Source organism: Amycolatopsis sp. NBC_01307 (genome assembly GCF_035975215.1).
In the GTDB taxonomy this organism is placed as follows: Bacteria; Actinomycetota; Actinomycetes; order Mycobacteriales; family Pseudonocardiaceae; genus Amycolatopsis.
This window is the reverse complement of the sequence record NZ_CP108403.1, coordinates 5,933,168-5,990,271: the sequence shown is the minus strand read 5'-3', so window position 1 is coordinate 5,990,271 and position 57,104 is coordinate 5,933,168. Positions and strand designations below refer to the sequence as shown.

Sequence of the window (57,104 nt, the reverse complement as noted above, 5' to 3'; positions counted from 1 at the left end):
GTAGCGCGTCCGGTCCAGGTAAGCGGTTTCCGACGCCGCTCCCGACGTCCCGTAAGCGCCCGCGAACGTCTCGTACGCCGACGACGGCGGCGAGGACCGCGCCGGTTCGATGATCGAGCCCTCGTGCCATTCGTTGAACGACGTCACCGACACCCAGTCCGGATTCCCGCCCACCGCCGGGGAAAGCGCGTTCTGCCACTCGCGGTCGTACGTGGCGCCGTTGTCCCGCGCCAGCGTCGGGGTCGTGTTGCCCGGCACCGCGCGGTCGTCGTTGTACCCCGGCCCCACCGACGGCGCCCAGACCAGGCCGTTCGCCGCGCAGAACGCGCCGGCGTCGCGCCAGCCCGGCGCGGTCGCGCCGGCGATGGCGTCGTAGGTGTACATCCCGCCGAAGTGCGCGACCTTGCTCGTGTCCGTCGTCTGCGCCAGCACGATCGCCGACGAGCGCACCTGGTCCAGCGCCGTCCAGTCGGTGATCCGCAGGCTCTCGAAGACGTAGAACGCCGGCCGGTTGCCGTGCTCGGCGTCGCGGTAGAACGCCGGGCTCGAGCCGTAGCGGCTGGTCAGGTACCCGATGTCGGCGACAGTCGACGAAGCCGTCCGCCCGCTGTAGGGCTCGAGGTGCCAGGCGACCTTGATCCCGTGCCGTGCCGCGGCGGCCAGCACGCCGGCGGCCAGACCGTCCTCATAGGACCCTTGGCCCCACCAGCTGTAGACGATCACCCCGGCGCCGGACTGCTCGATCCACCGCATGTGCTGCTCGACCGCGCCGGTGAAGTCACCGGAGTCGTACGGGCCGAGCGACGGGTAGAAGTTCGCGCCGATGTCGGCCGGCGGTGTGTGCCCGCCCTGGTCCCAGTGGCGGTAGGCGCCGCCGCTGTTGCCGTACCAGGGGTAGTAGAACAAGTGGGTCCGGGTGGAGAGCGCCGCGGCGTGCGCGGCTCCCGGCAAAGTGGCCGCCAGCAGGAGAAGTGCGGCGAACAGCGTCGAAATCCGTCGCATGGGGACCCTCTCGGGGGATTCGGGGTGTTCCAGACCATACGGACGCCACGCGAAATCCCGCAACACTTCCACCGACATACGCAAACTTGCGTCGGAAACCCACCCGGAACCACCCGGAACGCTGCTCGGAAAGCGAAAACCGCCCCGGGCGAACCCGGGGCGGTTTCCGTTCAGCGGGACGGAACTAGCTCACGGCGTTGATCTGCACCAGCGAGCTGCCGACCGTGACACCGGTGTCGGTCTGCACGGTCAGCTGACCGCGCAGGACGCGCCCGGGCGCCGGGGCGGCGGTGGCGGTGACCGTCGCCGGCACCGTCCACGTGCTGCCCGAGGCGTGCGCCGCGACCGGGTCGGTCAGGGCGACCGAACCGAACGCCGGGTTGGTGAACACGTCGACGTAGTCGTACTCGGTGGTGCCGGCCGGCACCGCGTAACCGTCGACCAGCGCGACCCAGGTGCCCGCCGCCGGGTTGGCGATGGTCACCGACTCCTCGGAGTCACCGTCGGCGCTCTGGCCCGCCACCACGCAGGTGCCGGTGGTGCAGTTGTACAGCACCAGATCCAGGTCGGCGCCCACGTCGGACGTCTTCCCGATCGTGGCCGTCAGCGACGTCGAGCCCGGCGTCACCGCGATCTGGTACTGCGCCTGCGCGCCTTCGGCGATCGTCGGCCGCGCCACCTTCGCGCTGCCCAGCGTGGCGCCGAGCAGGTGCCCGGTGAACGCGCCGAGGGTGTTCGTCACGGTGTAGGACCGCGCGATCGGCGTGTTCAGCGTGGCGGCCGCGATCGTGTCCGGGTTCGGCGTGATCGTCGTGCCGAGCACCGACGCGCTCAGCTTGAACGCCGCGTTGTCCACATCGGACGTCCGGCGCGCCTCGACGACGATCTCCCAGACCCCCGGCTGCGGGTTGGCGAACGTCCGGCTGGTCGGCGTGCCGCCGGGGCAGCCCGCACCCGCGTCGGGCAGGTAGCAGTACGTCGTGGACGTGCTCGCCTCGGCCGGCACGCCGGTCGGGTCGTAGCGCAGGAACCGCACCTGGCCCTTGCCCGGGGCGCCGGCACCGGCGTCCAGGTCCACCTTCAGCGCGCTGGCGCCCTGGGGCACCTTCACGAAGTAGCTGGTCGCCTGGTTGCGGGCGATCTTGCCGGCGACGTCGACCTGGTAACCCTTGGCGGCGGTGAACTCCTGCGGCGCGAAGACCGTGTTGAGGGTCTGCACGTCGACGCCGATGGTCAGCGGGTTGTCCAGGTAGAGCAGCGCCGAGTGCGCCCCGGCGTTCTTCGGGTTCACCTTGACCTGGAAGGTCACCGGCTTGTTCAGCGGCACCGCGACGGTGCCCGCCGAGGAGAACGTGCCGTCGTTGCCGACCCACCGCGCGAAGTAGAGCGCCGGGTTGGCCGAGCCAGACGTCCGCGTGAGCGTGTACGTGCGGGTGTAGGCCTTGCCGGTGGTCACGCCCTCGCGGTCGTGGATGCCGACGCCGGTGTTCGGCGTCGCCAGCAGGTTCGACTGCACCGTGTGGACCTCGACCGACGTCGCGACGGCGTCCGGCTTCGGGTTCAGCGACAGCGCGACGAACGCGGCCGGGACGTTGAACAGGCCCGCGCCCTGGGCGTAGGCGTCGATGCCCGGCACGAACCGGGCGGTCGACTTGATCGCCGAGCGCAGCTGCGCGACCGGCGGCCGCTGGCCGTTGTGCGTGGCCTTGTACGCGCTCACCAGCAGTGCGGCCGCGCCGGTCGCCTGCGGCGACGCCATCGACGTGCCCTGCAGCATCGCGTAACCGGCGGGCAGGCTGTAGGTGCCGGCCACCGGGCCTGGCGCCTCCCAGCGCGGGGTGGTCGAGATCGCCGCGCCGGGCGCGACGATGTCCGGCTTGAAGCCGCCGTCTTCACGCGGGCCGCGCGAGGAGAACGGGTGCATCGACTCGGGCGCCTGGGTCTTCGAGCCGTAGTCCGCGAGCCAGGTCTCCTTGGTGATGTACGAGCCGACCGAGATCGCGTCCGTGGCCACCGACGGGTCGCCGACGGTGTTCGCCCCGGCGCCGCTGTTGCCGGCCGAAATGAAGATCTGGACGTTGTACTCGGCGATGGTGCGGTTGTAGAGCTCCGCGCGGGCGTTGTTGCCGTCGTTGAGCGAGGGCAGGCCGCCGATCGAGATGTTGATGACGTCCGCGCCGTGGCTGGCCGCGTAGACGACGCCGTCGATCAGGCCGCTCGAGGTGCAGGCCGCGCCGGTGAGGCAGACCTTGACGGCCAGGACCTTCGCGCCCGGGGCCGCGCCGTCCATCTTGCCGCCGAACAGGTCGTTGCCGGTGGCGATGCCCGCGACGTGCGAGCCGTGCTCGGCGCCGGCGATGCCGATGCCGACGAAGCCCGGCTTGTCGGTCTGGACGACGAAGGCCATCCGCTCGGCGATGTCGGTCGCCGGGTTGTCGGTGCCGAAGAAGCCGACGTCGTAGTTGGTCTTGTAGTCGGTCATCGGCTTCTCGTCGGTGAAGTCACCGTTGCCGTTGAGGTCGACGCGGACCTGCTTGGTCGCCGGGTCGAGCAGCACGCCCCAGGAGTCGGCGCGGTCGCCGTCGCGGTTGATGTCACCGCCGGTCTCGCTGTCGGCGGCACCGAGGTCGCCCGCGGTCTCGCTGAACGAGCCGAACGTGTACGGGCCGCCGGTGGCCGGGGCCGTCCAGGTCTTGCCGTTCGCGGTGAACGTGCCGGTGTAGGTCTGGGTCGACTGCGCGACCCAGGTGCCGTCACCGGAGTTGGTGGCGTTGGCGTTGTACCAGTCGACGATCTTGCGCTCGCCGTGGCTGGTCTTCGCCAGCGCGGGGGTGTCGAGGTCGACGCCGGAGTCCAGCACCGCGACCGTGGTGTCCTTGCCGTCCCAGTTGGGCAGGACCTGGCCGAACTGCGCGGCGTAGGTGTCACCGGTCGGGAGGTAGGGGTTCACGCGCGGCGTGTTCTTCCCCGGCGCCGGCTGCGGCAGCGGGTTCACGGTGCCGTCGGGCTTCGGGTCGTCGCGCACGATGAGCCCGTCGACGTCGACGGCGCTGACCGACTTCAGCTTCGCGGCCTTGCCGGCGTTGCCGGTCGGGATGCTCACCTTGACGTAGTCGAGCTTGCTGTCGGTGGACTGGACGACCCCGCCGAGGGCCTTGAGCTCGTTGACGGCGGCGCCGGTCTGGCCCTTCTCGGCCGCGACCAGCAGGGTCACGTCGGGCTTGCCGGCCTTCTCGGCTTCGGCGACGAGCGTGCGGTCGTGCTCGTCGAGGGCCTTGCTGCCGTCGGCGGCCCCGGCGGTGAGCGGGGCCTGCTGGGCGGACGCCACCGGGACGGCGATGCCGAGGACGGAGGCGCCGAGAGCGGTGGCGAGGACGGTGATCCCGGCCCGCCGTCTCCAGCTGGATCTGAGCTGTGTCACTGCGTGAGCCCTTCGTGAAGAGATGCTTGCGAGCAGTACACATCGCGGGATGATCCGCAGCAATAAGACACTTAGCCCATTACCCGCAATTGGTTGCGGGCCGAATGGCCTAACGGGATCACCGGTTAGGAGGCAACCGGATGCGACGTCGCGGCGTGATGTGCCCACCTTGCTATATGTACGTATAGGGGGCTACATTCACGTGTAGCAAGCTGCGTCGAGAGATAGGCCGTTCCATGACCGAGAGTGGTCCCGCCTTCGAGGACCTCACCGCGCGCGCCCGCATCCGCGACGCCGCCATCAGGCTGTTCACCGAGCAAGGCGCCGAGAAGACGTCGATCCTCGACATCGCCCAGGCCGCGGGCGTTTCCGGCGGGCTGATCAGGCACCACTTCGGCTCGAAGGACGGGCTGCGCAAGGCGTGTGACACCCACGTCTTCGCCGAGCTGATGCGGTTCAAGGAGGAGGCGCTGAAGAAGGGGCACGCGAACCCGGGGTTCCTCCCGACGTTCGACGCCCGTCAGCTGCTCTACCGCCGTTATGTGGGCCGCGGCATGATCGACGGCTCCGACGCCGCCGCCGAGCAGTTCCGCGAGATCGTCGACGGGACCGAGCAGTACTTCGTCGACTCCGGGCTCGACGTGCCCGACCCGCGGGCGGCCGCGGCCGCGCTCACCGCCATGACCGGCGGGCTGATGATCCTGCAGGACCACATCGCGCGGGCGCTCGGCGAGGAGCCCGGCACCCCCGAGGCGATGCTCCGCATGATGGCCGCCGCCGGGCACATCTTCACCCATCCGCTTGCCACCCCCGAACTGCTCGAGAAGGCCCGCGAAGCGCTGGCCAAGAACTCCGGCGAACAACCACGGAAGGAATGACCATGGCCGAAGCGATCACCGCCGCCGGCCTCACCAAGGCGTTCGGCGCGGCGAAGGCCCTCGACGGGCTCGACCTGACCGTCCACACCGGCGAGGTGCACGGGTTCCTCGGACCCAACGGCGCCGGCAAGACCACCACGATCCGCGTGCTGCTGGGGCTGATGCGGGCCGACGGCGGCCGGGCCACCCTGCTCGGCGGCGACCCCTGGCGCGACGCCACCGAGCTGCACCGGCGCCTCGCGTACGTGCCGGGCGACGTCACGCTCTGGCCCAACCTCACCGGCGGCGAGGTCATCGACCTGCTGGGCCGGCTGCGCGGCGGGCTCGACGCCGGGCGCCGGGACGCGCTCGTCGAGCGCTTCGACCTCGACCCGCGCAAGAAGGGCCGGACGTACTCCAAGGGCAACCGGCAGAAGGTCGCGCTGGTCGCCGCGCTGGCGTCCGACGTCGAGCTGCTGGTGCTCGACGAGCCGACGTCCGGGCTCGACCCGCTCATGGAAGAGGTCTTCCGCCAAGTGATCGGGGAAGAGCGCGACCGCGGCGACCGGACCGTGCTGCTGTCCTCGCACATCCTCTCGGAGGTCGAGGCGCTGTGCGACCGCGTCACGATCATCCGGGCCGGCCGGACCGTCGAGTCCGGCACGCTCGACGAGCTGCGGCACCTGGGGCGGATCACCATCGACGCCTCGCTCGTGCGCGTCCCGGCGGATCTGGCGTCGTTGCCCGGGATCCACGACCTGAGCACCTACGGCTCGCACGTCCACCTGTCGGTCGACCAGTCCGCTTTGGACGGTGTGATGCGGCACCTGGCCGACGCCGGGCTGCGCAACCTGGTGAGCCGGCCGCCGACGCTCGAGGAGCTGTTCCTGCGCCACTACCAGCACGACGAGCCGGTCGGAGCGGCGCGATGACCGGCACCTGGTCGCTGCTGCGGCTGGTGCTGCGCCGCGACCGGTTCCTGATGCCGCTGTGGATCGTCGTGCTGACGGTCGCGCCGCTGGGCTACCTGTCGTCGATCGAGGCCGCGTACCCGGACGCCGCGGCGCGGCAGCACTTCTACGACCTGAACGTCGGCAGCGCGACGTTCGCCGTCCGCAACGGCCCGTTGTACGGCCCTTCCGCCGGGGAGTTGCTGGCCTGGCAGTGCGGGTTCATCCCGGTCGTCGTCGGGCTGATCGCGCTGCTCACCGTCGTCCGGCACACCCGGACCGAGGAGGAAGCGGGACGCCGGGAGCTGACCGGCGCGACCGTCGTCGGCCGGCACGCGGGGCTCGTCGCCGCCGTGCTCGCCGCCTGCGGCGCGTGCCTGGTCTACGGCCTGCTGGTCGCGCTCGGCGTGTCCGCGCAAGGTGTCCCGGTGGCCGGAGCATTGGCGCTGGGGCTCGGCTTCACCATGACGGGCTGGGTGTTCGCCGCCGTCGGCGCGGTCGCCGCGCAGCTCACCTGGGGCGCGAGCGGCGCCCGGGGCATCGGGATCGGCCTGCTGGTGCTGGCGTTCCTGCTGCGTGCCGCCGGGGACAGCAGCGAGACGACCGGCGGGTCGGCGGGCTGGCTCGCTTGGCTGTCGCCGATCGGCTGGGCGCACCGGCTGCGCCCGTTCGCGGGGGAGCGGTGGTGGGTGCTGCTGCTGGGCGTGGTGTCCACGGGCCTGCTGGTGGTCGCCGCGGCCGCGCTGTCGGCCCGGCGGGACCTCGGCGCGGCGCTGCTGCCCGCGCGGCTCGGGCGTCCCGCGGCGAAGGCGTCGCTGCGCTCGCCGCTGGCACTGGCCTGGCGGCTGCAACGCGGGACGCTGCTGGTCTGGACGGTGTGCCTCGCGCTGGTCGGGCTGCTGATGGGCGGGGTCGCGCAGAACGTCTCGGACATGGTGCGGGACAACAAAGCCGTCGCCGACGTCTTCGCGCGGCTCGGCGGCGGGGGCGCGGTGATGGACGCCTACCTGGCCGGGACGATGACGTTGTTCGGCCTCGCGGCGGCGGGCTACGCGGTGCAGGCGACGCTGAAGCTGCGCGCCGAGGAGGCGGCCGGCCGGGCGGAACCGGTGCTGGCCACGGCCGTCGGCCGGCTCGGCTGGGCGGCGGCGCACCTGGTGTTCGCGCTGCTGGGGCCGGCGTTCGTGCTGGCGGTGACGGGGCTGGCGACCGGGCTGGCCTCCGGCGACGGCGCGCGGCTGATCCCCGCGGCCCTGGCGCAGCTGCCCGCGGTGTGGGTCCTGGCCGGGCTCGCGGCGGCGTTGACCGGCTTCCTGCCGCGCTTCGCGGCGGCGGCGTGGGGCCTGCTGGGCGCGTTCCTGCTGCTGTCGCTGGTCGGCTCGGCGTTGCGGTGGAACGACGTCGTGCTCGGCATCTCACCGTTCCAGCACCTGCCACGGCTGCCCGGCGGCACCTTCTCGGTGACCCCGCTGCTCTGGCTGGTGCTGATCGCCGCCGCGGCGGGCACCGCCGGCCTGGCCGCACTGCGCCGCCGCGACATGCCGGTGGGCTGAACGCCGTGAATGCCACATCGAGGGACCTAGCGTCCCTCGATGTGGCATTCACGGACTTCGGCGGCAACCGAGGGAGTCGAACCCTGCGCGGCTTGTGAAGGCGGCGCCCATGGACCGGCCCTGACCCTTCGGCGGGCGACGGCTGCCATCTCTTTCAACGGTAGCTAATACCCAGAAATTTCCCATCTCACGCTGTGCTTCACCCGGACGTGACCCGCCTGGCAAGGTAGGGCCATGGACGATCTTCTGCTGCGCCGCGTGCGCCCGGGACTCGGCGGCGAGCTCGCGGACGTGCGCGTGACCGACGGCCGCGTCGCCTCGATCACCGAGCCCGGGTCGGCCGGTTTCGCGGCCCGGATCGTCGACGGCCACGGCGGCACGCTGCTGCCGGGACTGGTCGACGCGCACGTCCACGTCGTGCAGTGGGCCACGTCCCGCCGCCGCATCCCGCTGGAAGCCGCGCGGTCGGCGGGGGAGACGGTCGAGCTGCTGCTGGCGCACCTGCTGGCGACGCCGTCGCAGCCGGCGGAACTGGTCGTGGGCGCGGGCTTCCGCGACGCGCTCTGGCCGGACAAGCCGCACAAGGAGCTGCTGCAGCGCGCGCTGCCCGGGCGCGCGGTGGCGTTGTTCAGCGCGGACCTGCACACGCTGTGGCTGAGCCCGGCGGCGCTGAAGCTGATCGGGCGCGAGCACCCGACGGGCGTGCTGCTGGAGAACGACTGCATGAGCGCGACGGCCGAGCTGCCCACGGCCGCCGTCGACGTCCAGGACCAGTGGGTGGCCGAAGCCGTGCGCGCGGCGGCCGCGCGCGGGGTGACGCAGATCGTCGACTACGAGTACGCCGACACCGTCACGGACTGGCTGCGCCGGCTGGAACGCGGCACCCCGGCGGCGCGGGTCTCCTGCGTCATCGCCCGGTACCTGCTGGACCAGGCCATCGAGCGCGGCCACCGCACGGACGACGTCCTCCCGGACTCCGGCGGGCTCCTCACGGTCGGCCCGTTCAAGCTCTTCGTCGACGGCTCGCTCAACACCCGCACGGCGTACTGCCACGACCCGTACCCGGGCGGGGATTCGCTGGGGCTGCTGGAACTCCCGCCGGCCGAGCTGGTGCCGCTGATGCGCCGCGCGTCCGATCACGGCTTGCTCCCGGCGGTCCACGCGATCGGCGACCAGGCCAACACGATCGCCCTGGACGCGTTCGAGGAGGTCGGCTGCCCGGGCCGGATCGAGCACGCCCAGCTGCTCTCGCCCGCGGACGTCCCGCGGTTCGCGGCCCTCGGCGTCGTCGCGGCGGTCCAGCCGGCCCACCAGCCGGACGACCGCGACGTCGCGGACCGCCACTGGACCGGCCGGACGGCGCGCGCGTTCCCGTACCGCTCCCTGCTGGAAACGGGCGCCCGCCTGGAACTGGGCTCCGACGCCCCGGTCGCGCCGCTGGACCCGTGGGACGGCATCGCGTCGGCGATCTCCCGCACGGACGACGACCGCCCGCCGTGGCACCCGGAGCAGTCGATCCCGTTCGCCGACGCCTTGGCGGCGGCCTCGGGGGGCCGTCGCGGCGTCGCGGTGGGCGACGTCGCGGACCTGATGGTGACGGCGGCGGACCCGGCTTCCCTGTCACCGCAGGACCTTCGCCGCCTTCCGGTGACGGCGACGATCCTGGGCGGGCACGTCACGCACCAGTCCTGACGCGCGATGTGCAACCTATGGGTTGCGTAGCGAGTGGCTGTTGTGCAACTATTGAGTTGCACATCAACCGCTTCGAAAGGTGCCCGGCCATGGACACGACCGCGCTGCGCAGTGCTTACGAGAAGTTGTTCGAAGCGGCGGCGACGCCGGGCCTCGGGGCCGCCGCCGACGGCGGCTGGGACGCCGACCAGGTCCTCGCCCACGTCCTCAGCGTCGACGCCGCCGTCGCCGCGGTCGCGCTGGGCGTGGTCGCGGGCTCGCGGCCCACGTTCGACAACCGGGTCGCCCTCGACCCCGCGCACCTAGGCCGGATCATCGCCGGGCACGCCGGCCGGGCCGAACTCACCCACCGCGTCCGCAGCCAGGCCGCCATCCTCTGCGACATCGCCGATTCCCTCGACGAGCAGGCGGCTTCGGTGCAGGTGCCGGCGTTCCTCGTGTCCGGCGACAAGCTCGTGCTGGACCAGCCGATCCCGCTGGCGGCGCTCATCGACGGTCTCGCCGAGGACCACGTCCCGGTCCACACCCGGCAGATCCTCGCGCTGCGGTCGTAGTCCCTTGTGGACGGTCGCTCAGCCTGCGGCGAGGACGGCCTTGGCGATCTCGCCGGGGTGGATGCCGGGCACGGCGACCGGCGGCACGCCGAGGCGTCCGGCGAACGTTGCGCCGGGGTGCGGCAGCGCCGCGTAGCAGACGATCCCGGCGAGCCGGCCGGTCAGCCGCCCGGCCGCGCCGGTGATCGGGTAGCCGGCCCAGCTGCGCCCGACCAGTACCACGTCGGTCAGGTCGCGGGACTCGGCCAGTCGCACGAGGTGGCCGGCGGCGTCGGCCAGGCTGGTGGCCGCGGGGGTCGTCACCGTCGCCGCCGCCACCGCCGGCCAGGTCATCGTGCACGGCGGCGTCCGGGTGATCACCCAGCAGGCGCTGTCCGGCCCGCCCGAGCGGGACGCGAACTGGCCGCCAACCAGTGGTTCGGGGCGTTCCGCCGCCGCGGGTGAGCCTTCGCATATCCGGCAAAACCTCGCTCGTGGGTCTTGACCTGTCCGGTGGACAACGTCAAGGATTCACCCACAGTCTGACAACGTTGTCACAGGAGGAACCGGATGAGAGCGCGCAAGCGCGTCCTGGCCGTCACGCTCGCCGGCGTGACCGCCGTCGCCCTCGCGACCCCCGCGCAGGCGGCACCACACGGGCCGAAGTTCGCCGACGACCCGACCACCCTCGTCGACACCTCGATCGGCAACAACGGTGACGGCACCACCTTCCCGGGCGCGACGACGCCGTTCGGCATGGTCCAGCTCAGCCCGGACACCCAGCTCAAGAAGTACGCGTCCTACGACTACGCGCAGGACACCACCCTCGGCTTCAGCCACACCCACCTCTCGGGCGTCGGCTGCCAGACCATGGGCAACTTCCGCTTCATGCCGACCACCGGCGCCGTCACCAGCAGCGACCCCGCGCAGTACGGCGCGAAGTTCAGCCACGCCAACGAAACCCGGCAGCCGGGCTACTACGGCGTCAAGCTCGACAATGGCATCGACGCCGAGCTGTCCGCGACCCAGCGCACCGGCCAGCACCGCTACACCTACCCGGCCGGGGCCACCAGCGAGAACGTCCTCATCGAGGTCGGCGAGAGCAACGGCTACACCTACGCCGGTGACGTCCACGTCGTCGGCGACGACACCGTCGAAGGCTGGCTGCAGGGCGGCAACTTCTGCTGGGAGACGCAGAAAGAGCGCTACAAGGTCTTCTTCAGCGCCAAGTTCGACCGCAAGTTCACCGGTTTCGGGACCTGGACCGACAACAAGCTCACGCCGAACCAGCGCGACGCGAGCCTCGGCAGCCAGCGCGCCGGTGCGTGGCTGAGCTTCGGCGCGGACAAGAACCAGGTCGGCGCGTCCGTCGGCGTCTCCTACACCTCGGTCGACGGCGCCCGGCTGAACCGGAAGACCGAGCAGCCCAAGTCGTTCGACAAGGCGCGCAAGACCGCGCACGACACCTGGGCGGACGAGCTGAACCGGATGCGCGTCGCCGGCGGGATCCTCGCCGACCAGCGCACCTACTACAGTGCGCTCTACCGCTCGCTGCTGCACCCGTCCGTCGGGTCCGATGTGGACGGTTCCTACCGCGGCTTCGACGACGCCGTGCACCGCGGCCGGGACACCTACTACCAGATGTTCTCGCTGTGGGACACCTACCGCTCGCAGAACCAGCTCGTCGCGCTGCTGCACCCGGACAAGGCCGCGGACATGACCAAGTCCGTCCTCAAGATCTACCAGGACGGCGGCTGGGTGCCGCGCTGGGCGCTGGCCGGCGGCGAGACGAACGTGATGAGCGGCGATCCGGTGACGCCGTGGGTGGTCGACAACTACCGCCGCGGCCTCCTCGACGACCGCACCGCGCGGCAACTGTTCGACGCGTTGTGGCGCAACGCCACCGAAGTCCCGGCGGACCAGTCGATCTTCCGCGGCCGCGACGGCAACCCGAACTACGTCAAGAACGGCTGGATCGGCTACCAGGACGTCCCCGGGTACACCTTCGGCGACACCCGCCAGGCCGGCTCCGCGACGCTCGAGTACGCCCTCGCCGACTGCGCACTGTCCACAATGGCGTCCGGGCTGGGCTACCGCGACAAGGCCAAGACGCTGTCCGCGCGCTGCGGCAACTTCTCGAAACTGTGGGACACCAGCGTCGAGTCCCACGGCTTCACCGGCTTCCCGCGCACCCGCGCGGCGGACGGCACCGGCGTCGGCGACCCCGACCCGGCCCAGTCGACCGGTTTCCACGAGGGCACGCCGTGGCAGTACCAGTGGCTCGCCCAGCAGGACACCGCGAAGCTGTTCGGCCTGATGGGCGGCGCGGGGCAGGCCGAGAAGCGGCTCGACACGTTCTTCGACACGCCGCTGCTGCTCACCGACCCGGCGAAGGCCGCCAAGGACTCCTGGGTCCACGGCGCGTACGACTACCACAACAACTTCGCCTTCAACCCCAACAACGAACCCGACCTGCACGCGCCCTGGATGTACAGCTGGACGGGCGCGCCGTGGAAGACGTCGGCCGTCCTGCGCGCGGCGCGGACGCTCTTCACCGACACGCCGTACGGCATGCCGGGCAACGACGACCTCGGCACCATCTCGTCGTGGCTGGTCTTCGGCATGACGGGCGTCTTCGAGGCCCAGCCCGGTTCCGGGACGTACCTGCTCAGCACGCCGATGTTCGAGAAGGTCGAGATCCACCCGGAACACGGCCGCAAGCTGGAGATCGAGGCGCCCGGCGCGAGCGCGTCGAAACTCCAGTACACATCGGACGTCCACATCGGACACCGCGGCTACGACCGCAGCTGGATCTCGCACGAGGACCTGCTCCGCGCGGGCACGATCCGCTTCACCCTGAGCGACACGCCGACGGCGTGGGGCACGAAGTCCGCCCCGCCCGCGATGTGATCCAAAGCCGTGAAGGCCTCCTTACCGGCCATAAGAGCCGGTAAGGAGGCCTTCACGGCTTTCAGGCGCGGCGCAGGGAGGGGAGCATCGCGGCGACGCCGAGTGCGGCCACGATCAGCGGGACCACCAGGGCGGCCTGCAGGCCGCTCAGGAGGTCGCCGCCGGTGGCGGTCACCGCCGACACCACGCCCAGCGCCACCGCCGGCCCGACCTGGAACGACGTGTTCACCAACCCGCCCGCCAAGCCTTGGTCCGCGGCCGGGACGCTGTCGGCCGCGGCCATCGTCAGCGGGCCGTAGGTGAGCGTGAAGGCCAGCCCGACCAGCAGGAACGCGGGCAGCATCAGCGTCACGTACCCGCTGGTGGCGTCCAGGAACCGCAGGAGCGCGTACGCCGCCACCGACGAGGTGAGCCCGGCCAGCGCGACGCGCCCCGAGCCGAACCGGCCGACCAGCGGCGCGGCGATCCGCGGCGCGAGCAGCGCCACGACCAAGCCGCTCGGCGCCACCGCGAGCCCGGTCTCCAGCGCTGACCAGCCGCGGAAGTCCTGCAGGTAGAGCGTGACGATGAACAGCGCGCTCACCCAGCCGCCCAGCAGCGACAGCGCCCCGACGGCGGCCCGCACCAGCGCGCCCGACCGCAGCACGCCCAGCCGGACCAGCGGCGCCGAGACCCGCCGCTCGATCACGGCGAACGCGGCCAGCAGCACCACGACCGCCACCAGCGAACCGAGCGTGCGCACCGACGCCCAGCCCGCGTTCGGCGCCTCGACCAGCGTGAACACCAGGAGCAGCATGGCCGCCGTGATGGTCGCGGAGCCGGCGACGTCGAAGCCGCCGGTCCGGGCGGGACGCGGTGCGCGCGGCACCACGGCCAGCGCGCCGGCCAGGGTCGCGAGCGCGACGACCACCGGCGCGTGGAACACCCACCGCCAGCTGACCTCGGTGAGCAGCCCGCCCGCGACGAGCCCGAGCGAGAAGCCGGCCGCGCCGGTCGCGCTGTAGATCGAGAGCGCCTTGTTGCGGACCGGGCCCTCGGTGAAGCTCGTCGTGATGATCGAGAAGCCGGCCGGGGCACTGAACGCGGCGCTCACGCCGGTGACGAACCGTGCGGCGATGAGGAGCGGGCCGTCGGTGGCGAAGCCGCCGAGCGCGGTCGCGACGGCGAACACCACCAGCGAGCCGATCAGCATCCGCCGGCGCCCGAGCAGGTCGGCGGCGCGCCCGCCGAGCAGCAGGAAACCGCCGAAGCCGAGGACGTAACCGCTGACCACCCACTGCAGCGAGGCGGTGGTCAAACCGAGCTCGGCGCCGATCGACGGCAGCGCGACGCCTTCATCGAGACGTCGAGCGCGTCGAGGAACATCGCGCCGCAGAGGACGAGGAGCAGGCCGCGGGCGCGGGGCGTCATGCGGTCGTGGGCCGCGGCCGGAGACGTGGAGACGGTCAAGGGAACCCCCAAGTGAGACGGACCGATCGGTCCGGGACCGAACGGTCCGAATCATGACGGCGTCGCGGACACGGTGTCAACCAGGGATTCCACGATGTGGACCATTCGGTCCGGTACGATGGGGCGCATGCCGCGCAAGCCCACGCCGGACGCCCGAGAGCGCATCCTCGAAACCGCCACCCGGCTGTTCAACCAGCAGGGGGTGCACGCGGTCGGGATGCAGCAGATCATCGACGAGTGCAGCTGCGGCAAGAACCTGCTCTACAGCCAGTTCGCGAGCAAGGACGAGCTGGTCGTGGCCTACCTGCGGCGCTGCAGCGGGGACTGGGAGCACATCGTCGCGGACGCGAAAGCGGCCGCCGACGGCCCGGAGGGACAGCTGGTCGAGCTGGTGCGGGAGGTCGGGATCCGCGTCAACGTCCCGGGCACGCGCGGTTGCCCGCTGCGCAACACCTTCGCCGAGTTCCCCGAGCGCGAGCACCCGGCGCACCAGGTGTCGCTGGACCACTTCGTGCGGGTCCGGACGCAGCTGCGGGAGCTGGCCCGCTCGACGCCGGCGGCCGAACCGGACCGCCTCGCCGACCGGGTCATGTTCATCATCGACGGCCTGTACACGAACGGCCCGATCTTCGGCGAAGAGGGGATGAAGACGGCGGTCGCGTTCGCGGAAGACGTGGTGCGCTCGGAAACGGCCGGCTGATCGGGCGACTGATCGAGTGGCACCGGACGGACCGGACCGGCCGGACAGCCCGGCACGAAAGGCGTGAAAACCGCCCCCACGTGCGCGGATCCACCGTTCGTGCTGAGGTGGGGGCATGGCGGAAACCAAGCCGACGGCGACCGAGCGGTTCTTCCGGATCGCGATCGCGATCAAGGGCCTCGACGGCGCCCTGCAGGTCGTCGGGGCGCTGATCCTCGCGTTCATCCCGGCGTCGACCGTCAGCGGGTTCACCCACGCGGTGATCACCCGCGACCTGCTCGGCGACCCGTCGGGCACGCTCGCGCGGCACCTGGAATCGGCGACCGAGAACTTCCTGCACGGCGACACCAAGACGTTCGCCGTCGCCTACCTGCTGGCCCACGGCCTCATCAAGCTCGGCCTGGTCTGGGCGCTGGCGCGCAAGATCGTCCCCGCCTACCCGATCGCCGCGGTGATCCTCGCCGCGTTCGTCGTCTACGAGGTCTGGCGCGCGATCCACACCCACTCGATCGCGCTGCCGTTCTTCGCCGCCCTCGACGTCATCATCATCGTCTTGGTACTACGCGAATACCGGCAGCTGAAACGCGAACGCGCTAACTAGCCTCACGCGGCGACGGGAAATCGCACCGTAATGCTGTCGGCCTCCACTGCTTCGACGTAGAGCGCGGTCGCGTTGTCGGATCCGCCGTGGGCGATCGCGGCCTCGACGAGTTCCGCGGCCCCGTGCGCCGGATCCGCGAGAATGGCGCGGATCGCGCTGCCGGTGAGCGGTTTGTGGACGCCGTCACTGGTCAGCAGCAGCCCGCCGCCGGTGACCTCGGCCGTGCCGATCTCGTGCGGTTTCGTCGTGCGGACGCTGGTGGTGACCACGTGTTCCATCCGCGGCGTCACCGGCTGGCGGCGGGCGCGGAAGTACTCGGCGAGCGTGTGGTCGGTGGTCAGGCGGCGCAGCGCCGTGCCGTCCCAGGCGTACGCGCGGGCGTCGCCGACCCAGGCGATGCGGTAGCCGCCGGCGACCGGCACGGCGACGACGAGCACGGCGTCGCCGTAGCTGCGTTCCCGGACGGCCTGCTGTGCGGCGAGAACGGCCTCGACCGGTCCTTTGTGGACCGGAGTGCGCGCGGCGGCCGCGGCGGCGACGCGTGCGGCCTGGGCGGCGGCCGGGTCGTCCCCGACGCCGTCGGCGAGGGCGAAGACGATGCCGGGCGCGCCGGCCGCGGCGTAGGCGCCGACGGCGTCGGCGTTGTGCGAACGGGGGCCCTGCGCACTCGCGGTGTGCCAGCGCGGGTAGCCCGGACGGGTGGTGATCATCGCGGCCTCCTCATCCCTCATCCCTCATCCTCTGACCTCCATGATCCGCGCCGTTCCTGTGGGCGGTCTGAGACTTTCCTGTGCCCGCGGTGTCAGTCCCGGTACGGTGGGAACGGGGTGGGGGGATGGAGTTCCGGATTCTGGGCCCGCTGGCGGTGTGCCGCGCCGACGGCCGCCCGGCCGTGCTCGGCGGGCGCAAGCCGCGGACGCTGCTGGCGGCGTTGCTGCTGGCCCGCGGCCGGGTGGTGCCCGACGAGCGGCTGATTTCCCTGGTGTGGGACGGCGTCCGGCCCTCGACGGTCGACGCGCAGCTGTGCACGTACGCGTCCCGGTTGCGGCGGGCGTTACCGGCCCGGCTCGTCCGCACGGGTGGCGGTTACCTGCTGGAGCCGAGCGGCACCCTCGACGCGCAGGAGTTCGAACGGCTCGCGGCGGCCGGTGCGGCGGCGTTCCGGGCGGGCTCGGCTTCCCGTGCGGCCGGGTTGTTCCGCGCCGCGCTGGACCTGTGGCGCGGTCCGGTCCTCGCCGACGTCGCCGAACCGCTCCGCGCGGGCTCGGCGGCGCGGTTCGAGGAACTCCGGCTGGCCGCGCTGGAAGGCCGTATCGAAGCCGACATCGCGGTGGGCGACCACCTGCGAGCCGTTCCCGACGCGACGGGACTCGTCCTCGAACACCCGCTGCGCGAGCGCGCGCTCGCGTTGCTGATGGCCGCGCTGTGCGCGAGCGGGCGGTCGGCGGACGCGGTGGAGGTGTACCACCGGGGCCGGCGCGTCCTCGACGAAAGGCTGGGGATCACGCCGGGCCCGGCGTTGCGAGCGGCTTACGAGCGGGTGCTTCAGCCCAGTCCGGAGGGATAGGGCGAGGACTGGAAGTCACGATCGAGCTGCGCGGGCTCCCGCGGCAGCCAGTAGCGGGCGAAGGCGCGGACCTGCCCCGCGGGCAGCCCGGGGTTGACGTGCCGGTGGTCGGGTTTCGCGACGGACTGCAAGGCCCAGGCGAAGCCGAGCACGGGATCGATGCGCGCCCACCGCTGACGGTCGATGCCGAGCAGCATCTGCGCGCGCTGGATCGCGTGCCAGAAGTGGTAGCTGGAGGGCGGATTCCCGTCCATGGTGTGCACCTCGGACTCGACGGGTTCGCGTCGAGGATCGAAGAGAACCCCCTGCCCGAAGTCGGCGAACGCTCTGACGAGGCCCGCTTCGTCCCCGCGGTAGAAGCGGTCGAAGTTCCCGAGCTGAAGCTTCGACAGCGTCCGCAGCGGCGCTTCGACGGGCTTGACGAACTCGAGGTAGTTCCGCGGGTACGTGGGCTCTTTGCTGAAGGCGAGCCACCTGCTGGCGATGCTTTCCTGGCCGAGGTACCCGAACAACGCGGTGTAGGCGGCACTGGTTTCCGGCGACGGGTGGTACAACGCGATTTCGTCGAGCTGGTACCAGACTTCGTTGGCCCGCCGATCACCCAGCATCCCGGGCACGGGCGGCAATACGTTCGTGTCTGCTTCCGCTGTCCCGCTCAGCAGGACGGATCCGGCCGTGGCAACGGCGGCCCCGGCGGTGATTTTGAGCAGGCTCCGGCGATCCATGTCTACCCCCTGTGGGCGACCCCCGCCGCCCTCGCCGCCACCGTACGGAGGGTTTCTATACTTTTTCTGTACGATCATTGCGTGGATGACACCCGGGCGATCGAGAACCTGATCTACCGGTACGCGTCCCTGGTGGACGCGGGCGACTTCGCCGCCGTCGGCGAGCTGTTCGCATCGGGCGCGTTCGCCGGCAGCGGCGGCGTGGCCCGCGGCGCTCCGGAAGTCGCCGGAATGCTGCAGTCGACGGTGATCCGGTACGACGATGGGACGCCGCGCACGAAGCACGTGACAACGAACGTGTCGATCTCGCTCACCGGGGACACGGCTGAGTCGCAGGCGTATTTCACGGTGTTGCAGGCGGTCCCGGGCTTCCCACTGCAAACGATCGCGGCGGGCAGTTACCGGGACACGTTCACCCGCTCCGCGGGCGAGTGGCAGTTCACGGAACGCCGGGCCACGGTCGACCTGGTCGGCGACGTCAGCCACCACCTGCGTACAAAGAGGTCGTGAGTGGTAATGCGGGTTAGAACCCTAATTACCACTCACGACCCCTAGGCCGCGCTCAGCTCTGCAGGTCGTAGACCGTGGAGCCGTCCACTGTCGTGGCTGTGAAGTTCGCCGTCACCCACTCGGTGATCTCGCTCGATCCGCCGCCCGGGCCGCCGCCGCGGCCGCCGTCGATGAAGTACTTCACCTCGCCCGCCGCGACGTATGCCTTGAACTCGGCCAGTGTCGGGGCCGGGTCCGAGCCGCTCCAGCCGCCGATGCCGATGACCGCCTTGCCGCTCGCCAGTTCCAGCGATGCCGCGCTCTGCGAACCCGTCGTCGCCGCCGCCCACTCGGTCGTCGTCGACGCCAGCAGCTTGCCGACCGCGCTGGACGCCGAGTCTTCGCCGCCGCCGAAGCCGCCCATCGCGCTCGACGTCGGGCCGGACGTCGGGATCGATCCGCTGTGGGCCACCGACGCCGTCTCGACGCCGTAGGCGACGGTCGAGACGCCCAGTGAAAGCACCACCGCCGCGGCCACCACCGCCACCACCCGGCGCACCGGCGGCACGCCCATCACCAGCACCGTGGCGGCCAGCACGCCGAGCACCGCGACGATCCAGCGCAGCGCCGGGAACCAGTCCGGCGTGCGGTCCAGCAGGATGAACGACCACACCGCCGTCGCCACGACCATGCCGGCCAGCACCGCCCGCGGTGCCAGGTTCACCCGGCCCTGCCACAGCGCGCGGCCCGAAATCGCGACCATCGCGGCGATCGCCGGCGCCAGCGCGACCGAGTAGTACGGGTGGACGATGCCGCTCATGTAGCTGAACACCAGCGCCGTCACGACCAGCCAGCCGCCCCACAGCACCAGCGCCAGGCGCGTCCGGTCGGTGCGCGGCGCACGCCGGGTGAACCACAGCCCGGCGACCAGGCCGATCAATGCGGCCGGCAGCAGCCACGAGATCTCGACGCCGAAGCTGGCGCCGAACATCCGGAACAGCCCGGACGTCCCGCCGAAGCCGGTGTTGCCGCCCATGCCACCGCCGCCGCCGGGGCCGCCCCCTTCGCCGCCGCCGAAGATGCGGGACAAACCGTTGTAGCCCAAGGCGAGTTCGAGCAGACTGTCCCCTTCGGACCCGCCGATGTAGGGCCGGGACGCCGTCGGCCACAGGTCGACCAGCGCGATGAACCAGCCCGCCGAGACGACCAGCGCCACCACCGCGCCGCCCAGGTGCAGCAAGCGCTTGCCGAGCGACGTCGGCGCCGCGATCAGGTACACCAGGCCGAACGCCGGCAGCACCAGGAACGCCTGCATCATCTTGGTCAGGAAGCCGAACCCGATCGCCGCACCGGCCAGCGCGAGCCAGCCGGGCGACGCCTTTTCCGTGGCGCGCACGACGAAGTAGGCGCCCGCGACCATCAGCAGCACGAGCAGCGCGTCCGGGTTGTTGAACCGGAACATTAGCGCCGCTACCGGCGTCACCGCGAGCAACGCGCCCGCCATCAGCCCGGCGACCGGGCCGGACGTCCGCTTCACCGCCAGGTAGAGGAGGCCGACGGACGCGACGCCCATCAGCGCTTGCGGTGCCAGCACGGTGAAGCTGGAGAAGCCGAAGATCCGCGCGAACGCCGTCCCGACCCACAGTGCGGCCGGCGGCTTGTCGACGGTCAGGACGTTGCCGGAGTCGAGCGAGCCGAACAGCCACGCCTTCCAGCTCTGCGTCCCGGACTGCACGGCGGCGGCGTAGAACGAGTTGCCGAAGCCGGACGCGGTCAGGTTCCAGAAGTAGAGCACCGCGGTCGCGGCCAGCAGCCCGAACACCGACGGGCGGACCCAGCGCGGGGGTGCGGGCGCCGCGGAGTCCTTGCGGTGGCGCGGTTCCTGCGTCACGGGGTCGGACAGGACGGCGGTCATCAGTACTCCTTCTGGGTGGCGCCCTGGCGGCGCGGGTTGAACACCCAGCCGCGCAGGAGCAGGAACCGGAGGACCGTGGCGGCGAGGTTCGCCAGCACGAGCACGGTGATCTCCAGGACCAGGCCGGGGGTGGTGGAGCCGTGGAGCAGGGCGAGCGCGCCGCTGGTCAGCGCCAGGCCGAGGCCGAACACGATCAGCCCTTCGAACTGGTGACGTCCCGCGCCACCGCGGCCCCGGATGCCGAACGTGAGCCGGCGGTTGAGCGCGGTGTTCGCGATCGCCGTCACCAGCAGCGCGGCGAAGTTCGCGGGCTGCGCGCCGACGGCCGTGCGCAGCAGCAGGAACAAGACGAGGTACGCGAGCGTGCTGCTGACGCCGATCGCGGCGAACCGCACGAGCTGCGTCACCAGCCGCGGCGGCACCCCGGGTGCCTCCACCCCGATCGGCTGCCGGCCGAGCTGCTCGCGCAGCCGGCTGATCGGGATCTCGCCGGTGAACGTCGCTTTCGTGACGCGGGCGATGCCCTTGAGGTCCGCGGTGGCCGTCTTGACGATGTTGACCGACGAGTCCGGGTCGTCGACCCAGTCGACGGGCACCTCGTGGATCCGCAGCCCGGCGCGTTGGGCGAGGACGAGCAGTTCGGTGTCGAAGAACCAGCCGGTGTCCTCGACGTGCGGCAGCAGTTCCCGGGCGACGTCGGCGCGGATGGCCTTGAACCCGCACTGCGCGTCGCTGAACTTCGCGGCGAGCGTCGAGCGGAGGATCAGGTTGTAACACCGGGAAATGAACTCGCGCTTCGGTCCCCGCACGACGCGCGCGCCCCGGGCGAGCCTGCTGCCGATGGCGAGATCGGAGTGCCCGGACAGCAGCGGCGCGACGAGCGGCGCCAGCGCGGCCAGGTCAGTCGAGAGATCGACGTCCATGTAGGCGAGGACAGCGGCGTCCGAGGCCCGCCAGACGGCGTTGAGCGCGCGGCCGCGGCCCTTCTCGTCCAGGTGGTGGACCTCGACCTCGGGGAACTCCCGGGCCAGCCGCTCCGCGACCGGCAGCGTCGCATCGGTGCTCGCGTTGTCGGCGACGGTGATCCGGTACGGGTAGGAGACGTGTTCGGCCAGGTGCGCGTGCAGCCGGCGGATGCACGGTTCGAGGTCGGCCTCTTCGTTGTGGACCGGGATGACGACGTCGAGAACCGGCTGCGGGCCGGCCAGGTCGACCGGGACGGTCCCGGGCCGTGAAGCGGAGGCGGTGGCTGTCATGACGACCACAGTCGTGGGTCCCGCTTTGGTGACCGTGTGATCGCCCTGTGCGGTTGCTGTGCGCCGCCCCCGGACGGGTGGACGCCGGGGGCGGCGCGGCTCAGCTGTGCACGCGCAGCGGGACGATCTCCTGCGGGTTGCCGCGTTGCGCGGGCACCCACCGCGGCGGCGCCGTGCAGACGGCCACCGTCACCAGGCTCGCGAACCGCGGATGGCGGTCGACGTAGACCTCCGTCGCGAAGCACGCCGAAGCGATCAGCGCGCGAGCGTCGCGGATCTGCCGGAACTCCAAGCCGGCCGGGCAGAACACGGTGACCAGGATTTCGCCGTCCCGCTCCCGCGTCCACAGGATCGCCGGCCGGCGGCCGTCCAGGGTGCAGACGCGGGCCCTGGCGAACGTCGCCCGGAGGCGGTGCTGCACGACGATCGCGCGCAGCCGGCCGCGCAGGTAGCGGCGGCCGGCGCGCCAGTAGAAGACCCAGTGGAACGCGCCGGCCAGGGCCACCGCGAACCAGAGCGGGCCGAGCCACTGGAAGAGCACCACGAGCGAGCAGGGCAGCAGGGTGACCGCCGCGATCTCGTAGCGCCAGTGGTAGGCCCACAGGAACGGGTTGGGCCGTTTCACCGGGGTGAGCTGCCGGGCCAGCTCGGTGACGTGCTCGGGAGTGTGCTTGCGGGTCATGACCGTGCTCCTCTCCAGCCGTCGGCGACCGGGACCGCGGTCTCGGGTGCCGAGCGAATGACTCCGGTACCGGCGCAGGCCGGGCAGGCGGCGCCGTCGGTGGGGCTGAGCCCGTGGCCGCCGCAGGATCGGCAGGCGCTGACGGTGTCCCAGCGGGGATCGCGGTAGGTGCGGGTCCGGCCGTTCGCGGCGCGGTGCACCTGCCAGCCGCGGGCCTCGGCCCGGGCGTCCTCGTCGGCGGCGAAGAGCCATTCGCCGAGGACAGCGAGTACTCGATCGAACCGGCCACGCCGGCGGGACGTAGGTAGGTTGTGGTCTTCCATCGGGACACCCCCAAACTGCGCGCGAACTTCGGAGGGCAAGCCCGGCCGGCTCGGGGAGGCCGCCGGACACTATCCGCAGTGCCTCAGGTGCGCGGGGTCGCGACCGATCCGTGGCCGGGAGGGCCACGAGCTGCGGATACAACCCGTTCGGGCGAGTCGCTCAGGGTTGGCAACCGCGAGGAGCCGCCGATGGGATAAGGTGCGCTCTGTGTCCACAAATTGTCACCTCCCTACGGTCGCCTACCTATGTAGGTAAGTCCGATGAACTGGACTTACCTACATGATAAGTCGACTGTGGCCCAGCCGATAGGTACTGATGTGGTAACGACGCCTGAACAGGTGGGCGACGAGCTGCGCCGGCTGCGCAAGGCCGCCCACGAAACCCAGGCGGACGTGGCCCGGATCGTCGGGGTGAGCCGGGCCAACCTGACGCAGTGGGAGACCGGGCGCTACCTCCCCTCGACGGACAACGCGCGGCTGCTCGATGATCACTTCCGGGCGGCGAACATGCTGTTCGACCTGGTGGAAGGCGCGAGGTCGCCCGCGTCGGCGGGGTCGGTCGTCACCACGGGCGGCTCGCTGCTCGAAGTCCTCCGGCGGGCGGGGCACAGCCTCGCCGGGCACGTGATCCGCGACGACGACGGCCAGGCGGTCGGCTGGCGGCACAACCTCCAGCAGCAGGGCGAGCAGACCACGCTCGCCACCGCCTACGGGATCTCCGCGATGGTCGTGGTAGGCGAGCCCTACATCGGCCTACACAACGTCGTCGTGGATCTCTACGAGAAGCGGTCCGAATTCGGGTGGCAGGGACGGTCGAGCGGTCGCCGGCCGGAGGTGACCGCCGCGGTGGTGGACGCCCTCTCCCAGGCGAGCACCCTGCTCTCCGCCGACGAAGGTCTGCACTACCTCGAGCGCTCGCTGGACGGCTACAGCCGGACCCGGCCGTTCCTGCTGGCCACGGCGTTGCGTTCGGCGGTCCGGCTCCGGCCGGACGCGCCGTTGACCCGCAAGCTCGCCGACGACCTGCTCGCCACCCGTCTCGACTTCGACGGCCTGCTCCTGTGGGGCGAGAAGAAGGAGCCGCGGCTGGTGGCGCCGGAGCCGTCGGCCGCGCACACCGCGCGGGCGGTCGTGGCTCTTCGCGCTTTGCTGCGCGGCGGCGGCGAACGTTCCGACATCCGTGACGCCGTCGAGACGGCTACGCAGTGGCTCATCGAGCGGGCCCACCCGGACGACGGGGTCTCCGAGGAACTGGCGCTGCCCCAACCCGGCGGCCGCCAGCCGGTCCGGGTGAACATCAAGCACTTCACGGCCGCGTGGGTCCTTCAGGTGCTGGCCGAGGCGCCCCACGTGCCGACGGCCAGGCTGAGCCGCGCGCTCGGCTCCCTCTGGGAACGTCATGAGCCCAGCCTGGGCCTGTGGGCCTGGGGCAGCGGCGATCTGCCGATCTGGATGACGCTCGACGCCGTCACGGCCCTCCGCGCGGCCGCGCTCGCGTTCGCAGTACCTGCCCTTCTCCCCCCGAACGTCCCCCCTGACGTCCCCCCGAACGCCGCAGAATAGAGCGTCGCACGATGAGCACCACGTCACTGACGGCCCTCGACGATCACCGGTTTCCGCGCGGGCTCGCGGAAACCCTGGGTCGCGACGGCGCCGCGTTGTCCAATCTCGAAAAGGCGGCGTGGGAGATCCGCGTCGAGCCGCGGCCGTTCGTCAGCTGGCTGGCCGGGCTCTTGACAGACGACGCGACGGTCGCCGAGATCGCCGGACGCTCGTACTGGCACCCCAACGGTTTCGCGAAGCTGGTCCTCCACACCGCGGCCGAGCCGGAGTTCCGGATCCGGCTGCACGTCTGGCCCGAGTCCGACGTCGTTTCGCCGGGGGAGTCGAACCCGCACAGCCACCGGTGGGAGTTCGCCTCCCACATCCTCGTGGGCACGGGCATGCACATGGTCGAGTTCACGGAGGTCGCCGACGGCGGCAAGCCGTTCCGGCGTTACCGCTACGGCGCCGATCCCGCGCACCCGGCCGCGCTCGTCACCGACGGCGAAGTGCGGCTGAAACGCCAGAGGTCCCCGCACGTCGTGCGCGGCGAGGTGTACTCCTGCGACACGGACGTGGTGCACACGGTGCGCCCGATCGACGCGGGACTGACCGCCACCGTCGTGATCCAGGGACCGCGCCGGACGCCGGCCACGGTGGTCTACTGCGAGCCGGGCGAGAGCGACGACCAGCCGAACGGCGTGCTGTCCGAAGCGGACTTCCGCCGGCTCGTGACGGCCGTACTAGCGGCTTTCGAGCAGGAGGCCACATCATGATGCCGGTGCAGCTGGGATTCCGTGACAGAAAGCGCCGGTTGCCCGTCCGGCGCGCGCGTCGCGGGGTGCTGACCGACAAGGCCATCAAACGCGCCGTCTCGGCCGGGGAACTGACCGTGACGCCGTTCGAGCCGGCGATGCTCCGGCCCGCCGCGCTCAGCCTGCGGCTCGGGTACGAGGCGTTCAGCCTCGCCACGACCGGTCCGGTCGACATCGCCGACCGGTCGACGTACCCGGAGCTGGTCCCCAAGGAGCTCGACGCGCAGGGCCGGCTGGCCGTCGAACCCGGCGAGGTCGTGCTCGCGCCGACGCTGGAGAAGATCGGTCTCTCCGAGAACCTCGTCGGGCTCGTCGACGGCACCAGCGACTACGCGCGGCTCGGCATCGGCGTCGTGCTGTGCGGTCAGGTCAGTCCCGGCTTCGGCCGCGGCAAGCTCGCCGTGATCACGCTGGAGATCGTCAACCACCTGCGTCACCCCGTCCTGTTGTACCCGGAGACCCGGATCTGCAACTTGATGCTGTTCGCCTCGACCGGCAGCGAGCAGCCCTACGACGTCATGCCGCACAACTACTCGAGCGACCACGCCGTCGCCGCGTCCCGATTGGCCGACCATGTCCGACGCAACTGAAGAGTGCCTGGGTGACCTCGGCGAACGGGGGATCCAGGAGCGAGTCCTGCGACCGCGGTACGCCGGCACGGAAGGCTTCGGCGACGACAGCGCCCTGCTCGCCTCGGTGACGACGCCGAGCGAGCTCGTCGCGACCACCGACAGCTGCCCGGCGCCCGTGGTCAACCTCCTCGGCGAGCCCGATCTCTACCACTCGGGCTGGCTGCTGGCCACGATCAACCTGTCGGACCTGGCCGCCGCCGGCGCCGAGCCGCTCGGGCTCGTCGTCAACTACACCCTGCCCAAGGGCACGACGGTGCGGGAGTTCGAGCGCCTGCTCGACGGCGTCGACGACTGCTGCGCCGCCCACGGCACGAAGGTCGCCGGCGGGGACATCCGGGACGGCGAAGTCGTCCAGCTGACGGCGACGGCCATCGGCCGGTGTAACCCGGGCAGCCGGCTGCGACGCTCCGGCGCCCGAGCCGGGGATCGCCTGCTGCTGGTCGGTTCGCCCGGTCACCTGTGGGCCGCGGCCCTGCTGAAGACGGGACAGGCGACGCTCCCGGCGGCCGAGGCCGCCGAGCTCTGGCGACGAGCGTGCGAGCCCATGGCCCAGCTGAAGGCCGGGCAGCTGCTGGCCACGACCGGCTTCGCGCGGGCGGCGATGGACGTCTCCGACGGCCTGTTCGCCACGGTCCGCACGCTCTGCGAGGCGAACGGCGTCGGCGCGGCCGTCAGCGCGGATTTCCGGCTGGACGACCTGGTGGCCGAGGTGGCCGCGCAGGCGAAACTGGACCCCTTCGACCTCGCGCAGACCTGGGGCGACTGGGGACTCGTCGTCGTGGTCCGCGAAGAGGACGCCAGGCTCGTCACGAAGACGCTGCGCGAAGAAGGCATCGCCGCTCAGGAGATCGGAACCCTGACGGCGGACAAGGAGCTGACGCTGGGGCCCGAGACCGCTGCCTGGCGCGGGATCGCGCAGGAGCGGTTCTCGGCCAGCTCGTGGCACGGCGGGGAGCCGGCCACGGTGATCACCGACATGTTCAAGGCACGCTGACCCTCAGCTGTGCGCCCGCAACGGGACCACGTTGCTCGGCAGCACCGCGCGTCCCGGCTCGTGGTGGGCTTCGGTCGGGCTGATCGTCAGCGTCACCAGGCTCGCGAACCGCGGGTGCCGGTCGACGTACACCTCGGGGACGTCGCAGGCCGCCGCGAGGATCCGGTGGTGCCGGTGGAGGTGCTCGAACGCCTCGCGGCCGTAGAGCGAGACCACGATGTCGCCGGCGCGGGGGCGGGTCCACAGGATCGCCGGGCGGTGGCCGCCGGGCAGGCGCAGCGACGGGAACGCCGCGCGCAGCCGGTGCTGCACCACCACCGCGCGGATCCGGGTCCGCACGTGCCGGCGTCGCAGCAGGGCCAGTGCCAGGACGGCCGCCAGCGTCCCCGACGCCCACGCCGGGCCGGCCCAGAGGCCGAACATCGCCAGGCCGTAGGGGAGGAGCGTCACGGCGAGCAGCTCCCACCGCCAGTGGTACACGCGCATCGGGAACGGCGAATGTGCCTGCTGTGTCGTCATTTCCTTGCTCCTTCCGGTCGGTCGGCGACGGAGGAGGCCGCCGAGGTGGCGCACGAGACGTCCGGCGGCGATGACCAGCACGAGTGCCGTGACGATCACCGGCCCGGGGGTCATGTCGGAATCCGCGTCTTCGCGGCGGGCTCGGGCCGCAGGTCGCGGTCGCGGCCGAGCAGCCAGGTCCAGCGCCAGCCCGCCCAGATCGCGGCGACGGAGCCCAGCAGGATCAGCACGAAAGCCTGGCCCACCAGCCCGTCGAGCGGGGCCAGCCGGAGCAGGACGAGCAAGGCCCAGACCTGCGAAGCGGTGAAGGGGATGACGAGCCCGGCGGCGAAGACGCCCCGGCGCCAGCGGCTGCGCGGCGTGGTGGTGGGGTCCATGAAAAGCCCTCCTCTGCGGTGGATCCAGGAAACCTCCGGCTCGTCCCGGCTCGTGTGCCAGCTGACTCACAAGGCGGGATTCGTTCGCGAAACTCGACGTCCGCCCAGGCGGCGGAAGGTGACCGACCGCGCTGGACCAGTTATTCAGTGAAGTTCAGTAAATTCGACTGTAAGGTCTGGATTTGACTGTAGCAACGGAGGAGAATCGGACGTTACCGCTTCGCTGCACAGTAAAGCCCCGGCTGCTCACGCTTCGGTCCCGGCTGCGGCGGGTCGACGGCAGGCGCTGGGCCATTCGTGGGTACAATTGTGCCCCTGCTCACGCCACTGAAATTTACTGAAGGGCGGCGGAGTCGTGTCCCCAGCCGAGTCGCGCCGTCCTGCGCTCGCCCGGCGCCTGCGCGCGCTGCGGGAAGAGCAGTGGCCCGAGCTGGGAATCACTCAGGCGCAGATCGCCCACGCGATCGGTGGGAGCAGGCCGCTCAGCATTTCGCTCATCTCCTCCTGGGAGAACGCCGAAAAGCCCATCGCCCCGCCGGTCCGGCGGCTGGACGCCTACGCCACGCTGTTCGCCACGCCGCGTTCGGTCAACGGCGAAACCGTGCGGGTGCTCCCACTCGACCAGCTGACGGACGAGGAGCGCGACCGGCACGACGAGCTGCTCGGGGAGCTGCTGTCGCTGCGCGACGGGCGTGACCGCGCGGCCGAACCGGTGCCCGACATCTGGAGCTTCCCGGAGAACGAGGACGTCACCATCGTCTGCGCCCAGCTGCCGACGGAGTACCGGCAGCACCTGACCTACGCCGACCCGGACAGCGCGGACTTCGTCTCGCTCTACACCTACGCCGACCCGGACGCCCTGATCGAGCTGTTCGGGCACATCCGGTCGGTCAACCCGCAGCACCAGGTCAGCTTCCACACCACGGCGGAGCTGACCCCCGACGACTACACGACCCACCTGGTCCTGCTCGGTGGCGTCGACTGGAACACCGTGACCCGCGACGTCATCGAACGCGTCGACCTCCCGGTGGAGCAGGTAGTCCGTGCCGACGAGGCACCGACCAGCGAACCTGGCGGCTTCCGAGTGCGACGAGACGGCGGGTCGGAGCTCTTCCCGCCCCAGTTGGACAGCGAAGGTCACCTGTTGCAAGACGTGGCACATTTCTACCGGGGGGTGAGCCCGTTCAACCGAAAGCGCACCGTAACCGTGTGCAACGGTATGTACGGTCGTGGCACCCTCGGCGCGGTTCGCGCCCTCACCGACGTCAAGTTCCGGGACCGGAACAGCGGTTTCGTGCGGGACCGGTTCGGCGGCGCGAAGTCGTTCAGCATCATCAGCCGGGTGCAGGTCGTCGCCGGCAAGGGCCTGACCCCGGACTGGACCGTGGCGGACAACCGGCTGCACGAGTGGCCGGAAGCCGCGTGACCGCGCGGCAACACCAGTCGCACCAAGACCTCCTGGTCCACGTCGATGCCGCGGCCGCGCCCCGGGCGGCGCTGGACGCGGTCATCGTGCCCAACGGCCGGACGGCTCCCTACCTGCGGCAGGCCATCGCGGCGGCCAAGGAGCGCGACGTCCTCCTGCTCGTGCTGAGCAGCATGCGCGGCGATGCTTCCAGCGCGGCTTTGGAGGCGAAACGGGCCGGCGTCCGGGTCGCGGCCATCGACATCGACGACGTGCCCCGCCGGGTCGTGCCCGAGTTCGCCACCGACAAGCTGCTCCGCCTCCACAAGTTCGATCGGCGGGTCGACACCAGCCGCAAGCGGAACCTCGGTCTGCTCATCGCGGTCCTCGCCGGGTGGCAGCGGATCCTCTTCCTCGACGACGACATCGTGCTGCCCGACCCCGCGGACGTCTCCGCGGCGGCCGGGCTGCTCGGCGAGCACGCGGTCGTCGGGCTGGCCAACTCCGGGATGCCGGACAACTCCGTGGTGTGCCACGCGCTTCGCGACATCGGGGCCGCGCAGAAGACGTTCATCGGCGGCGGCGCGCTCGTGGTCGGCGAACGGGCGTTCGGCTCGTTCTTCCCCAACATCTACAACGAGGACTGGTTCTTCCTGCTGGACGGCTTGCGGCTGCGGCCGTCGGCCGTCACCGGAACGGCGATCCAGCACCCCTACGACCCGTACCGGGACGCCCGCCGCGCCCGTGGTGAAGAACTGGGCGACACCCTCGCCGAAGGGGTGTACGGCCTGCTGGACAACGGTCTCGGCCTCGCGGACGCCGACGAGAAGTACTGGCGTGAGTTCCTGCCGGACCGGCGGCGGATCATCAGCACGACCATCGAGCAGGTGCTGGCGTCGGCGATCGAGCCGGCGCAGAAGGCCCGGATGGTCGCCGCGCTGAAGGCCGCGATCGGGCGCAGCCACCTGATCACGCCGGAGCTGTGCGTGGCGTACTTGCGGGCCTGGCAAACGGATTGCGCGCGGTGGCGCAAGCACATCGGCCGGTACCCGCGCGGCATCGGCGTCGACGGCGCGCTCGCCGCCCTGCAGATCGGTCACCTGGTCCAGCCGGGCGTCGACGGGCGGATCAGTGCCGGGGCGAAGCGCCGATCCGCGTCTCCGTTCTTGGCGCGGGCGTGACCGGCACGAGGTCCTTGACCAGCACGCAACAGCGTTCCGGTTCGTGGAGAACACGGCCGTCCGGCTGGGTCGTCCGCGCGTAGCAGACGACCTCGCCGTGGCCCCAATCCTCGTAGCCGAGGCGGCGGTACAAGCGCGCCGCCGCCGGGTTGTCCGTGCGGACCGCCAGGGCCACCCGCTCGTGGCCGTGCTCCCGCAGGTGTCCCTCCACCGCGGCGACCAGCGTCCGGCCCACGCCCCGGTCGCGCAGCTCGTGGTGCACCTGCAGGTGGGTGAGCAGGGCGACGCCCGGCAGGTGACGGCGGATCGGGTACTCCTCGGCCTCCTCCAGCCACAGGTAGACCTCGCCCGCCGGGCGGTAGCGGAGCCAGGCCACGAACAGCATCCCGAGGCCTTTTCGCTGCCGGTCGAAGCGGTCGATGAGGAATTCGCGGTCACCGAGGGCTACGGCGAAGGGTTCCAGGTCCGCTGAGCGAGCCGGCCGTACGCAAGGCTCGGTCATCGGCTGGGACTCCTGTTCGCCCGGGGCACCACCAGTGTGCCGGAGGCACCGGCGCCCTGACCAGGTTGCCCGACGCGGCCGCGGCGTCACACCCTGCTTTCGTCGGGTTGCTCAGGCGGTCAGGTCGTAGACCGTCACTCCGTCCACAGTGGACGCCTGGTAGGTCGACGCCACCCAGTCGGCGATCTGCTGGGCCGCGTCCGAGCCGCTGCTGCCCTGCATCGTCATGCCTTCGCCGAGGAAGTAGTGGATCCGGCCGCTCGCCACGTACTGCTGGAACTGTGCCAGCGTCGGGTACGGGTCCGTGCCGTTGAAGCCGCCCACCGCCATCACCGGGGCGCCGCTCGCCAGCTGGTAGCCCGCGGCTGCGTTCGACAGCACCGTGGCCGCCGTCCACATGTACTTCGCGGTGTCCTGCTTCAGCAACGCCGTGAGCTGGGCGCCCGGCAGCGTCGTGGTCAGCAGGGAGCCCGGGCCGCCGCCGCGTCCGCCACCGCCGAAGCCGCCGGGAGCGCCGCCCGGGCCGCCGCCGAAACCGCCGCCGCGGCCGCCGAAGCCCGACGTGGGGCCGGCCGACGGGATCGCGCCGCTGTGTGTGGTCGCCGCCGTGGCCAGGGTGTACGCGCCCGTGCCGGCCAGCAGCACCACCAGGGCCAAGGCCGCGACCGAGGACGCCGCCCAGCGGGTCAGGTGGGCCGCGAAGAACAGGCCCACTGCCGCCAGGAGACCACCGACCAGCACCGTCGGGGCCAGCCACGGCTGCCACGTCGAGTCCGAAAGCAGCAAGTACGTCGTGACCGCCGTCAACGCCACGCCGCCGCTGAGCAGGCCCGAGGCCGACGGCCGCGAGCGCAGGCGCCACAGCTGGACCGCCGCCGTGCCGACCAGCGCCGCGATCGCCGGGGCCAGTGCCACGGTGTAGTACGGGTGGATGATGCCGCCCATGTAGCTGAACACCAGGGCCGTCACCAGGAACCAGCCGCCCCAGACGATCAGGGCCGCCCGCGAGCGGTCCGTGCGCGGTGCGCGGCGGGTGAACCACAGGCCCGCGCCCAGCGCCAGCAGCGCGGCGGGGATCAGCCAGGCGATGCCGCCCGCCATCTCGCTGCCGAACAACCGGGTCAGGCCGGTCGAGCCCCAGCCGCGGCCGGCACCGCCGCCGACGCTGCCCACCTCGTCGCCCGTGATGCGGCCGAAGCCGTTGTAGCCGAAGACCAATTCCCACAGCGAGTTCGTCTGCGAGCCGCCGATGAACGGCCGGTCCGCCGCCGGCCACAGCGCGACGACGACCAGGTACCAGCCCGCGGCGACGATCGTCGCGCCCAGTGCGCCCAGCAGGTGCAGCAGCCGCTTGCCGAGCGGCACCGGCGCGGCCACCAGGTACGCCACCGCGAACGCGGGCAGCACCAGGAACGCCTGCAGCATCTTCGCCAGGAACCCGAAACCGACCGCGACACCGGCCAGGGCCAGCCAGCCGGGGCCCGCCTTCTCGAGCGCGCGGACGACGCAGTACGCGGCCGCGACGAGCAGCAGCACGAGCAGCGCGTCCGGGTTGTTGAACCGGAACATCAGCGCCGCCGCCGGGGTCAGCGCCAGCACCAGCCCGGCGACCAGGCCCGCGGCCGGGCCGGACGTGCGCTTCACCGTCGCGTACAGCAGCCAGACCGAGCCGACGCCCATCAGCGCCTGCGGCACCAGCACGCTCCACGCGCTCACGCCGAACACCCGCGTCGAGAGCCCCAGCACCCACAGCGCGGCCGGGGTCTTGTCGACGGTGATCGCGTTCGCCGCGTCGCTCGAGCCGAAGAACAGCGCCTTCCAGCTCTGCGAACCCGCCTGCGCGGCCGCCGAGTAGAAGGCGTTGGCCCAGCCGGACGCGCCGAGGCCCCACAGGTAGAGCACCGCCGTCGCCAGCAGCAGCCCGGCCAGCGCGGGCCGTTGCCAAGCGGGACGTGCGGGTGCGCCGGTTTCGCGCGACGCGATACCGGCTTCGTTTCGGGGGCTACGGGTGGCGGAGCCCCCGGCCCGGGGCGAAGCCCCGGATGTCACTGCGGTCATGAGATCAGCTTCCGGTGCCCAGCTGGGGCCGGGTTGTGCCGATGCTGTGCACGCGCTGTGCAGGAACGGCCACCGGGAGGCGCACCGCGAACTCCGTCCGGCCGGGGCGGCTGTGCACCTCGATCGAGCCGTGGTGGGCGACGACGACGGCGGACGCGATCGCCAGCCCGAGACCGGTGCTGCCGGCCTGGCGCGAGCGCGACGTGTCGCCGCGGGCGAACCGGTCGAAGACGTCCGGGAGCAGGTCGGGGTTGATGCCGGGGCCGTCGTCGGTCACCGTCACGACGGCGCTGCCGTCGGCGGAGCGGGCGAGCGCGGTCGTCACCGTGGTGCCGGGCGGGGTGTGCGTGCGGGCGTTGGCCAGCAGGTTCGCCAGGACCTGGTGCAGGCGCTGGACGTCGCCGTGCACGAGCACCGGGTCGGGCGGCAGCGCGAGCTGCCACCGGTGGTCGCGCCCGGCGACCCGCGCGTCGCCGACGGTGTCCGCGACGAGCCGCGTGAGGTCGACTTCGCGCACGTCCAGGGGCCGGCCGGCGTCGAGCCGGGCGAGCAGCAGCAGGTCCTCGACGAGCGTCGTCATCCGGACGGCCTCGGACTGGATCCGGGTCATCGAGTGGGCGACGTCCGGCGGCACCAGCGAGCTGCCGCGGGCCGCCAGCTCGGCGTACCCGCGGATCGCGGCCAGCGGGGTGCGCAGCTCGTGGCTGGCGTCCGCGACGAACTGGCGGACGCGCAGTTCGCTGTCGTGGCGGGCTTCGAGGGCCTGCGCGACGTGCCCGAGCATCAGGTTCAGCGCCGAGCCGACCTGACCGACCTCGGTCCGCGGGTCGGTTTCGGACTCCGGGACGCGGATGGACAGCGCCACCTGGCCGCGGTCCAGCGGCAGCTCGGTGACGCGCCCGGCGGTCGCCGCGACGCGCTCGAGCGGCCGCAGCGTGCGGCGGACCGCGAACGCGCCGAGGAACGCCGCGCCCAGCACGCCCGCGGCGGCGACGCCGAAGAGGATGAGCCCGACGGTCAGCAGGGTGTCGTTGACCGGCTTCATCGGCAGGCCGGTGACCACGACGTCGGCCGACCCGGTGACCGGCAGCGCCATCAGCCGGTACTCGCCGAGGTCGTCGAAGGAGACCGTGTGCGGCTTGCCGTCCGCGGGCACCGACAGCAGCACGCCCTGCTGGGCCGCGGACAGATGCAGCCGGTCCCCGTGCTCGGAAATGCTGTCGTCGTGCACCAGCGACTGCCCGGAGAAGGTGCCGCTGACCGTGCCGACGTTCTGCCCGAGCGGGTGCTCGCCCGTGCCCTGGTCCTGGGGCGGCGGCTGGCCCGGCAGGCCGTTCTGCCGCCCGGCGTTGCTCGCGAAGACCTGCGAGCGGGTGGCCGCGGCCGTCAGCTGCTGGTCGACCTGGCGGGTGAGGAACACGTCGAGCGCGAACTCGCTGACGACCCCGACGATCAGGCACACCACGGTGAGCAGCACGACCATCGAGCCGGTCAGCTTCGTGCGCAGCGAAAGCCGCCCCGGCCGGCCGGACCGGTGGGGGCGGGGCGTGAGGGTACGCGCGGCCATGGCTTCAGCGTCCGCCGCGGCCGTGTGCGCGGCTTGTGTGCTGCCTGTGAGGCGGCTGTGCGGTGATCGGCCCGGCGCGGGATGTCCGGTTCCTCCGGTCACAGGAACGGCTGACGGTCAGCACAGTGCGCACACAGCGTGGGGCCGGACTGTGGGTTGCGGCAACGCATCCCGTGAAGGAGCAACAACCATGACCACACCGCAGGCCCCGCAGCAGACACCGTCCACTTCGGACCCGGCGTGGGGTGCCGCGCCCGCCGCCCCGGACGGCGGCTGGGGCGGTGCGCCCGGCCCCGCGCGCCCGGCTTGGTCCACCGGCAAGAAGGTCGCCGCGGGGGCCGTCGCGGCCGTGATCGTGGCCGGCGGGGGAGCGGCGATCTGGGCCGCTTCGTCGTCCGCCACGACCGACAGCGCGGCCGGCCCGGGTGGCATGCAAGGCGGCCCGGGCGGGACCCAAGGCGGTCCCGGCGGCGCGGGCGGGCTGGGTTCGGCGCTGCACGGCGAGTACGTCTCTTCGGACGGGAACGGTGGCTACGTCACGAAGATCATGCAGACCGGCAAGGTGACGGCGCTGAGCGCGACGTCGCTGACCGCCCAGAGCGACGACGGCTTCTCGAAGACGTACACGATCACCTCGGCCCAGGCGACGGGCGTGGCGTCCGGCGACACGGTCACGGTGGTGGCCACGGAGTCGGGCACCACGGCGACGGCGACCGCGGTGACCGAAGGCACCACCGGCGCGGGACAGGGCCGGCAAGGGCAGCAGGGCCAGGGACAACAGGGGCAGCCGCCTGCGGGCTGACGCGCGTCCCGGGGGTCAGCGGTCGTAGTCGACCGCGACCTCCGGGGTCGTCGCGCGGGCGCGGCACGTCAGGATCCGGTCCACCGCGACGTCGTCCACCGTGAGGGCGTAGCGGACGTCCATGTCGACCTGGCCCTGCAGGAGCGTCGCCCGGCAGGTGCCGCACGCGCCGCCGGTGCACGAGTACGGCACCTCGAAGCCGGCCCGCAACGCCGCGTCCAGCACCGTTTCCCCGGCCCGCGCGGCGATCCGCGTCGTCGTGGCGCCCAGCGTCACGGTCACCTCGGCCGGGAAGCCCGCCGGGTCGCGCAGGGGCGCCGCGCCGCGGAAGAGTTCGAAGTGGACGTCCTCCTCCGGGACGTCCGCGTCGGCGAGCGTCCGCCGCGCCAGGTCGGTCAGGCCGCGCGGGCCGCACAGGAACCACTCGTCGACCTTCGCCGGGTGGAGCCGGTTCTGCAGCAGCGCGCGCAGCCGCGTGCCGTCGAGGCGGCCGCGCTGGTACCGCTCGTGGGAGATGGCCAGCGCCTCGCCGACCGTGTCGAAGTGCCGGACCGGCCGGTGCGTGTGCAGGTCCGGGTCGCGCTCGTCGGTGCGGTAGTGGACGACGTGCAGCCGGCCGCCGAACCCCTCCGCGAGCGTCGTCAGCTCCGCGGCGAAGAGCGTCGTCGCGCCGGAAGTGTTGACGTACAACAGGGTCGCCCGGCTGTGCGGCTCCGCCCGCAACGCGCTGACCACGATGGACAGCACCGGCGTGATGCCGCTGCCCGCGGCCAGCGCGACGTAGTGCGCGCTGCGCGCCGGGTCCGGGACGAGCGTGAAGCCGCCCGAAGGCGGGAGCACGTCGAGGAACTGCCCGGCTGTGAGCGCCGTGGTCGCGAAGCCGGAGAACGCGCCGCCCGGGCGTTTCTTCACCACGATCCGCAGGTCGCCCGAGCCGGCCGGGGCGCAGATCGAGTACGTCCGCCGCACCGGCTGCCCGTCCAGCACCGCGCGCACGGCGACGTGCTGCCCGGGCGTGAAGCGGTACTCCGCGGCCAGGTCCGGCGGGACGTCGAAGGTCACGGCGACGGCGTCGGCGGTCAGCGGGCGCACGTCGGCGACGCGCAGCCGGTGGAACCGGCTCGGTCCCGGGGGCGGCGGCGCGGGCGCGGGGGCGGCGTCGTCCGGCCCGCCGGTGAGGCCCGCCTCCGCCCGGTACTGCGCCGTCGTCAGGTCCCGGCCCCACACCGTGCTGATCGGGACGTCGCGGGCCAGGTAGGCCTCGCGGTTGTCGAGCCAGACCCGGCGGTACCGGTGGAACGGGACGGCCGGGTGCAGGTGGTGCACCAGGTGCAGGTTCTGCGCCAGCAGCACGGGCGTCAGCAGCCGGTCGAGGCCGACGCGCACGCGGGTGGTGCCGAACCGGCCGCGCGGTCCCGCGGCGGGCAGGCCGTGGTGCGGCAGCCAGCCGAACGCCCAGGCGAGCAGGCCGATACCGAGCCGTTGCGGCAGCAGGTAGACCAGCACCAGCTCCGGGCCGTGGCCGGCCGCGACGAGCGCGACCCCGGCGGACACGGCCACCGACAGCACCACCAGCGTCTCGGCCAGCTCGTGCGGCGGCCGGGCGCGCAGCCGCGAGACGTAGCAGCGCGCGTAGGAGACGTCGAGGGTCAGCCAGCGCAGCGGCAGCAGCCAGGCCGGCCCGCGTGACGTCCAGGCGTCCGGGTCGGCGCGGACCGACGCGTTCGTGTGCCGGTGGTGTTCACCGTGGACGTACCGCAGCGACGGGAACGACGCGTACGCCGCGACGAACAGGACGGCCAGCCGGCCGAGCGTTTCGTTGACCCAGGTGAGCTTCCCGGCCGAGTGGTGCGCCGATTCGTGCACCACGGTGTACATCGCGAAGGTGACGGCGGTGTTCAGCACCACGGTCACGACGGCCGGCACCAGCCCGGCCAGCAGCAGCCACGTCGACGCCACCCAGACCGCGAGGGCGCCGGCGAACAGCAGCACCGCGGGCACCGAGACGGTGGGCAGCGGGAGCCGGGGAGCGGGGACCGCGCGCGGGGACGGCCGTCCGCGCGCGGGCTCCAGGGAGCCGCGCGCCGGAGTGTCGACGACGGACATCGCACGGTCTCCTCGGTCGAGAAGCTCCTGGTGAGGCGGGAGTCACCGTAGACAACGCGCCGGACTTTGTAAACGGCGCGGCACGCTTCGAAAAAAGGTGCCGGCCTGGGCACCGGAACCGCTGGCTAAGATCGGCCTGTGAACGCCGTCACCCGCACCGCGCCGGCCAGCACCCGGGAGCGGTTGCTGGCCGCGGCGGCCGAGCTCACCACCACCGGCGGCTGGGCCGGCGTCACCATGGGCAAGCTGGCCGCGCACGCCGGCGTCAGCCGCCAGACCGTCTACAACGAACTCGGGTCCAAGGCCGAGCTCGCCGAGGCGCTGATGGCGCGCGAGACCGACCGCTTCGTCGAGCACGTCACCCGGATCGTCGACGCGCACCCCGGCCGGGCGCTCGACGGCGTCACCGCCGCCTTCCGGGAGACCCTCGAGACCGCCCGCGGCAACCCCCTGGTCGCCCTCGCGCTCGGCGGCCGGCCCGGCGGCCGCGACGACTTCCTCCCGCTGCTGACCTCCCGGCCCGAGGCCGTGCTCGGCCGGGCCGTCGACGCCGTGGCGGAGCTGTTCTCGAGCCGCTACCCCGAGGCCCCGCTGACCGCTTCCGAGTGGCCGGTCGCGGTCGAGGCCTTCGTGCGGCTGCTGCTTTCCCACCTGGTGCAGCCCAGCGGCTCGGTCGAGCACGCGAGCGGCCAGACGCGCTGGGTGATCGGCCGCATGCTGGGCGCGTGACGCCGCAGGTGGCCCCCGCCCGGGCGGCGCGGGCCACTGGCCTAGACTCGGACGTCCCGGTCTGACAGGTGACCGGGGGCATTTCCGCAGGATTGTCCACCACAATCGTTACCGCTCGAGGAGAAGACCTTGAAGAGCACCGTCGAGCAGCTGAGCCCGACGCGAGTCAAGATCAATGTCGAGGTGCCGTTCGACGAGCTCAAGCCGAACTTCGACCGCGCCTACCGCAAGATCGCCCAGCAGGTGCGCATCCCGGGCTTCCGGCCCGGCAAGGCGCCCGCTCGCGTCCTGGAAAGCCGGATCGGGCGTGGCCCGGTGCTCGACGAGGTCGTCAACGAGGCCATCCCGGCGAAGTACATCGAGGCGGTCCGCGAGAACGAGGTCCGCACGCTCGGGAACCCGGAGTTCGACGTCACGAAGCTCGAGGACCGCGACGTCCTCGAGTTCACCGCCGAGGTGGACGTGCGCCCGGAGATCGAGCTGCCCGACCTCGAAGGCTTCGCGGTCACCGTCGACGACGTCGAGCTGACCGACGCGGAGGTCGACGAGCAGCTCGACGAGCTGCGCGCCCGCTTCGGCACGCTGACCGGCGTGGAGCGCCCGGCCGAGACCGGCGACTTCGTCTCGATCGATCTGGCCGCGACCGTCGAGGGCGAAGCCGTCGAGGAGGCCGCCACCAGCGGGCTGTCCTACGAGATCGGCTCCGGCCAGCTCGTGGACGGCATCGACGAGGCGATCGTCGGCGCGAACGCCGGCGAGACCCGGTCGTTCACCACCGAGCTCGTCGCCGGCGACCACGCCGGCAAGGCGGCCGAGGTGACCGTGACCGTCCAGTCGGTCAAGCAGCGCGAGCTGCCGGAGGCCGACGACGAGTTCGCCCAGATGGCCAGCGAGTTCGACACGATCGACGAGCTGAAGACCGACCTTCGCGAGCGGCTCGCCCGCGTCAAGAAGATGCAGCAGGGCGTCCAGGCGCGCGACAAGGTGCTCGACGAGCTCCTCGAGCGCACCGAGGTGCCGATCCCGGAGAAGGTGCTCGACGCCGAGATCGAGAACCGCAAGCACGACGCCATCCACCCGTTCGACCACGACGAGGCCCAGTTCGCCCAGGCCCTCGAGGCCGAAGGCCGCACGCTGGAGGAGTTCGACGCGGAGACCCGCACCGAGTCGGAGAAGGCCGTCCGCACGCAGCTGCTGCTGGACACCATCGCCGACAAGGAAGAGGTCTCGGTCAACGACGGCGAGCTGACCGAGCGGATCATCTACCAGGCCCAGCGCTTCGGGATCAGCCCGGACGAGTACGTCCAGCGCGCCCAGCAGTCCGGCCAGCTGACCGCGATCTACGCCGACGTCCGCCGCGGCAAGGCGCTCGCCTCCGTGGTCCGGAAGGCGACCGTCACCGACGGTTCGGGTGCCGAGGTCGACCTCGCCGAGCTGTTCGGTGGCGAGGAACCGGCCGCCGATGCCGCAACCGAGGAGACGCCGGCCACCGAAGAGGCGGCGAAGACTCCCGCGGAGTGAAGCTGTGAGCGAACTTGGGCGGTGTCAGGCATTCTGCACCGCCCAAGTTCGTTAGGGTCGGTTGCAAGATCTCAAGCATCTGAAACGACAGCGGCGGTCGTCAGCACGAGACCGCCGTCGGCGAAAAGGCAGGCAGACGTGACGCAGCACACGCCCGAGGCGCGGACCGGAACCGCAGGGCTCACCCTCACCGACTCGGTGTTCGAGCGGTTGCTCCAGGAGCGCATCGTCGTCCTCGGTTCCGAGGTGAACGACGAGATCGCCAACCGGATCACCGCGCAGCTGTTGCTGCTCGACGCGGACGACGCCGAGTCCGACATCCGCTTCTACATCAACTCGCCGGGTGGTTCGGTCACGGCCGGGTTCGCGATCTACGACACCATGCAGCTCATCCGCCCGGACGTCGCGACCTACGCGATGGGCATGGCGGCCTCGATGGGGCAGTTCCTGCTCTCCTCGGGCACGCCGGGCAAGCGGTACTCGCTGCCCCACGCGCGGATCCTGATGCACCAGCCGTCGGCGGGCGTCGGCGGTACGGCCTCGGACATCGCGATCCAGGCCGACCTGTTCAACAAGTGGAAGCGCGAACTGGCCCAGATCACCGCGGACCAGACCGGGCAGACGGTCGAGCAGATCATCGCGGACGGCGACCGCGACCGCTGGTTCACCGCGCAGGAGGCGAAGGACTACGGGTTCGTCGACCACGTCCTCACCCGCGACATCGCCCGTCCGGCCTCGAACTGAGCGCGAAGTACACACAGGAGAGTCGATCATGAGCAACTTCAGGCTCCCGGGTGACTTCCGGGCTCCGTCCGTTCCCCAGTCGCGGTACATCCTCCCGTCGTACGTCGAGCGCACCAGCTACGGCGTCAAGGAGTCGAACCCGTACAACAAGCTGTACGAGGAGCGCGTCATCTTTCTCGGCGTGCAGGTGGACGACGCGTCGGCCAACGACGTGATGGCCCAGCTGCTGCACCTCGAGCACGAGGACCCGGACCGCGACATCCTGATCTACATCAACTCGCCGGGTGGCTCGTTCACCTCGCTGATGGCGATCTACGACACGATGCAGTTCGTCCGCCCGGACATCCAGACCTACTGCCTCGGCCAGGCCGCCTCCGCGGCCGCGGTGCTGCTGGGGGCCGGTACCCCAGGCAAGCGCTACGCGCTGCCCAACTCGCGGGTGCTGATCCACCAGCCCGCCACCGAGGGCACCTACGGCCAGGTCTCCGACCTGGAGATCCAGGCGAACGAGATCCAGCGGGTGCGGCGCCAGATGGAGGTCATCCTCGGCAAGCACACCGGCAAGGACCCGGATCAGATCCGCAAGGACATCGAGCGGGACAAGATCCTCACCGCCGAAGAGGCCAAGTCGTACGGCATCATCGACGAAGTGCTGCCGTACCGTAAGGCGTCGGCTCTGTAGATCCGCCAGGCCGGTGTGTGTCAGGAAGACGACATACACCGGCACTCTGGTTTAGGGTCGTCCTTCTGACGTGCTCCCGGTGCCCGTGGGTGTTCCCGCCCACGGCATCGGACGGGTACCGTCAGTGGCAATGCGTGAGGCTCCGCCCGGTCGCTCGCGGCCGGGGGGTCGCACCGTCGCAACACACGTCAGGCGCGGACAACCGCGCCGGAGGGGACGAGGTCAACGGCCATGGCACGGATCGGTGACGGCGGAGACCTGCTGAAGTGTTCTTTCTGCGGGAAGAGCCAAAAGCAGGTGAAGAAGCTCATTGCCGGCCCCGGGGTCTACATCTGCGATGAGTGCATCGACCTCTGCAATGAGATCATCGAGGAGGAGCTGGCCGAGGCCGGCGACGTCAAACTCGACGAGCTGCCCAAGCCCGCCGACATCCACGAGTTCCTCGAGCAGTACATCATCGGCCAGAACGACGCCAAGCGGACCCTCGCGGTAGCGGTCTACAACCACTACAAGCGGATCCAGGCGGACGACAAGGCCGGCCCCAAGGACTCCAAGGAGGAGTCCGTCGAGCTCGCCAAGTCGAACATCCTGATGCTCGGCCCCACCGGGTGCGGCAAGACCTACCTCGCCCAGACCCTGGCGAAGATGCTGAACGTCCCGTTCGCGATCGCGGACGCCACGGCGCTCACCGAGGCCGGGTACGTCGGCGAGGACGTCGAGAACATCCTGCTCAAGCTCATCCAGGCGGCGGACTACGACGTCAAGCGGGCCGAGACCGGGATCATCTACATCGACGAGGTCGACAAGATCGCCCGCAAGTCGGAGAACCCCTCGATCACGCGGGACGTCTCCGGCGAGGGTGTGCAGCAGGCACTGCTGAAGATCCTCGAAGGCACCACCGCCTCCGTCCCGCCGCAGGGCGGCCGGAAGCACCCGCACCAGGAGTTCATCCAGATCGACACGACGAACGTGCTGTTCATCGTGGCCGGTGCGTTCGCCGGGCTGGAGAAGATCATCAACGAGCGGGTCGGCAAGCGTGGCCTCGGCTTCGGCGCGGAGATCCGCACCAAGTCCGAGATCGAGGAGAGCGACGTCTTCTCGGACACCATGCCCGAGGACCTGATCAAGTTCGGGCTGATCCCGGAGTTCATCGGCCGGCTCCCGGTCGTGGCGACGGTCAGTCACCTGGACAAGGAATCGCTGGTCAGCATCCTCACCCAGCCGCGCAACGCCCTGGTGAAGCAGTACAAGAAGCTCTTCGAGATGGACAACGTCGAGCTCGAGTTCACCAAGACCGCGCTCGAAGCGATCGCCGACCAGGCGGTCCTGCGCGGGACCGGTGCCCGCGGGCTGCGCGCCATCATGGAAGAAGTGCTCCAGCCGGTGATGTACGACATCCCGAGCCGCGACGACGTGGCGAAGGTCGTCATCACCGAGCAGACCGTCCGGGAGAACGTGAACCCGACGATCGTCGCCCGGCAGCCGACTCGGCGCGCTCGCAGCGAGCGCGGCGAGAAGTCGGCCTGACCCGGGCGTCTCCGGGCACCCGGCCCGGAGACCCGACAGGAAAGCTGAATGACTGCTGACTCTTTCCCGGGTACCGGGGGTACGGCCCCTGGCGGAGGCGTGCAGGCACCGCCTCCGCCGGAGCCGTCCCCGGTGCTCGCCGGGGACGCTCCGGCCGGGAGGCCGCTCGGGTTCCGTGAGCTGAGCGAACGCGTGATCGCGTCCGCCTTCGAGCGGTACCGGTGGCTGAACCGCGTCCTGATGGGCGTGCTGGCCGTCTGCACCGGCACCTGCGTGGTGGCCGTGGTCGCCCGGCTGTCGCCGTTGCCCCTGATCCCGGTGCCGCTGTTCCTCGTCGCCGGCTACGGCCTCTGGCAGGCTCGCGGCGTCCGGGACCGGCGTCAGCTGTTCAGCTGGGTCCTCCTCTTCGGCCTCGCCACGATCGTGGGCTTCTGGCTCATCGCCGTCGTCGGCCGCTGGGTGGAGTGACCGGATTCCTCCGGCCGGTCCGTTTGAAGTTCACGGCGCCGGGGTAGCACCCTCCCGTGGTAGATGCCCTCAGCCCCTTTCGGCATCCGGCACTGTTCTACCGCGGTGACACTGAGTACTTGGACGGCGTCGTTCCGTTCCTCCTCGAAGGCCTCGACCGGGGCGAACCGGTCGCCGTCGCCGTTCCCGGCCGCAACCTCCTGCTCGCCGAGAAGGCCCTCGGCCCCCGTTCGGGCGAAGTCCGGCTGATCGACCTGCACCAAGCGGGCCGCAACCCCGGCGCGATCCTGCCGACCGTCCTGCTCGCCTTCGCGGGCGAGCACGTGGGCCCGGTGCGGATCGTGGTAGAGCCGATCTGGCCCGGCCGGACCGCCGCCGAGTACCCGGCGTGCGTGCTGCACGAAGCGCTCATCAACACGGCGTTCGCGGGGCGGGCCGTCGCGGTCCTCTGCCCGTACGACACGGCGGCGCTGGCCCCGGACGTCCTGGCCGACGCCGGCCGCACCCACCCGGAGCTGTGGAAGCCGACGGGCCGGTCGGTCAGCCCGCACTACGACCCCGACCGCGTCCGCGCCGACCTCACGCGACCCCTCGAGTCCCCGGCGGCCGCCATCGAGCGCGCGTTCGACGTGGGCCAGCTGGCGACGTTGCGCGGCTTCACGGAGATCTGGGCGGCCCGCCACGGCCTGCGCCGCCCGCGCCGGGACGACTTCGCGCTGGCGATCGCCGAGCTGACCACGAACAGCGTGCTCTACGGCGGCGGCACCGGCATCCTGCGGCTGTGGGCGGAGGACGAGCACGTCGTCGCGGAGGTCACCGACGACGGCACGATCACCGAACCGCTGGCCGGCCGCGTCCCACCCCCGGCCGCGACCCTCGGCGGCCGCGGGTTGCTGCTGGTCAACCGCCTGGCCGACCTGGTCCGCACGTACTGGGTCCCGGGCCGCACGACGACCCGGGTCCACTTCCGCTGCTGAAGGTCCCGGACGCTTTGGGTACGCGGGGTCAGGCGGTGGTGCGGGTGACGTGCTTGCCCAGGAAGCTGACCAGGCTGGGCACGACCGTCTTGTTGAACGTGTCCCCGTGCTTGCCGTGGGCCGTGTGGGCGACCGCCGGGTGGGCCGCGTCGACGTAGCGGCGGACGCCGGTGATGAACGAGTCCTCCGTGCCGCACCAGATGGCGTTCGGGACGCTCGCCGTCTCGGCGATGTGGCGCAGCGGGTCGAGGGACACCCAGTCCTCCATGCCCGTGAAGATGTGACGCTTCTCCATCTCCGGCCAGTTCGTGATGAGGGCCGGCGCCAGCGTGGCGACCGCCGCGGGCGGCTGGCGGCGCTCCACCCGGCGGCGGGTGTACAGCAGCGCGCCGAAGCCGCCCATCGAGACGCCCGTGCAGGCGAACGGCAGGCCGGTGTCACCCGCGAAGCCGCGCGCGCGGAGCCACTGGGGGACCTCTTCGAGCAGCATCGCCATCGGGTCGTCGTTCGGGTGCACCTGGTGCCAGTAGTTGTCGCCGCCGTCGACGGCCACGAAGCCGTACGCCGGGACGGCCTTGCGGGCGACGTCACTGGAGAGCTGCTTGAGCGTGCCGGTCGGGGCCGCGCTGCGGGCGTTGCCGTGCAGGCCGTGCAGCATCAGCGACATCGGCAGCCCGCGCGGCGGGGTCTTCGACGGCAGCAGGAACACCAGGTCGACCATCCGGCCGCGGGCCGCGGAGTAGACGCGCTCGACGCGCGTGCTGCCCAGCTGGGTCGTCGGGTTCGAGGACGCCACACCCAGCGCCCGCTGCAGGGCCTGGCTGAAGGGCAGCTTGCCGGTGGCGGTACCCGCGGCGAGACCGGCCACGGCCACCCCGGACGCCCCCGCGATCAGCACCGAACGGCGGCTCAGCCACCGCCGGGCATCCCGGACCGCAGCGCTCCCCAGCGTCGGCGGCGCCTCGACGCCCTCGTCGGCTCCGGCCGGCCCGGCAGGCGTGCGGTCATCTTCGCCGAGCGACGAAGCGGCGGCCGCGTGGTTGTGGAGGCCGTCGTCGAGGGGCGTCTCAGAGCCCGCCTCGGCCCCGGTACCTCCTGCCAGTCCGGCAACCGTGCGGTCGTCGTCGCCGAGCGGCGCTTCGGAGCCCGCCTCGGCCACCCCCGCCGAAGCGGCCACGTCGCCGCCGTCGCCGTGCGGTGCTCCAGAGCCCTCCCCGGCCCCGGAAACCTCCGCTCCGGGCCGCACACCACCCGCGGCCTGAGGCTCGGCCTCGGGCCGCTGCGCGTCGCCCCGGTCCCCGTCTTCCTCGTTCACCTGTCTCCGTCCCCCGCTTGCCACTTCCTAGGACGCCGCGCACCCGCTCCGCGTTCCCCCGCGTCCTGTCCTCCGCCGGGTTAGTCGTTCCCACCCTGCCCGGCGTTTCCGATCCGCGCGCGCCAAGCCGCTTTCGCGGCCTCGGACGAGCGTCCGGCCTGGTCCACAGTGTCCCCGAGTCCCACCGCGAGGGTGACGCCCAGGGGTATCAAGATGTGGTCTATACCCTGTTCGCCGGGCCCGAAGTGCCCGGACGCCTCCAATGTGACGAAACCGTGCAGTGCGCTCCACAACTGCGCCGCCGCCTGGTACTTGTCGGCCGGCCGGAACCGTCCGGCCTCGATGGCCCGTTCGGTCGCCCGGACGATGTGCTCGAACGCCTCCAGGCCCTCCTGCGCGGCTTCACGACCCTCTTCGGTGGTGAGGTCGGAGAGCGTCGCCCGCTTGCCGCCGGGTGCGCTCTGCCCGAACGTCACGGCGAACAGCTGCGGCTGCTCCGCGACGGCCTGCCGGTAGGTGCGGGCCAGGGAAAAGATGTCCGCCACCGGGTCGTCGGTCGCCGTGACCGCGCCCAGCCACGCGGACAGCCGCAGGAACCCCACCCGCGCCACCTCGTCGACCAGCGCCGCCATGCCCCCGAAGTGCGTGTAGACGGCCATCGTCGAGACGCCGACCTCCGCGGCCAGCTTGCGGGCCTGCAGCGCCTCGGGGCCGCCGTCGTCGAGCAGCCGGATGGCGGCGTCGACGAGCCGGTCCTTGACTTCGGTCGCGCGCGGTTTCGGGCTCATGCTTGCCAGTATCCCATAACCCTGTTATAAATGAAGCTATAACCGAGTTATGGCACGTTCTGAGGGGTCAGCCATGGGCACCAAGTTCCTCGAAGGCAACTTCGCCCCGGTCAGCCGGGAACACACGATCACCGAGCTGGCCGTCACGGGGTCGATCCCGGACTTCCTCGACGGCCGCTACCTGCGCAACGGCCCCAACCCGCTGTCCGAAGTGGACCCGGCGGCCTACCACTGGTTCATGGGCGACGGCATGGTCCACGGCGTCCGCCTGCGCGACGGCAAGGCCGAGTGGTACCGCAACCGCTGGGTCCGCAACCCGGCCGTCTCGGCGACGCTGGCCGGCGAGGACGCGAGCCGTTACTGCGGGCTGGACGCGCTCGGCGCCAACACCAACGTCATCGGGCACGCCGGCAAGACCCTCGCACTGGTCGAGGCGGGCGCGCCGATCTGGGAGCTGACCGACGAGCTCGACACCGCCGGCCGCTGCGACTTCGACGGCACGCTCCCGGGTGGCTACACCGCCCACCCGAAGCGCGACCCGCGCACCGGCGAGCTGCACGCCGTCTCGTACTTCTTCGGCATGGGCAACAAGGTCCAGTACTCCGTGATCGACGCCGCCGGGCGCGCCCGCCGCACGGTCGACGTCGAGGTCACCGGCTCGCCGATGATGCACGACTTCTCCCTGACCGAGCGGTACGTCGTGTTCTACGACCTGCCCGTGACGTTCAACGCCGAGATGGCCGTGGCCGCCAACGTGCCCAGCGCGCTGCGCATGCCCGCGAAACTGGTGCTCTCGGCCATGGTCGGCAAGGTGCGCGTGCCGGACCCGGTCTCCGCGATGATGGCCCGCAAGATCGGCGCGAACGGCGGCCTGCCCTACCGCTGGGACCCGAAGTACCCGGCGCGGATCGGCGTCATGCCGCGTGAAGGCGGCAACGGCGACGTCCGCTGGTTCGACGTCGAGCCCTGCTACGTCTTCCACCCGCTCAACGCCTACGACGACGGCGACGACATCGTCCTGGAGGTCGTCCGCCACCCGCGGATGTTCGACCGCGAGCTGCACGGCCCGGACGAGGGCGGCCCGACGCTGGACCGCTGGACCGTCGACCTCGCCGCCGGGAAGGTCATCGAGGAGCGCCTCGACGACCGCGGCCAGGAGTTCCCGCGCGTGGACGAGCGGCTCGTCGGCCGCCGCCACCGCTACGGCTACGCGATCGCCACGGACGGCGGCGCGACCCCGGCCGGCTCGCTGTTCAAGCACGACTTCCGGACCGGTTCGGCGCAGGAACGCGCGTTCGGCGGCGGACGTCAGCCCGGCGAGTTCGTGTTCGTCCCGTGCCACGACGACGCGGCCGAGGACGACGGCGTCCTGATCGGCTTCGTCTTCGACCCGGCGACGCAGCGCAGCGACCTGACCCTGCTCGACGCGGGGACGCTCGAGACGGTGGCCGCGGTCCACCTGCCGGACCGCGTGCCCCACGGCTTCCACGGCAACTGGGTGCCGGCCACGCCGTGAGGATCGCGCCGGCCGGTGTTCCTAGGTCAGGACCCGGTGGTCGCCGGTGTAGAGGTTCATCGACTCGCCGCGCAGGAAGCCGATGAGCGTCATGCCGTTCTCCTCGGCCAGTTCCACGGCCAGCGACGACGGCGCGGACACCGCGGCCAGCAAGCCGATCCCGGCCATCGCCGCTTTCTGCACCAGCTCGAAGGACACCCGCCCGGACACCAGCAGGCCGTGTCCGGGCGCGGGGATCCGGTCCGCCATGACGGCCCAGCCGAGCACCTTGTCGACCGCGTTGTGCCGGCCGACGTCCTCGCGGACGACGTCGATCCCGCCGTCCGGGGTGAACAGGGCCGCCGCGTGCAGCCCGCCGGTGCTGGCGAACACCTTCTGCTGCGCGCGCAACGCGTCCGGCAGCGTGGCGAGCGTCTCGCTCTTCACCGCGAAGGGGGCGTCGGCGGGGGAGAAGCGCGTCTTGAGCTTGACCGCGTCGAGCGCGGCCTTGCCGCAGACCCCGCACGAGGACGTCGTGTAGAAGTTGCGCTCGACGCCGACGTCCGGCGGTGGCACGCCGGCCGCCAGCGCGATGTCGAGGACGTTGTAGGTGTTGCGGCCCTGGTCGTCGACGCCGTCGCAGTAGCGGGCGACCGCGATGTCCTCGCGGCCGCCGATGACGCCTTCGGACAGCAGGAAGCCGTGGGCCAGTTCGACGTCGTGGCCCGGGGTGCGCATGGTCACCGACAGGGCGCGGCCGCCGACCCGCAGCTCGAGGGGTTCTTCGGCGGCCAGCGAGTCGGGACGCCGCCGGTCCCCGGTCGCGGTGATCCGCCGCACCGGCCGCCGCACGGTCACCCTGCCCATCGCTCGCACCCTTCGCCGCCGGAAAGTTTGACACTCGCATGGTGCAACACCGGGTATTTAGTAATACATTCCCTCCATCATCCCCACTCTACGGAGGGATCCGATGGCTCTCGGCTTCCTGGACCGTTCCCGGATCGTCGCACCCCCAGGCTGGACACGCTGGCTGGTGCCCCCGGCGGCCCTCTCGGTGCACCTGTCGATCGGGCAGGCCTACGCGTGGAGCGTCTTCAAGACCCCGCTCGAAAAGACGATGCACCTCACCGGCACGCAGAGTTCGCTGCCGTTCCAGCTCGGCATCGTCATGCTCGGGCTGTCCGCCGCGTTCGGCGGCACGCTCGTCGAGAAGAACGGCCCGCGCTGGGCCATGTTCGTCTCGATGTGCTGCTTCGCCACCGGATTCCTCGTCTCGGCACTCGGTGTCGCGACCGGGCAGTTCTGGCTCGTCGTCGTCGGATACGGCGCGATCGGCGGTGTCGGCCTCGGAATCGGCTACATCTCCCCGGTTTCGACGCTGATCAAGTGGTTCCCGGACCGGCCGGGCATGGCCACCGGCATCGCCATCATGGGCTTCGGCGGCGGTGCGCTGATCGCGTCGCCGTGGTCGTCGTCGATGATCGGCACCACGCCGACCACCGGCAGCATCGCGACGGCGTTCCTGATCCACGGCGTCGTCTACGCGGCGTTCATGTCGCTGGGCTGGCTGATCGTGCGGGTCCCGGCCGACGGCTGGAAGCCGGCGGGCTGGGAGCCGAAGACCGACCACGGCACGGCGATGATCTCCACCGCGAACGTCTCGGCGGCCAACGCCATCAAGACACCGCAGTTCTGGCTGCTGTGGGTGGTGCTGTGCTTCAACGTCACCGCGGGCATCGGGATCCTGGAGAAGGCGTCCCCGATGATCGTGGACTTCTTCAAGGGCACCTCGACGCCGGTCGGCGCGGCCGCGGCGGCCGGGTTCGTCGCGCTGCTGTCGCTGTGCAACATGCTCGGCCGGTTCGTCTGGTCGTCCACATCGGACGCCATCGGGCGCAAGAACATCTACCGCACCTACCTCGGTGTCGGCGCGGTGCTGTACCTGGTGATCGCGCTGACGTCGAATTCGTCGAAGCTCGTGTTCATCCTGTGCGCCATGGTGATCCTGTCGTTCTACGGCGGCGGGTTCGCGACGATCCCGGCGTACCTGAAGGACCTCTTCGGCACCTACCAGGTCGGCGCGATCCACGGCCGGCTGCTCACGGCGTGGTCGGTGGCCGGTGTGCTCGGCCCGCTGATCGTCAACGCCATCGCCGACAGCGAGAAGTCGGCCGGCAAGTCCGGCCCGGACCTCTACGCGACGTCGTTCTACATCATGATCGGCCTGCTGGTGGTCGGCTTCGTGGCCAACGAGCTGGTGCGGCCGGTGAAGGCGAAGTTCCACGAACCCGCCGCGGCGGGCGAGACCGCGAAGAGCGAGGCGTGATGAGCGAGCAGAAAACCGGGCCGAACCGCGTCCCGCTGATCGTGCTGGCCTGGGCGTGGGTCGTGCTGCCCTTCGCCTACGGCGTCTACGAGCTGTTCCTGAAACTGGTGCAGCTCTTCGGCTGACCGGCGTGCCCGGGACCACCGCGAGTGGTCCCGGGCACACTTTTGATGTCTTAATGTTGACATTAAGACATTATCGCTCCAGGCTGGTGCCAGCCGACCCTGTTGGAGGACCGCTGTGACCCGTCCCGCCTTCCACCTCGCCATCCCCGTCGACGACCTGGGCCGCGCCCGCGCCTTCTACGGCGGCGTGCTCGGCCTGAGCGAAGGCCGCTCCGCCGACAAGTGGGTCGACTGGGACTTCCGCGGCCACCAGGTCGTCACCCACGTCGTCGCCGGCGCGCGGGCCGAAGCCGGGCGCAACCCCGTCGACGGCCACGACGTCCCGGTGCCGCACTTCGGGCTCGTGCTGACCGTCGAGGACTTCCACGTCCTGGCCGGGCGGCTGCGTGACGCGGGCACCGAGTTCGTCATCGAGCCCTACCGGCGCTTCGCCGGCGAGCCGGGTGAGCAGTGGACGATGTTCCTGCACGACCCGGCCGGGAACGCCCTGGAGTTCAAGGCGTTCCGCGACGAGTCGCAGTTGTTCGCGCTGTGAGCGGACCCGGGAACGGCGTCCTCGTCACCGGGGCGTCCCGCGGCATCGGGCGCGCGGTGGCCAACGCCTTCGCGGCGAACGGCCACCGCGTCGCCGTCCACTACGGCACCCGGCGGGCGGACGCCGAGGCGACGCTCGCCGCTCTGCCCGGCGACGGGCACGTGCTCGTCACCGGTGACCTCGCCGACCCGGCGGCCGCCCAGCGGATCGCCGACACGGCCGAGGCGGGGCTCGGCGGCGTCGACATCCTGGTGAACAACGCGGGCGTCGCGCCGACGCCGGAGACCGCCCACCCCGTCACCGGGGTGTCCTACGCGGACTGGCAGCGGATCTGGCGGCACACGGTCGACGTCAACCTGCTGGGCGCGGCCAACCTCAGCTACTGCGTCGCCCGGCACCTGATGACCCGCGGGGTGCCCGGCCGGATCGTCAACGTCGGCTCGCGCGGCGCGTTCCGCGGCGAGCCCGACAACCCGGCGTACGGCGCGAGCAAGGCCGCCCTGCACGCGTTCGGCCAGTCCCTCGCGGTTTCGCTGGCGCCGCACGGGATCGCGGTGACGTCCGTGGCGCCCGGCTTCACCGCCACCGAGCGCCAGCTGGACCGCATCGACGACGCGTTGCGCGCGCAGAGCCCGTTCGGCCGCGTCGGGACGCCCGAGGAGGTCGCGGCGGCCGTGCTGTACCTGGCTTCCGCCGACGCGACCTGGGCGTCGGGCGCGATCCTCGACCTCAACGGCGCGTCCCACCTGCGCATGTGACGTGGCTCACCCGTGCAGCAGATCGGGGGGCGACGGCGTCAGGAGGGCGTGCATCCACTGGGGAAGGTCGTCGTCGCCGGGGTCGCCTTGGTCGTCTTCTGCGGCACGGCCTACGGCTACGCGAACCTGCGCTCGCTCGACGAGGTCACCCGCGACGACGTGATCGGCGCCGCCGCGAAACCGGGTGAGCAGCCGGCCGACGGCTCGCTCGACATCCTGCTGGTCGGCCGCGACTCGCGGACCGACCTGCAGGGCAACCCGCTGCCGGCGGACATGCTGCGGGAGCTGCGCGTGGGCCCGAACGGCGACGACCTCACCGACACCCTCATCGTGCTGCGGATCCCGAACGGCACGAAAGAGGTCAAGGCGTTCTCGATCCCGCGGGACAGCTACGTCTCGATGCCGGGCGGCAAGGGGAAGATCAACGCCGCGTTCGGGCGCGCCAAGGCCGCGGAAGCGCGCAACCGCCGGAAGGCGGGGGAGACGGACAAGGCGAAGATCGACCAGGAGGCCCTGACCGCGGCCCGCCGCGCGACGCGGCAGGCGGTCGAGGACCTCACCGGCGTCACGATCGACCACTTCGCCGAGGTCAACCTGCTGAGCTTCTCCGAGATCAGCAAGGCGGTCGGCGGCGTCGACGTCTGCCTGAAGGCGGACACGAAGGACAAGAACTCGGGAGCGGACTTCAAGGCGGGCCCCCAGCGGATCGCGGGCCCGGACGCGCTGGCCTTCGTGCGCCAGCGCGACTACGTCAAGGGCGGCGACCTGGGCCGCGCCCGGCGGCAGCAGGTCTTCCTGGCGGGGCTGGCGAAGCAGGTGCTGTCGTCGGGGACGCTGAGCGACCCGGGCAAGCTGTCGGACCTCATCGACGCGGTGAAGCGCTCGGTGGTCCTCGACGGTTCCTGGAACCTGCTCGACTTCGTGGCGCAGATGCGCGGGGTTTCCGGCGGTGGCATCCAGTTCGCGACGATCCCGACGGTCAACGTGGACTACCGGTACGACCCGGCCAACCCGACCGCCACCGCGGTGCAGGTGGATCCGGCTCAGGTCAAGGCGTTCGCGGCGGGACTGATCGGCGCCGCGGCCCCGGCCGCACCCGCGCCGATCGTCGACGTGGCCAACGCGAGCGGACGCTCGGGCCTGGCCGCACGAGTCGGGGATGTTCTGCGGGACAAGGGATTCGCGCCGGGAACGGCGGGCAACACGGCCTCGCGCCGGACGTCGTTGGTCCGTTTCGGCCCGGACCTCGCGGACCGCGGTGCGGAGGTGGCGACGCTCCTGGGCGGCTTGACGACCCAGCAGGCGTCCTCGGTCCCGGCGGGCCACATCGAAGTGATGCTGGGAACGGTGTACTCGGGCCCCGGAATAGCGGGCGGCGGCGGCGCCCCGGGCGGCAACGAACCGATCACATCGGGCGGCGTCGTCTGCGTGGACTGACCCGCGCTGGTCCTGCAAGCGGGCGGCCTTGACCATGGCGGCGTTGCGGCGGCCGATCGTCACCGCCGTTGACCGCGCTGGTAGTCAACGCGCAGACCGGCGAACCGGGAGCCGGCCGGCGTGGCACCGGCAAGCCGTGGCACGCCGACGTCCAACGGGTGTTCCGGTACTGGGCCGCGCGGGATTGACCAAAATACGCAGCCGTGCTGGTCATTTTCCCGAAACGCGTCGAAGTCGTTTTCTCCTGGCGGGGACCGGACCACAGTGGACCACCGGCGATGGTGGTCCTTGACGCTGCTGTCCTGGTGAGGCAGGGTTCATCAAACCGTGAAACCCCGGGTGCCGAACGGTTTCGGCGCCGCTCCACCGCAACTGATCACCGGATCGGCGATCATCAGGAAAACCGATTTCCACCGTTTTCGCCTCAGGAAAACCGAATGCGCAGAAGCTCCGTCCGCCAATGGTGGTGGACACTTCCGATGATCGCTTCAGCCGTTCTGCTCGCCGGCTGCCAGTCGATGTCCGGGACGGTGCACTACCCCGATGCCGTGGACGCCTGCAAGCTGCCCGGGCCGGACATCCTCAAGCAGCTCGCGCCCGGGACCGTCGAGATCCCGGCCGGCTCGATCAAGACCGTCGACACCAGGGTCGTGCCCGAAGACCGTTCCAGTGCCGGCAACGAGCTGACCAGCTGCAAGCGCCTGTTCGCCCGTGATCTCGGCGGCGGGAAGCCGAACCTGCAGGACTACCGGATCGTGACGATCGCCGTCGTGCGGTTCACCGCGTCCGACGCCGCCGAAGCGTCCGCCAAGGCCACCCAGCTGATGACCGACGCGCTCGGCGACCACTCGGGCGTGCGGCTCGCCACCGGCGTCGGCGACGAGGCCGGGTTCTCCGAGCAGTGGGCGGCCGTGCGCACCGGCAACGTCGTGCTCGGCCTGGCCATCGCCGACGGCGGGACCGAGGCCGCGCTGATCCCGCCGGCCACGCTCGACAACGTCCAGGCCATGGTCACCGACATGACCGGCACCCTGCGCCGGGACTACCAAGGCTGACGACCAAGGCTGACGACCAAGGCTCAGTCAGGGTCAGGGCTGCGGCTCCAGCCGCACCACGATCGCCTTGGACACCGGCGTGTTCGACTTGTCGGCCACCGAGCCGAGCGGCACGAGTGCGTTCGCCTCGGGGAAGTACGCCGCCGCGCAACCGCGGGCCGTCGGGTAGGACACCACCCGGAACGCCGGGGCGCGGCGGTCGCCGTCGTGCCATTCCGACACGAGGTCGACCATCGCGGCGTCCGCCAGCCCCAGCGCGGCCAGGTCGTCCGGGTTGACGAGCACGACGCGGCGGGCGTTCTCGATGCCGCGGTAGCGGTCGGACAGGCCGTAGATCGTGGTGTTGTACTGGTCGTGGCTGCGCATCGTCTGCAACAGCAGCCGGCCTTCGGGCACCTTCGGGTACTCCAGTCCGGACACCGTGAAGTTGGCCTTGCCGTTGGCCGTGCCGCTGAACTCGCGGGAGTCGCGCGGCGCGTTCGGCAGCACGAACCCGTCCGGCTCGCGGACGCGGCGGTTGTAGTCGTCGCAGCCGGTCACGACCCGCGCGATCCGGTCGCGGATCAGGTCGTAGTCGCCTTCGAACGTCCGCCACGGCACCGCGTGGCCGGCGCCGAGCAGCTTCTCGGCCAGCCGGCAGACGATCGCGACCTCGGACAGCAGGTGCTCGCTCGCCGGCTTCAGCCGCCCGTGGGAGGCGTGCACCTGCGACATCGAGTCCTCGACCGTGACGAACTGCTCGCCCGCGGCCTGGACGTCGCGCTCGGTGCGGCCGAGCGTCGGCAGGACCAGCGCCGTGCGGCCGTGCACGACGTGCGAGCGGTTCAGCTTCGTCGAGACGTGCACGGTCAGCGAGCACGACTGGAGCGCCTTCTCGGTCGCTTCCGTGTCCGGCGTCGCCGAGGCGAAGTTGCCGCCCACGGCGAAGAAGACCTTGCCGCGGCCGTCGCGCATCGCGTGGATCGAGTCGACGGTGTCGAGGCCGTGCTCGCGCGGGACGTCGATGCCGAACTCGCCGGCGAGGGCGTCCATGAAGGACTGCGGCATCTTCTCCCAGATGCCCATCGTCCGGTCGCCCTGGACGTTCGAGTGCCCGCGCACCGGGCACAGGCCCGCGCCGGGCTTGCCGATCATCCCGCGCATCAGCGCCAGGTTCGCGATCTCGGAGATCGTCGGGACGGCGTGCTTGTGCTGCGTCAGGCCCATCGCCCAGCAGTAGATCGTCCGCTCCGACGACGCGATCATCCGCGCGACGCGCTCGATCTGCTCCCGCGGCAGGCCGGTGGCCCGCTCGACCTCCGGCCAGTCGATGCGGTGCAGGTGCTTGGCGTAGTCGTCGAAGTACTCGGTCGAGTGCTGGACGAACTCCCAGTCGACGATCGTGCCCGGCGCCTGCTCGTCCCAGGTCAGCAGCAGGTGCCCGACGGCCTGGAACAGCGCCAGGTCGCCGCCGAGGCGGATCTGGGCGAACTCGTCGGCCAGCGGCGTGCCCTTGCCGACGACGCCGCGGACGTTCTGCGGGTTCTTGAAGCGCATCAGCCCGGCTTCGGGCAGCGGGTTGACCGCGATGATCTTCGCGCCGTTGCCCTTGGCCTCCTCCAGCGCCGAGAGCATCCGCGGGTGGTTGGTGCCCGGGTTCTGCCCGACGACGACGATCAGGTCGGCCTTGTGGATGTCGGCCAGGCTCACCGAGCCCTTGCCGATGCCGGTGGTCGCCTGCAGCGCCGCGCCCGAGGACTCGTGGCACATGTTCGAGCAGTCCGGCAGGTTGTTGGTGCCGAACGAGCGCACCATCAGCTGGTAGAGGAACGCGGCTTCGTTGCTGGTCCGGCCCGAGGTGTAGAAGAACGCCTCGTTCGGGTCGGTCAGGGCCTTCAGCTCGCCCGCGACCAGCTCGAAGGCGTCGTCCCAGGAGATCGGTTCGTAGTGCGACGCGCCTTCGCGCAGCACGAACGGCTCGGTGATCCGGCCCTGCTGGCCCAGCCAGTAGTCGGTCTTCTCCCGCAGTTCGGCGATCGGGTGCGCGGCGAAGAACTCCTGGCCGACCCGCCGTTTCGTCGCCTCCTCGGCGACGGCCTTCGCCCCGTTCTCACAGAACTCGGCCAGCTTGCGGTGTTCCCCGTCGACCTCGCGGGGCTCCGGCCACGCGCAGCCCGGGCAGTCGAAGCCCTGACGCTGGTTCAGCAGCCGCAGCGCCTTGACCGTCCGGCCGGTGCCCATCTGCTCGACGCTGCGCAGGAGCGACACGGCCACGCCGGGTATGCCGGCCGCCCAGCCCTTCGGCTTGTGCACTTCGAGCTGGTCCTCGTCCACGTCCTGTGCCGGCGCCTCACGGGTCATGTGTTCATGGTGCGCCCCGATGACCGTTCACGCGAGCAGGGGGTTCGTCACACCCGCGCGGCGCGCAGTCCGCGGTCGACGACGGTGACGATGAGCAGGGCAGCGCTGATGACGAGCAGCGCGATCGCCAGCCGGTGCAGCCCGGCCGAATCGGCGTGCGGGCCATAACAAAGCGCGATGAGCGTCGAGGCCACGATCGCGCCCAGGTACTGGGCCGTGCGGAACAGGCCGCTCGCCGTGCCCATCTGCTCGGCCGGGGCCTCCTGGTAGAGCGTCGTCTGGTTCGCGACGCTGGTCAGGCCCTGCGCCAGGCCGAACAGCGCGGCCAGGGCCAGCAGCGCGCCGATCCACGTGCCGTCGTGGACGACCAGCAGCAGCGCCGAGCCGCCGAGCAGCGCCACGGCCACCGTGACCAGCCGGGCCTTGATGCCGGTGCCGCGGCCGGAGAACGCGGCGGCGCACACCGCCGTGCCCGACATCGGGAGCAGCATCAGCCCGGCGGTCTCCGCGCTGAGGTGCCGCGCGGTTTCGAGCCACTGGACGTAGCCGAACATGATCGCGTAGATCGCCATGAAGCTCAGCGCCTGCCGCAGGTAGGTGCGCAGGATCGCGCCGTTGGCCGCGAGCATCCGCAGGTCCAGGAACGGGGCAGCGCGGTGCAGCTCGACCAGGGTGAACGCGACCGCGAAGGCGGCGACGACAGCGAGCAGCCACAGGTCCGCGCCGGGGTTCATCAGGAACAGCAGCAACGCCAGCAGCGTCGCGGAGAACAGCGCGATGCCCAGGACGTCGATCGGCGCCGCCGTGCGCGCCCCGCGGTCGTCCTTCGGCACCCACAGCAGCGCCAGCACCAGCGACAACCCGGCGAGCGGGATGTTCACGGCGAAGATCGCGGGCCAGCCGAACAGGCCGATGAGCAGCCCGCCCAGCGTCGGGCCGATGACCATCACCGTCTGCGCGGACATCGACAGCAGCGACAGCACCCGCGCAGGGACACCTTGGCCGCTCGCTTCGGCGTGGTGGCGCAGCACGGCCATCGCGGCCGGGAACCCGGCGCAAGTGCCCAGGCCCAGGACCACGCGCACGCCGGTCAGCCAGCCGACCGAGAGCGGGATCATGCCGGCGATCCCGGCGACGATCACCAGCACCGCCCCGCC

52 protein-coding genes (2 of these 52 running past the window's edge) are annotated in these 57,104 nt (G+C 71.5%); 31 read left to right on the top strand and 21 right to left on the bottom strand.

Going from position 1 to position 57,104, the window contains the following annotated elements:
- Together OG439_RS25685 and OG439_RS25680 are read right to left on the bottom strand one after the other, a co-directional pair.
- Positions 1-1,002 carry the 5' portion of a discoidin domain-containing protein gene (locus OG439_RS25685; RefSeq protein ID WP_326943405.1) on the bottom strand. It extends 417 nt beyond the left edge of the window, so 1,002 of the gene's 1,419 nt are visible here — the first part of the coding sequence; the start codon lies at positions 1,000-1,002; its stop codon lies off the left edge, out of view.
- Between the two features lie 184 nt (positions 1,003-1,186).
- Positions 1,187-4,423 carry a S8 family serine peptidase gene (locus OG439_RS25680; RefSeq protein ID WP_326943404.1) on the bottom strand — a complete coding sequence of 1,079 codons (3,237 nt, stop codon included), beginning with the start codon at positions 4,421-4,423 and terminating at the stop codon, positions 1,187-1,189.
- A 236-nt stretch (positions 4,424-4,659) separates the two neighbouring features.
- On the opposite strand from OG439_RS25680, the gene OG439_RS25675 reads away from it, so the two are divergent.
- From OG439_RS25675 to OG439_RS25655, 5 genes are all read left to right on the top strand, one after another.
- Positions 4,660-5,301 carry a TetR/AcrR family transcriptional regulator gene (locus OG439_RS25675; RefSeq protein ID WP_326943403.1) on the top strand — a complete coding sequence of 214 codons (642 nt, stop codon included), beginning with the start codon at positions 4,660-4,662 and terminating at the stop codon, positions 5,299-5,301.
- Between the two features lie 2 nt (positions 5,302-5,303).
- A complete protein-coding gene (locus tag OG439_RS25670; protein ID WP_326943402.1) occupies positions 5,304-6,212 on the top strand; it encodes an ABC transporter ATP-binding protein in 909 nt (302 codons plus the stop codon).
- Entirely contained in the window at positions 6,209-7,783 is a 1,575-nt protein-coding gene (locus tag OG439_RS25665; RefSeq protein ID WP_326943401.1) for an ABC transporter permease, read from the top strand. The genes OG439_RS25670 and OG439_RS25665 overlap by 4 nt, the downstream gene beginning before the upstream one ends.
- 234 nt (positions 7,784-8,017) lie before the next feature.
- Positions 8,018-9,475, top strand: coding sequence for an amidohydrolase (locus tag OG439_RS25660; RefSeq protein WP_326943400.1), 1,458 nt, complete (start codon positions 8,018-8,020; stop codon positions 9,473-9,475).
- An 89-nt stretch (positions 9,476-9,564) separates the two neighbouring features.
- On the top strand, positions 9,565-10,029 hold the full coding sequence (locus OG439_RS25655; protein ID WP_326943399.1) for a hypothetical protein: 465 nt from the start codon (positions 9,565-9,567) through the stop codon (positions 10,027-10,029).
- An 18-nt stretch (positions 10,030-10,047) separates the two neighbouring features.
- On the opposite strand, the gene OG439_RS25650 is transcribed toward OG439_RS25655, so the two are convergent.
- Positions 10,048-10,389, bottom strand: a complete 342-nt coding sequence (locus OG439_RS25650; RefSeq protein WP_326943398.1) for a hypothetical protein — start codon at positions 10,387-10,389, stop codon at positions 10,048-10,050.
- Positions 10,390-10,578: 189 nt separating this feature from the next.
- Between OG439_RS25650 and OG439_RS25645 the strand changes: the two genes are divergently transcribed.
- On the top strand, positions 10,579-12,918 hold the full coding sequence (locus tag OG439_RS25645) for a GH92 family glycosyl hydrolase (protein WP_326943397.1): 2,340 nt from the start codon (positions 10,579-10,581) through the stop codon (positions 12,916-12,918).
- Between the two features lie 61 nt (positions 12,919-12,979).
- Here the strand turns inward: OG439_RS25645 and OG439_RS25640 are convergent, their stop codons facing one another.
- Together OG439_RS25640 and OG439_RS25635 are read right to left on the bottom strand one after the other, a co-directional pair.
- Positions 12,980-14,215 carry an MFS transporter gene (locus tag OG439_RS25640; protein WP_326943396.1) on the bottom strand — a complete coding sequence of 412 codons (1,236 nt, stop codon included), beginning with the start codon at positions 14,213-14,215 and terminating at the stop codon, positions 12,980-12,982.
- A complete protein-coding gene (locus OG439_RS25635) occupies positions 14,212-14,367 on the bottom strand; it encodes a hypothetical protein (RefSeq protein ID WP_326943395.1) in 156 nt (51 codons plus the stop codon). The genes OG439_RS25640 and OG439_RS25635 overlap by 4 nt, the downstream gene beginning before the upstream one ends.
- Positions 14,368-14,494: 127 nt before the next feature.
- Here OG439_RS25635 and OG439_RS25630 point away from each other — a divergent pair, with 127 nt between their 5' ends.
- Together OG439_RS25630 and OG439_RS25625 are read left to right on the top strand one after the other, a co-directional pair.
- On the top strand, positions 14,495-15,067 hold the full coding sequence (locus OG439_RS25630) for a TetR/AcrR family transcriptional regulator (RefSeq protein WP_326943394.1): 573 nt from the start codon (positions 14,495-14,497) through the stop codon (positions 15,065-15,067).
- Positions 15,068-15,182: 115 nt separating this feature from the next.
- Entirely contained in the window at positions 15,183-15,668 is a 486-nt protein-coding gene (locus tag OG439_RS25625) for a DUF2127 domain-containing protein (RefSeq protein ID WP_326943393.1), read from the top strand.
- Between the two features lie 2 nt (positions 15,669-15,670).
- Here the strand turns inward: OG439_RS25625 and OG439_RS25620 are convergent, their stop codons facing one another.
- Positions 15,671-16,378 (bottom strand): PP2C family protein-serine/threonine phosphatase, encoded by a 708-nt coding sequence (locus OG439_RS25620; RefSeq protein WP_326943392.1) that lies wholly within the window; start codon positions 16,376-16,378, stop codon positions 15,671-15,673.
- 125 nt (positions 16,379-16,503) lie between these two features.
- On the opposite strand from OG439_RS25620, the gene OG439_RS25615 reads away from it, so the two are divergent.
- Positions 16,504-17,235 (top strand): AfsR/SARP family transcriptional regulator, encoded by a 732-nt coding sequence (locus OG439_RS25615; RefSeq protein ID WP_326943391.1) that lies wholly within the window; start codon positions 16,504-16,506, stop codon positions 17,233-17,235.
- On the opposite strand, the gene OG439_RS25610 is transcribed toward OG439_RS25615, so the two are convergent.
- On the bottom strand, positions 17,214-17,960 hold the full coding sequence (locus tag OG439_RS25610; protein ID WP_326943390.1) for a hypothetical protein: 747 nt from the start codon (positions 17,958-17,960) through the stop codon (positions 17,214-17,216). The two genes, OG439_RS25615 and OG439_RS25610, sit on opposite strands and share 22 nt — an antisense overlap.
- A gap of 81 nt (positions 17,961-18,041) precedes the next feature.
- On the opposite strand from OG439_RS25610, the gene OG439_RS25605 reads away from it, so the two are divergent.
- Entirely contained in the window at positions 18,042-18,470 is a 429-nt protein-coding gene (locus tag OG439_RS25605) for a nuclear transport factor 2 family protein (protein WP_326943389.1), read from the top strand.
- Positions 18,471-18,522: 52 nt separating this feature from the next.
- Here OG439_RS25605 and OG439_RS25600 read toward each other — a convergent pair whose 3' ends face one another.
- From OG439_RS25600 to OG439_RS25590, 3 genes are all read right to left on the bottom strand, one after another.
- Positions 18,523-20,364: an ArnT family glycosyltransferase gene (locus OG439_RS25600; protein WP_326943388.1), complete on the bottom strand. Its 1,842-nt coding sequence runs from the start codon at positions 20,362-20,364 to the stop codon at positions 18,523-18,525.
- Entirely contained in the window at positions 20,364-21,620 is a 1,257-nt protein-coding gene (locus OG439_RS25595; protein ID WP_326943387.1) for a bifunctional glycosyltransferase family 2/GtrA family protein, read from the bottom strand. The genes OG439_RS25600 and OG439_RS25595 overlap by 1 nt, the downstream gene beginning before the upstream one ends.
- Positions 21,621-21,720: 100 nt before the next feature.
- Complete coding sequence (locus OG439_RS25590) at positions 21,721-22,302, bottom strand: hypothetical protein (protein ID WP_326943386.1); 582 nt, start codon at positions 22,300-22,302, stop codon at positions 21,721-21,723.
- Between the two features lie 584 nt (positions 22,303-22,886).
- Between OG439_RS25590 and OG439_RS25585 the strand changes: the two genes are divergently transcribed.
- Genes OG439_RS25585 through OG439_RS25570 form a run of 4 tightly spaced genes read left to right on the top strand, consistent with a single transcriptional unit; the run spans position 22,887 to position 26,608 of the window.
- Positions 22,887-24,188, top strand: coding sequence for a helix-turn-helix domain-containing protein (locus OG439_RS25585; protein WP_442792218.1), 1,302 nt, complete (start codon positions 22,887-22,889; stop codon positions 24,186-24,188).
- Positions 24,189-24,199: 11 nt separating this feature from the next.
- Positions 24,200-24,943: a hypothetical protein gene (locus tag OG439_RS25580; RefSeq protein ID WP_326943384.1), complete on the top strand. Its 744-nt coding sequence runs from the start codon at positions 24,200-24,202 to the stop codon at positions 24,941-24,943.
- Positions 24,943-25,572, top strand: coding sequence for a dCTP deaminase (gene dcd, locus OG439_RS25575; protein WP_442792348.1), 630 nt, complete (start codon positions 24,943-24,945; stop codon positions 25,570-25,572). Before OG439_RS25580 ends, dcd begins: the two co-directional genes overlap by 1 nt.
- Entirely contained in the window at positions 25,556-26,608 is a 1,053-nt protein-coding gene (locus OG439_RS25570) for a thiamine-phosphate kinase (RefSeq protein WP_326943382.1), read from the top strand. The genes dcd and OG439_RS25570 overlap by 17 nt, the downstream gene beginning before the upstream one ends.
- A 3-nt stretch (positions 26,609-26,611) precedes the next feature.
- On the opposite strand, the gene OG439_RS25565 is transcribed toward OG439_RS25570, so the two are convergent.
- Together OG439_RS25565 and OG439_RS25560 are read right to left on the bottom strand one after the other, a co-directional pair.
- Positions 26,612-27,127, bottom strand: coding sequence for a hypothetical protein (locus tag OG439_RS25565; protein ID WP_326943381.1), 516 nt, complete (start codon positions 27,125-27,127; stop codon positions 26,612-26,614).
- A 110-nt stretch (positions 27,128-27,237) separates the two neighbouring features.
- Positions 27,238-27,504 (bottom strand): hypothetical protein, encoded by a 267-nt coding sequence (locus tag OG439_RS25560; protein WP_247055308.1) that lies wholly within the window; start codon positions 27,502-27,504, stop codon positions 27,238-27,240.
- Between the two features lie 355 nt (positions 27,505-27,859).
- Between OG439_RS25560 and OG439_RS25555 the strand changes: the two genes are divergently transcribed.
- Positions 27,860-28,930: a helix-turn-helix transcriptional regulator gene (locus OG439_RS25555; protein WP_326943380.1), complete on the top strand. Its 1,071-nt coding sequence runs from the start codon at positions 27,860-27,862 to the stop codon at positions 28,928-28,930.
- Complete coding sequence (locus tag OG439_RS25550) at positions 28,927-30,090, top strand: hypothetical protein (RefSeq protein WP_326943379.1); 1,164 nt, start codon at positions 28,927-28,929, stop codon at positions 30,088-30,090. Before OG439_RS25555 ends, OG439_RS25550 begins: the two co-directional genes overlap by 4 nt.
- Here the strand turns inward: OG439_RS25550 and OG439_RS25545 are convergent.
- From OG439_RS25545 to OG439_RS25535, 3 genes are all read right to left on the bottom strand, one after another.
- Positions 30,038-30,592: a GNAT family N-acetyltransferase gene (locus OG439_RS25545; RefSeq protein WP_326943378.1), complete on the bottom strand. Its 555-nt coding sequence runs from the start codon at positions 30,590-30,592 to the stop codon at positions 30,038-30,040. The genes OG439_RS25550 and OG439_RS25545 overlap by 53 nt on opposite strands.
- Before the next feature lie 111 nt (positions 30,593-30,703).
- The gene (locus OG439_RS25540) at positions 30,704-32,650 is read right to left on the bottom strand and encodes a glycosyltransferase family 39 protein (protein ID WP_326943377.1); all 1,947 of its coding nucleotides are present in this window, start codon (positions 32,648-32,650) and stop codon (positions 30,704-30,706) included.
- 4 nt (positions 32,651-32,654) lie between these two features.
- The gene (locus OG439_RS25535) at positions 32,655-34,217 is read right to left on the bottom strand and encodes a sensor histidine kinase (protein WP_326943376.1); all 1,563 of its coding nucleotides are present in this window, start codon (positions 34,215-34,217) and stop codon (positions 32,655-32,657) included.
- A gap of 190 nt (positions 34,218-34,407) precedes the next feature.
- On the opposite strand from OG439_RS25535, the gene OG439_RS25530 reads away from it, so the two are divergent.
- Entirely contained in the window at positions 34,408-35,019 is a 612-nt protein-coding gene (locus OG439_RS25530) for a hypothetical protein (protein ID WP_326943375.1), read from the top strand.
- A 15-nt stretch (positions 35,020-35,034) separates the two neighbouring features.
- Here the strand turns inward: OG439_RS25530 and OG439_RS25525 are convergent, their stop codons facing one another.
- Entirely contained in the window at positions 35,035-37,125 is a 2,091-nt protein-coding gene (locus OG439_RS25525) for a fatty acid desaturase (RefSeq protein ID WP_326943374.1), read from the bottom strand.
- A gap of 138 nt (positions 37,126-37,263) precedes the next feature.
- Here OG439_RS25525 and OG439_RS25520 point away from each other — a divergent pair, with 138 nt between their 5' ends.
- From OG439_RS25520 to OG439_RS25490, 7 genes are all read left to right on the top strand, one after another.
- Positions 37,264-37,854 (top strand): TetR/AcrR family transcriptional regulator, encoded by a 591-nt coding sequence (locus OG439_RS25520; protein ID WP_326943373.1) that lies wholly within the window; start codon positions 37,264-37,266, stop codon positions 37,852-37,854.
- Positions 37,855-37,983: 129 nt separating this feature from the next.
- Entirely contained in the window at positions 37,984-39,375 is a 1,392-nt protein-coding gene (gene tig, locus OG439_RS25515) for a trigger factor (RefSeq protein ID WP_326943372.1), read from the top strand.
- A gap of 138 nt (positions 39,376-39,513) precedes the next feature.
- Positions 39,514-40,119, top strand: a complete 606-nt coding sequence (locus tag OG439_RS25510) for a ClpP family protease (protein WP_326943371.1) — start codon at positions 39,514-39,516, stop codon at positions 40,117-40,119.
- A 28-nt stretch (positions 40,120-40,147) separates the two neighbouring features.
- Positions 40,148-40,801 (top strand): ATP-dependent Clp protease proteolytic subunit, encoded by a 654-nt coding sequence (locus tag OG439_RS25505; RefSeq protein WP_326943370.1) that lies wholly within the window; start codon positions 40,148-40,150, stop codon positions 40,799-40,801.
- A 231-nt stretch (positions 40,802-41,032) separates the two neighbouring features.
- Positions 41,033-42,328: an ATP-dependent Clp protease ATP-binding subunit ClpX gene (clpX, locus tag OG439_RS25500; protein WP_247055283.1), complete on the top strand. Its 1,296-nt coding sequence runs from the start codon at positions 41,033-41,035 to the stop codon at positions 42,326-42,328.
- Positions 42,329-42,427: 99 nt separating this feature from the next.
- Positions 42,428-42,796 carry a hypothetical protein gene (locus tag OG439_RS25495; protein ID WP_326943369.1) on the top strand — a complete coding sequence of 123 codons (369 nt, stop codon included), beginning with the start codon at positions 42,428-42,430 and terminating at the stop codon, positions 42,794-42,796.
- A gap of 56 nt (positions 42,797-42,852) precedes the next feature.
- Positions 42,853-43,773, top strand: a complete 921-nt coding sequence (locus OG439_RS25490) for an anti-sigma factor RsbA family regulatory protein (RefSeq protein ID WP_326943368.1) — start codon at positions 42,853-42,855, stop codon at positions 43,771-43,773.
- Between the two features lie 28 nt (positions 43,774-43,801).
- On the opposite strand, the gene OG439_RS25485 is transcribed toward OG439_RS25490, so the two are convergent.
- On the bottom strand, positions 43,802-44,722 hold the full coding sequence (locus OG439_RS25485; RefSeq protein WP_326951614.1) for an alpha/beta hydrolase: 921 nt from the start codon (positions 44,720-44,722) through the stop codon (positions 43,802-43,804).
- Between the two features lie 446 nt (positions 44,723-45,168).
- The gene (locus OG439_RS25480) at positions 45,169-45,876 is read right to left on the bottom strand and encodes a TetR/AcrR family transcriptional regulator (protein WP_326943367.1); all 708 of its coding nucleotides are present in this window, start codon (positions 45,874-45,876) and stop codon (positions 45,169-45,171) included.
- Positions 45,877-45,949: 73 nt separating this feature from the next.
- On the opposite strand from OG439_RS25480, the gene OG439_RS25475 reads away from it, so the two are divergent.
- A complete protein-coding gene (locus OG439_RS25475; protein WP_326943366.1) occupies positions 45,950-47,392 on the top strand; it encodes a carotenoid oxygenase family protein in 1,443 nt (480 codons plus the stop codon).
- A 21-nt stretch (positions 47,393-47,413) separates the two neighbouring features.
- Here OG439_RS25475 and fdhD read toward each other — a convergent pair whose 3' ends face one another.
- On the bottom strand, positions 47,414-48,238 hold the full coding sequence (gene fdhD, locus OG439_RS25470; protein WP_326943365.1) for a formate dehydrogenase accessory sulfurtransferase FdhD: 825 nt from the start codon (positions 48,236-48,238) through the stop codon (positions 47,414-47,416).
- A gap of 103 nt (positions 48,239-48,341) precedes the next feature.
- Between fdhD and OG439_RS25465 the strand changes: the two genes are divergently transcribed.
- The 6 genes from OG439_RS25465 to OG439_RS25440 all read left to right on the top strand — a co-directional run bounded on the left by OG439_RS25465 (position 48,342) and on the right by OG439_RS25440 (position 53,607).
- The gene (locus OG439_RS25465) at positions 48,342-49,697 is read left to right on the top strand and encodes an L-lactate MFS transporter (protein ID WP_326943364.1); all 1,356 of its coding nucleotides are present in this window, start codon (positions 48,342-48,344) and stop codon (positions 49,695-49,697) included.
- Positions 49,697-49,822, top strand: coding sequence for an MFS transporter small subunit (locus OG439_RS25460; protein WP_326943363.1), 126 nt, complete (start codon positions 49,697-49,699; stop codon positions 49,820-49,822). Before OG439_RS25465 ends, OG439_RS25460 begins: the two co-directional genes overlap by 1 nt.
- Before the next feature lie 115 nt (positions 49,823-49,937).
- Entirely contained in the window at positions 49,938-50,357 is a 420-nt protein-coding gene (locus OG439_RS25455) for a VOC family protein (RefSeq protein WP_326943362.1), read from the top strand.
- Positions 50,354-51,115, top strand: coding sequence for an SDR family NAD(P)-dependent oxidoreductase (locus OG439_RS25450; RefSeq protein WP_326943361.1), 762 nt, complete (start codon positions 50,354-50,356; stop codon positions 51,113-51,115). The genes OG439_RS25455 and OG439_RS25450 overlap by 4 nt, the downstream gene beginning before the upstream one ends.
- A gap of 48 nt (positions 51,116-51,163) precedes the next feature.
- On the top strand, positions 51,164-52,552 hold the full coding sequence (locus OG439_RS25445) for an LCP family protein (RefSeq protein ID WP_326943360.1): 1,389 nt from the start codon (positions 51,164-51,166) through the stop codon (positions 52,550-52,552).
- A 479-nt stretch (positions 52,553-53,031) separates the two neighbouring features.
- Positions 53,032-53,607, top strand: coding sequence for a hypothetical protein (locus tag OG439_RS25440; protein ID WP_326943359.1), 576 nt, complete (start codon positions 53,032-53,034; stop codon positions 53,605-53,607).
- Positions 53,608-53,640: 33 nt separating this feature from the next.
- Here the strand turns inward: OG439_RS25440 and OG439_RS25435 are convergent, their stop codons facing one another.
- On the bottom strand, positions 53,641-55,947 hold the full coding sequence (locus OG439_RS25435) for an FdhF/YdeP family oxidoreductase (protein ID WP_326943358.1): 2,307 nt from the start codon (positions 55,945-55,947) through the stop codon (positions 53,641-53,643).
- Positions 55,948-55,994: 47 nt separating this feature from the next.
- Positions 55,995-57,104, bottom strand: the 3' portion of a protein-coding gene (locus OG439_RS25430; protein ID WP_326943357.1) for an MFS transporter. The gene runs 192 nt beyond the window's last position; only the last 1,110 of its 1,302 coding nucleotides appear in the window; the start codon falls outside the window, past its right edge; it ends in the stop codon at positions 55,995-55,997.

Excerpts from the sequence above, each read along its gene's own strand:
- OG439_RS25655 (WP_326943399.1), top strand. The coding sequence starts at position 9,565 with ATGGACACGACCGCGCTGCGCAGTGCTTACGAGAAGTTGTTCGAAGCG.
- OG439_RS25580 (WP_326943384.1), top strand. The coding sequence starts at position 24,200 with ATGAGCACCACGTCACTGACGGCCCTCGACGATCACCGGTTTCCGCGC.
- OG439_RS25620 (WP_326943392.1), bottom strand. The coding sequence starts at position 16,378 with ATGATCACCACCCGTCCGGGCTACCCGCGCTGGCACACCGCGAGTGCG.
- OG439_RS25600 (WP_326943388.1), bottom strand. The coding sequence starts at position 20,364 with ATGACCGCCGTCCTGTCCGACCCCGTGACGCAGGAACCGCGCCACCGC.
- OG439_RS25545 (WP_326943378.1), bottom strand. The coding sequence starts at position 30,592 with ATGACCGAGCCTTGCGTACGGCCGGCTCGCTCAGCGGACCTGGAACCC.
- OG439_RS25480 (WP_326943367.1), bottom strand. The coding sequence starts at position 45,876 with ATGAGCCCGAAACCGCGCGCGACCGAAGTCAAGGACCGGCTCGTCGAC.
- OG439_RS25475 (WP_326943366.1), top strand. The coding sequence starts at position 45,950 with ATGGGCACCAAGTTCCTCGAAGGCAACTTCGCCCCGGTCAGCCGGGAA.
- OG439_RS25610 (WP_326943390.1), bottom strand. The coding sequence starts at position 17,960 with ATGGATCGCCGGAGCCTGCTCAAAATCACCGCCGGGGCCGCCGTTGCC.
- OG439_RS25625 (WP_326943393.1), top strand. The coding sequence starts at position 15,183 with ATGGCGGAAACCAAGCCGACGGCGACCGAGCGGTTCTTCCGGATCGCG.
- OG439_RS25435 (WP_326943358.1), bottom strand. The coding sequence starts at position 55,947 with ATGACCCGTGAGGCGCCGGCACAGGACGTGGACGAGGACCAGCTCGAA.
- OG439_RS25590 (WP_326943386.1), bottom strand. The coding sequence starts at position 22,302 with ATGACCCGCAAGCACACTCCCGAGCACGTCACCGAGCTGGCCCGGCAG.
- OG439_RS25665 (WP_326943401.1), top strand. The coding sequence starts at position 6,209 with ATGACCGGCACCTGGTCGCTGCTGCGGCTGGTGCTGCGCCGCGACCGG.
- clpX (WP_247055283.1), top strand. The coding sequence starts at position 41,033 with ATGGCACGGATCGGTGACGGCGGAGACCTGCTGAAGTGTTCTTTCTGC.
- OG439_RS25675 (WP_326943403.1), top strand. The coding sequence starts at position 4,660 with ATGACCGAGAGTGGTCCCGCCTTCGAGGACCTCACCGCGCGCGCCCGC.
- OG439_RS25465 (WP_326943364.1), top strand. The coding sequence starts at position 48,342 with ATGGCTCTCGGCTTCCTGGACCGTTCCCGGATCGTCGCACCCCCAGGC.
- OG439_RS25530 (WP_326943375.1), top strand. The coding sequence starts at position 34,408 with ATGACCACACCGCAGGCCCCGCAGCAGACACCGTCCACTTCGGACCCG.
- OG439_RS25505 (WP_326943370.1), top strand. The coding sequence starts at position 40,148 with ATGAGCAACTTCAGGCTCCCGGGTGACTTCCGGGCTCCGTCCGTTCCC.
- OG439_RS25630 (WP_326943394.1), top strand. The coding sequence starts at position 14,495 with ATGCCGCGCAAGCCCACGCCGGACGCCCGAGAGCGCATCCTCGAAACC.
- OG439_RS25595 (WP_326943387.1), bottom strand. The coding sequence starts at position 21,620 with ATGACAGCCACCGCCTCCGCTTCACGGCCCGGGACCGTCCCGGTCGAC.
- OG439_RS25560 (WP_247055308.1), bottom strand. The coding sequence starts at position 27,504 with ATGGACCCCACCACCACGCCGCGCAGCCGCTGGCGCCGGGGCGTCTTC.
- OG439_RS25585 (WP_442792218.1), top strand. The coding sequence starts at position 22,887 with ATGAACTGGACTTACCTACATGATAAGTCGACTGTGGCCCAGCCGATA.
- OG439_RS25645 (WP_326943397.1), top strand. The coding sequence starts at position 10,579 with ATGAGAGCGCGCAAGCGCGTCCTGGCCGTCACGCTCGCCGGCGTGACC.
- OG439_RS25440 (WP_326943359.1), top strand. The coding sequence starts at position 53,032 with ATGATCGCTTCAGCCGTTCTGCTCGCCGGCTGCCAGTCGATGTCCGGG.
- OG439_RS25540 (WP_326943377.1), bottom strand. The coding sequence starts at position 32,650 with ATGACCGCAGTGACATCCGGGGCTTCGCCCCGGGCCGGGGGCTCCGCC.
- OG439_RS25615 (WP_326943391.1), top strand. The coding sequence starts at position 16,504 with ATGGAGTTCCGGATTCTGGGCCCGCTGGCGGTGTGCCGCGCCGACGGC.
- fdhD (WP_326943365.1), bottom strand. The coding sequence starts at position 48,238 with ATGGGCAGGGTGACCGTGCGGCGGCCGGTGCGGCGGATCACCGCGACC.
- OG439_RS25525 (WP_326943374.1), bottom strand. The coding sequence starts at position 37,125 with ATGTCCGTCGTCGACACTCCGGCGCGCGGCTCCCTGGAGCCCGCGCGC.
- dcd (WP_442792348.1), top strand. The coding sequence starts at position 24,943 with ATGCCGGTGCAGCTGGGATTCCGTGACAGAAAGCGCCGGTTGCCCGTC.
- OG439_RS25660 (WP_326943400.1), top strand. The coding sequence starts at position 8,018 with ATGGACGATCTTCTGCTGCGCCGCGTGCGCCCGGGACTCGGCGGCGAG.
- OG439_RS25570 (WP_326943382.1), top strand. The coding sequence starts at position 25,556 with ATGTCCGACGCAACTGAAGAGTGCCTGGGTGACCTCGGCGAACGGGGG.
- OG439_RS25565 (WP_326943381.1), bottom strand. The coding sequence starts at position 27,127 with ATGACGACACAGCAGGCACATTCGCCGTTCCCGATGCGCGTGTACCAC.
- OG439_RS25535 (WP_326943376.1), bottom strand. The coding sequence starts at position 34,217 with ATGGCCGCGCGTACCCTCACGCCCCGCCCCCACCGGTCCGGCCGGCCG.
- OG439_RS25670 (WP_326943402.1), top strand. The coding sequence starts at position 5,304 with ATGGCCGAAGCGATCACCGCCGCCGGCCTCACCAAGGCGTTCGGCGCG.
- OG439_RS25460 (WP_326943363.1), top strand. The coding sequence starts at position 49,697 with ATGAGCGAGCAGAAAACCGGGCCGAACCGCGTCCCGCTGATCGTGCTG.